The following is a 48,778-nucleotide window of genomic DNA, read 5'->3' as shown; positions in this document are numbered from 1 at the left end:
AAAATAGGGCTCCAAACGCGCCATCTGCGCGTCGCTCAGCCAAAAGAGATCAGACATGTCACCGCTCCGTTTTCGGTACCGTGAACCACGCAGCGCACCTGAAATCAATGGGTCCAGAGCCTAAGCAGAAATCTTAAGGGAAATGTGGAACAACATCGCCAGCGCATGTCCGCGGACATGCGATCCGACGGGTGTTCAGGGCACTTTATCTCTGCCACCCCGGAAAAGCCCAAATCGACGGGCAAGCGTCACCAAATCGCCTGTCCGGGGGGCGGACATGCGATGGCGCTGCGGCCTGCGGCCGCGTACCGCGCCGGGGTTTAGCCCCGATCTGTATGCAAGTCTTACGCACCTCTGGTGCGACGAGCGGACATGCGAGTGGCGCTGCGGCGGGGGCGCCACGTACTGCGCCTGGGCTGTAGCACGGGGGGTCGCATCGCGGCGCCGCGCTGGCGTCACGTCCGGGGCGGGTCTTCGGCGGTGTCCTCGGACTCGGCGGTCTCGACGTACCAGTCCTGCGCGGCGGCGACGGCGACGGGCGAGGCTGTCGGGGTCACGCCCAGGTAGGCGCCGGTCTCGTCCACCGGCACGGACGGACGCCGCGTCATCCGCCACGCCGCGTAGAGCACGGTCGCCGCGAAGGTGGCCGACAGGAAGAACCAGAACCCCTCGGGCCCGATGCGGTCCATCATCTCGCCGATCACGAACGGCCCCGAGATCGCGCCGATACCGTAGACGAAGACCAGCCCGCCCGAGGCCGCGGCCATGTCCTCGACCTCGAGAAAGTCGTTGGTATAGGCGATGAAGAGCGAGTAGAGCGGCAGCGCCATGCCGCCCATCAGGAACCCCAGCACCAGCAGCGTCCGGAAGTCGACGCCGAGATAGGCCCCCACCCCTGTGCTGAGCGACCCGATCAGCGCCACGCCAAGGATCAGCCAGCGGCGATCCATCCGGTCCGACAGCCAGCCGATGGGCAGTTGACAGACCATCGCGCCGGTGAAGATCGCCGCGACGAAGCCGCTGATCTGCGCCACGTTCAGCCCGGCCTGCGCGCCATAGACCGACGCCATGCCGTATTGCGCGGCAAAGATCCCGCCCAGAAGCAGCATCCCGACAAAGGCCAGAGGCGAGCTGTGATAGAGTCGGCGCAGGGTCATCGGCTTGGCCGTCTCGAAGGCGGGGGTCGGCGTGGCCGACAGAAGGATCGGCGCAAAGCTGAGCGACACGAGGATCGAGGGGATCACGAACAGGAAGAACCCCGACGCGTCGCCGAGATTCATCAGCCCCTGCGCCGCGATGATCCCGAGGGTCTGGGCGATCATGTAGGCCGACAGGATCTTGCCGCGTGTGGTGTTGTCGGCGGCGTTGTTGAGCCAGCTTTCGGCCGTGACGTAAACGCCCGACAGGCAGAACCCCAGGATCACCCGGATCACCGTCCAGCTATAGGGATCGGTCAGCACAGGGAACGCGATCAGCCCCGCCGAGATGAAACTGCCAAGCGCCGCGAAGACGCGTACATGGCCGACGCGGCGGATGAGATCGGGCGTCGTCCGGCTGCCCAGAAGGAAGCCGAGGAAATAGGCCGAGGTGATGAAGGCCAGCTGCTGCGTGCTGAAACCCTCGATGCCGCCGCGCACACCCATCAGCGTGGCCTGCATGCCGTTGCCGATCATGATCAGGGTCATGCCCAGAAGCAGCGCCCAGACCCCGCCCAGAACCTTGAACATCGTCGCACCCCCTCTTGCACGGCCGCCGCGGGTGCGGGACCGGCACCCTATACGGCTTGCGCTACACCGCGCGCCGACTGCCCGTCAAACGGCTTTTGGCCGGGCGGGCCCGCAAACCGGCGCGGACCGCGTCTGCCCCCTCTGGTCCTTTGCCCGCAGGGCAGGTAGACGCGGTGCGGATTACAGCGATGCGACAAAGGCGGTAAAGGCACGATGGCACGTCATCTGATCACCTCGGCGATACCTTATATCAACGGGATCAAGCATCTCGGCAACCTCGTGGGCAGCCAGCTTCCGGCGGACCTGTACGCGCGTTACTGCCGGGCACGCGGCGACGAGGTGCTGTTTCTGTGCGCCACCGACGAGCATGGCACCCCGGCCGAGCTGGCCGCCGCCAAGGCGGGCAAGCCGGTGGCCGAGTATTGCGCCGAAATGCACGGCGTGCAGGCCGAGATCGCCCGCGGTTTCCGGCTGAGCTTCGATCATTTCGGGCGCTCGTCCTCGCCGCAGAACCGGCGGTTGACCCAGGATCTCGCGGCAAAGCTGCATGCCGCCGGGTTGATCGAGGTTGTGACCGAGAACCAGATCTATTCCAACGCCGACGGACGTTTTCTGCCCGATCGCTACATCGAGGGCACCTGCCCCAATTGCGGCTACGAGAAGGCGCGCGGCGATCAGTGCGAAAACTGCACCATCCAGCTTGATCCCGTCGACCTGGTGGAGCCGCGCAGCGCAATTTCCGGATCGACCGATCTGGAGGTGCGCGAGACCAAGCATCTGTTCCTGCGCCAATCGACCATGCGCGAGACGCTGGAAGAGTGGATCGATTCCAAGATGGGTTGGCCAGTGCTGACCACCTCGATCGCCAAGAAGTGGCTGAACGACGGCGACGGGCTGCGCGATCGCGGGATCACCCGCGACCTCGACTGGGGCATTCCCGTGCAGTTCGAGGGCGCTCCGTGGTCGGGCATGGACGGCAAGGTATTCTATGTCTGGTTCGACGCGCCGATCGAGTACATCGCCTGCGGCGCCGAATGGGCCGAGGCGAACGGGCTGGACGATGCGGCATGGCAGCGCTGGTGGCGCACCGACATGGGCGCCGACGACGTGCGCTACACCCAGTTCATGGGCAAGGACAACGTGCCGTTCCATACGCTGTCATTCCCGGCCACGCTGATGGGGTCGGGCGAGCCGTGGAAGCTGGTGGATTACATCAAGTCGTTCAACTACCTCAACTACGATGGCGGCCAGTTCAGCACCAGCCAGGGGCGCGGGGTGTTCATGGACCAGGCGCTGGAGATCCTGCCGCCGGATTACTGGCGCTGGTGGCTTCTCAGCCACGCGCCCGAGAATGCCGATGCCGAGTTCACGTGGGAGAATTTCCAGGCCAGCGTCAACAAGGATCTCGCCGACGTTCTGGGCAATTTCGTCAGCCGGGTGACCAAGTTCTGCCGCTCGAAATTCGGCGAGGAGGTGCCCGGCGGGCCGGCCTTTGGCGCCCCCGAACAGGCGTTGATCGACCGGCTGTCGTCACGCATCGACGCCTATGAGGGGCATATGGACGCGATGGAGATCCGCAAGGCCGCCGCCGCGCTGCGCGCCCTATGGGTCGAGGGCAACGAGTACCTGCAGGAGGCCGCGCCCTGGTCGACGATCAAGACCGACCCCGAGCAGGCGGCGATGCAGATCCGGCTGGGTCTGAACCTGATCCGGCTTTACGCGGTTCTGTCGCAGCCCTTCATCCCGGATGCGTCCGCCGCGACACTGCGGGCAATGAAGACCGACGACGACACCTGGCCTTACGACCTGCCCGCCGCGCTGGACACGCTGAAGCCCGGTCACGCCTTCGAGGTGCCGGAGGTGCTGTTCTCCAAGATCACCGATGCCGCGCGCGAGGACTGGCAGGACCGCTTTTCTGGCGTGCGGGCCTGACGGGCGCGCGCGAAGTGCCACGCGGCCGCATCGCTATCGCATGTCCGACCGTCGCAGCAGGGTCGCGCCGCTACCCGGCACCTGTCCCCGACAGGTCGCCGCCCGCTAGGGTTTCGCGGTGTCGGTCTGCGCGTCGCTGTCCACCGCATAGGTCGGGTGAAACAGGCCCGCCGGGGACAGGGTAAAGATCTCTGCGCCGTCGGCGGTCACCCCGATGGAATGCTCGAACTGCGCCGACAGCGACTTGTCGCGGGTGACGGCGGTCCAGTCATCGGCCAGCACCTTGGTTTCGGGGCGGCCCAGATTGACCATCGGCTCTATCGTGAAGAACATGCCCTCTTCAAGCACCGCGCCGCTGCCCGCGCGCCCGTAATGCAGCACATTGGGGGGCGCGTGAAAGACCCGGCCCAACCCGTGGCCGCAAAAATCGCGCACCACGGACATGCGTTGCGATTCGACATAGGACTGGATCGCGTGGCCGATATCGCCAAAGCTGTTGCCGGGGCGCACGGCCTCGATCCCGGTCATCAGCGCATCATGCGTCACCTGGATCAGCCGTTCGGCCTTGCGCCCGAGGCGGCCCGCGACATACATCCGGCTGGTATCGCCGAACCAGCCATCGACGATCACCGTGACATCCACGTTCAGGATATCGCCGTCTTTGAGCACCTTGTCGCCGGGGATACCGTGGCAGACCACGTGATTGACGCTGATGCAGCTTGCGTGGCGGTAGCCCTTGTAGCCGATGGTCGCCGACTTGGCCCCGGCCTCGGTCACCTTGTCCTCGATCAGCTTGTCGATGGCCCCCGTCGTCTGCCCGACGAAGACGTGATCGGCGATCTCGTCAAGAATAGTCGCGGCAAGCCTGCCCGCCGCGTGCATCCCGGCGTAATCCGCGCCCCCATGGATGCGGATCCCCTCGCGCGTGGTGCGCCCCCGGTGTCTTTCGTTCACAACTGGCCTCGTCTCATGCTCCGTTTGTGCGGTAACTAGGCGTTCTTGCACCAAAGTACCAGAGGCACGCGACCGGTGACGGTCCGATATCCGACCGGTCGTCGCAGCCATCGGGGCGGTCCCATGGCACCGGGCGACGCCACATGCGGTCCGTCACGCGGCGGCGCGGCACGGGCGCGCGTTATGGCACCCTTCCGGTGCCGGGCGCATCGCGTGGCTCAATTCGCAAGCAAGGCAGGCACGATCGTCACGATTCCGGGGAAGAACCACAGGATCGACAGCCCGACCACCTGGATCGCGACGAAGGGCAGTACCCCCGCATATATATGCGCCGTCGTCACAGAGGGCGGCGCCACCCCGCGCAGGTAGAACAGCGCGAAGCCGAACGGCGGCGTCAGGAACGAGGTCTGAAGGTTCACCGCGATCATGATCGTCACCCATTTGGGGTCGAATCCGCCGCCATAGATCACCGGCCCGACGATCGGCACGACGATATAGATGATTTCAAGAAAATCGAGCACGAAACCAAGGATGAACAGGACCAGCATCACCACGAGGAAGACCTTGACCTCGTTGTCAAAGCTTTGCAGAAAATCCTGGATGTACTCCTCGCCGCCGAAGCTGATGACCACGAGGTTCAGCAACTGCGAACCGATGAGGATGGTGAACACCATGCTGGTGACCTTGGCCGTCTCGCGCACCACCGGCGTCAGCACGCCGCCGGTATAAAGCACCCAACATGCGAAAAGCAGGCCGAACAGCGCAAACAGATAGGCGGCATAGGCCACGAGAAACGCCAGCCACGTCTCGACCCCGGCACCATCGACGATGCGCAGGTCGAAATTGACGCCGATCAGGATGCAGACCACGACTGCCAGTGCCGCCATCAGGATGACCTTTGGCGAACGGTCCTGGTCGCGCAGCTTGCGATACGCGGCCAGCATGATGGCCCCGCCCGCCCCCAGGGCCGCGGCGGGTGTCGGATTGGTGATTCCCCCGAGGATCGAACCCAGCACCGCCACGATCAGCACGAGCGGCGGGAAGACCACGCGCAGCAGGTCGTTGCGGGCCAGCCGCATCGCGGCGTGCGCGCAACCATAAAGCGTCAGCGCCAGCGGCACCGCCAGCAGCAGGACCGTCACCCCCGGCGAGGCCGAAGGACGGATCAGCACGACATCGACCAGCAGCCCCAGCACAACCCCTAGGGCGCCGATCAATAGCGGAACGGGATTGGCCGACGGGGCCACGCCGCGCGCCACGGCCAGTGTCAGGCCCAGCATCAGCATCAGGACGGCCACGCCGGTTCCGATGGGGGCGGCGTTCGCGGCCTTCTCCGCGCGCAGTTCCTCGATCCTTTCGGGGCTGAGGCGCACGCTTTCCTCGACCCCGCCCGCGGCGTCGATCTCTGACTGCTCGGCCACGGCCCTGTCCCATGCCGATTGCCCGTGCAACTCGATCATGGATGCCCGGCAATCCTCGCTGACATTGGTGCGCAGGGACGCGGTTTGCCCGCGGTCGGTGAACGTGTCCACCGACAGGTCCTGCGATCCGACGGCGCCAAGCGATGACAGGATCATGACACCGGCGATCAATGCCACGGGCACCCCGAGAAACCAGGTGAAGCGTTCGCCGCGCGTGACAGTCTCGCCGCCGGCGTCCGCCCCAAGCCGGACCGCCGGCGCCCGTGCCGGGTACACCAGCGCATAACCGAAGGCGTAAAGCGCATAAAGCAGCGCCAGCAGTATCCCCGGCAGCAGGGCCGCCTGAAAGAGGGTGCCCACCGACACGACCGCCGGTTCGCCCAGATAGGTCAATGCGTCCGAGCAACCCGCGGCGTTCGCGCGGTTTTCCTGCGCCACGGAATAAAGATCGCCGGCCAGCGTGCCCAAAAGCACGATCACGATCGAGGGCGGAATGATCTGCCCCAGCGTGCCCGAGGCCGCGATCACGCCGGTGGCAAGCTGCGGCGAATAGCCGGCGCGCAGCATGGTGGGCAGGCTAAGCAGGCCCATGGTCACCACCGTGGCACCGACGATGCCGGTCGAGGCCGCCAGAAACGCGCCCACGACCACGACCGACACCGCAAGGCCGCCGGGCAGCGGGCCAAAGACCCGCGCCATCGTGGTCAGCAGATCATTGGCGATCTTCGAGCGTTCCAGCGTGATCCCCATCATCACGAACATCAGCACCGCCAGCAGCGTCTCGATCGACGCGCCGGCCAGCACACGCTCGTTGATGCGGTTGGCGATGAACGACAGGTTGCGGTCCAGCGCCATTTCCCAGCCCCGTTCGAACACCGGCTGGGCGATGCGCGGCAGATCCGGGTAGCGGAAGATCGAGACCGTATCGGCGTTCACCCCGCTGGCGACAAGCGCGTCGAAGGCGTCGCTGCGGGTGTCGATCGCCTGATGCACCAGCAGCCCCGCGCTGTCGAGCGCCGCGATGATCGCGAAGGACACGACCCCGGCCCCCCCGATCGCGAAGGCCACCGGAAAGCCCGACAGGATGCCGCCGAAGAGGCACAGGAAGACGATGATCAGGCCGATCTCGACGCCATCAAGTCCGAAAAGCATGTTGTGCTGGCCCTTTATTGCGTGGCGTCGCCGGGTGTCCCGGCGGTGCCGGACAGGTCCCGATCAAGATGTTTGCCGGCGCTGTCCGGCCCCTCGCGCCATTCCAGCCATGCGCGCCAGAACACGGCGCAGGCCTGCAGCAAGATCATCCCGGCGAACACCACCATGAGGACCTTGAACAGGAAATACGCGTTGAAGCCGTTGGGGCTGAAACTGATGGTCTCGACATTCCAGCGCAGCGCGCGCGATTGCAGCATCAGCCGTTCAAGGGAATTCGACGCGGACGGGTTCGGCGTTATCAGGTGCCGCCACATGAAGAACCAGCCGTAAAACCAGATCAGCACCGCCATCGGCATCATGAACAGCAGACTGCCCAGCATGTCGATCGCCTTTTTCGTCCTGTGCCGCACCCGCGCGTAGATCAGATCGACACGCACATGGCCGCCTTGGGTGAACGTATAGGTGCAGCACAGCGCGACCACGATGGCATTGTAAAGCTTCAGTTCCTCGGCCCACCAGCTTATGTCGAAGTCCAGCGGGATGCCGAAGCCCAGCACGATCTCGGGCCGGGCAAAGACGCGCTGGATGAACACGATGACGATCTGCTGGATCACCATGATCAGCCCGGCCCACGCGGCGACGCGCCCCACGGTGTTGGCGACGGCTTCCAGCGTCCGCACACAGCCCCAGAGAAATCCGGTGGCCCGTATGCCGATGACCGTGATGACCAGAAAGGCGGAGAACAGCACAAAGAAGAGTTCCGACGAGCCGCCGTAATAGACCACGCGCGAAATCGCTTCCGGATTCGACCAGTCAAGCCAAAGCTGCGGATGCCACAGCGCGTAGGCCAGATTGTAGAAGGCCATGCCGATATTCTGGGCCAGCCACACGGCGCCGCCGGCCAAGGCCGCCAGCACGTCGATCACCCCGACGCCGCCCTCATCTGCCATGATGCCCTCCTGCAACCGGACGCGACGCGGCGGCCGCACCGCGCGCGAACGGGCCCCGCCCCACCGGGACGGGGCCCTGTCATCAGGGTCGGATCAGATGCCGACCACGCGGTTGCGCTGTGCGGTGAAGGCGCCTTCGGACCGGCTGCCCCAGGCCGCGGAACTGCGCAACGAGTCCATGTAGCTGTCATGGCATTTCTTGTAGATGTCGTCGCCCATCGGTTCCTGCACCACGTCCTTCGAGGCGGCCCCGAAAGCGTCCCAGACGCTGTCGGGGAATTCCATCACCTTCACCCCGCCCGATTGCAGCCGCTGCAGCGCGGCCGAGTTGTTGGTCATGAAATGCGACATCGTGCGGATATTCGTGGCCTGCGCCGCATTGCTGACGATCGACTTCTGCGCCGGCGTGAGGCTGTCGTAGATGTCGAGATTGAAGGTCAGGTTTATGTTCGGACCGGGTTCGTGGAAGCCGGCGGTGTAGTAGATCTTGGTGATCTCCTGAAAGCCGGCCTTTTCGTCGGCCCAGGGACCGATCCATTCGGTCCCGTCGAGGGCGCCGGACGACAGCGCCTGATAAACCTCGGAGCCGGGCAGGTTCTGAACGCTCGCGCCCAGCTTGCCCAGGACCTGTCCGCCCTGGCCCGGCATCCGGAACCGCAGGCCCTGGAAATCCTCGGGGCTGTTGATCTCGGTGTTGAACCAGCCACCCGATTGCGGCCCGGTATTGCCCGCCGGGAAGCATTTGAGCCCGAAGATGCTGTAAAGCTCGTCGGCCAGCTCACGCCCGCCCGCATGATGGAACCAGTTGTTGTATTCCATGAAGGTCATGCCGAACGGCACCTGGCTGAAGAACGACAAGGCCGGGTGCTGGCCGAGAAAGTAGTAATCGACCGCGTGATAGAGGTCGGCTTGCCCCGCCGAGACGGCATCGAACGCCTCGAACGCGCCGACAAGCTCGCCCGCCGCCTTCAACTCTACCGTCAACGCGCCATCGGACATGTCGGTGATCGCATCTGCGCAATACTGGGCGGAATCGTGCACCCCGGTCAGACCGCGCCCCCATGTACTGACCATGGTCAGGGTGCGTCTGCCTTGCGCATAGGCCGGCGCGGCCAGCGACGTGGCCGCCGCCGCAGACCCGCCCAGCGCAGAATTTCTCAGAAAAGAACGACGATCCATACAGTTTCCTCCCGTCTTTTTCGTGGCATGCGGTCCGCGTCGGGACGGCATCCGAAGCCTTGCAGTGCGTTGCACCCTAACCGCTGAATCCGTGGCTGCAAATACCGATAGCCGCAAAGATCGCGGGGGCCGGGGAATAAACCGTCGCGGGTGCGAAGCGGCCAGTCCGGACGGGTGCGCGCCCCGTCCCACACAGCCCGTCGGGGCACACGTCTCGCCCCCGAAGACCGCCCCTGTCAGAACCGACCTGTCCATCAGACGGCATTTCGCGCAATAATTGAAAAGAAAAGCGCTAGTGTCACGACATTTTATCCACCAATTCGCCTTGACGCCATATGCCGCCGGATTTAAGTGTTCGGCAAGCAAGGAAGGGGATGCATTGTGACGGATCGAGTATACATCGCAGGTACCTTGCGCATGGGTCTGTAACGGACGCCACATTGGCACCCCATGCGCCCCCGCCTTGGATCGGGGGCTTTTTTATGCGACACGAAATGACGTCAGAACGGAGCACGAGACACATGAAACGTCAGATGACCGGAGCGAAAATGGTGGTTCAGGCCCTCAAGGATCAGGGTGTGGACGTCGTGTTCGGATATCCCGGCGGCGCCGTGCTGCCGATCTACGACGAGATTTTCCAGCAGGAAGGCATCCGGCATGTCCTTGTCCGGCACGAACAGGGGGCCGTGCATGCCGCCGAAGGATACGCCCGCGCCACCGGGCGCCCCGGTGTCGTTCTGGTCACGTCGGGTCCCGGCGCCACGAACGCGGTGACGGGGATCACAGACGCGCTGATGGACAGCATCCCGCTTGTCGTGCTGACCGGTCAAGTGCCCACGTTCATGATCGGCACGGATGCCTTTCAGGAGGCCGATACCGTGGGCATCACGCGCCCCTGTACCAAGCATAACTGGCTGGTCTCGGACACGAAGAATCTTGCGGACACGGTGCATCAGGCGTTTCATGTCGCCACCTCGGGGCGTCCCGGGCCGGTTCTGGTGGACATCCCCAAGGACGTTCAATTTGCCAGCGCCGACTACGTCTCGCCCTCGCAGGCGCGCACGCATCATTACCAGCCGCAGGTCAAGGGCGATATAGAAGGGATCACCGATCTTGTCGCCGCGATCGAGAAGGCCAAGCGCCCAATCTTCTACACCGGTGGCGGCGTGATCAATTCGGGACCCGAGGCCAGCCGCCTTTTGCGCGATCTGGTCGAGGCGACGGGCATTCCCATCACCTCGACGCTGATGGGGCTGGGCGCCTACCCGGCCTCGGGCAAGAGCTGGCTGGGCATGCTGGGGATGCACGGCCTTTACGAGGCCAACATGGCGATGCACGATTGCGACCTGATGATCAATATCGGGGCGCGGTTCGACGACCGCATCACCGGGCGGCTGGACGCGTTCAGCCCCGGCAGCACCAAGGCGCATATCGATATCGACCCATCGTCGATCAACAAGGTCATCAAGACCGATATCCCCGTTGTCGGCGACATCGCGAACGTGCTCAAGGACGTGCTCGAGGTCTGGAAGGCGCGCGGCGGCAAGACCAACCGCGAGGGGATCGCCAAGTGGTGGTCGAAGATCGAGGAATGGCGCCGCGTCGATTGTTTGAAGTTCAAGCAGCAGGGTCCCGTGATCCGGCCGCAATACGCGCTGGAGCGCCTGGAGGCGCTGACCAAGGGGCATGACCGCTACATCTGCACCGAGGTCGGCCAGCACCAGATGTGGGCCGCGCAGTATCTCGGCTTCGAGGACCCCAATCGCTGGATGACCTCGGGCGGACTTGGCACGATGGGTTACGGCTTTCCAGCCTCGATCGGCGTGCAGATGGCGCATCCCGACGCGCTGGTGATCAATGTCGCGGGCGAGGCGTCGTGGCTGATGAACATGCAGGAGATGGGCACCGCAGTGCAATACCGCCTGCCGGTCAAGCAGTTCATCCTCAACAATGAGCGTCTCGGCATGGTGCGGCAATGGCAGGAGCTTCTGCATGGCGAGCGGTATTCCAGCAGCTGGTCCGAGGCACTGCCCGATTTCGTCAAGCTGGCCGAGGCATTCGGCGCCAAAGGCATCTTGTGCGAGGACCCCGCCGATCTGGATGACGCGATCATGGAGATGCTGAATCATGACGGGCCGGTGATTTTCGACTGCCTCGTGGAAAAGCACGAGAACTGCTTCCCCATGATCCCGAGCGGAGAGCCGCACAACAAGATGCTGCTTGGTGAAAACGCCTCGACCAAGGACGCGATCAAGGAAGGCGGCGCGGTGCTGGTGTGAGGCAGGTGGGGGCTATCCGCCCCCATACCCGCACGATACATGGGGGGCTGTCTGCCCCCCAAACCCCCCGAGAGTATTTCCGGAAAGATGAAACGAGGCCGCCGAGGCCCCTGAGAGGAAAAACGTCCCATGTCCGCCCTGAAGATCAAGAAAGGGTCGTCCAAGCATTCGGCCTACAACCTGCGACCCCAGTTCTCGGACGTCCAGGAGACCCACACGCTGGCCGTGATCGTCGATAACGAGCCGGGGGTGCTGGCGCGGGTGATCGGGCTGTTTTCCGGGCGCGGCTACAATATCGACAGCCTGACCGTGGCCGAGGTGGACCATACCGGCCATACCAGCCGGATCACCATCGTCACCACCGGCACACCGCAGGTGATCGTGCAGATCAAGGCGCAGCTGGGACGCATCGTGCCGGTCCACGAGGTGCATGACCTGACCGTCGAGGGGCCGAACGTGCAGCGTGAACTGGCGCTTCTCAAGGTCGAGGGCACGGGCGACAAGCGGGTCGAGGCGTTGCGTCTGGCAGATATCTTTCGCGCCAACGTGGTTGACAGCACGCTTGACAGCTTCGTGTTCCAGATCACCGGCACCCCCGAAAAGGTCGATGCGTTCGCCGACCTGATGCGTCCGCTGGGCCTGGGCGAGATGGCGCGGACCGGGGTCGCGGCGCTGTCACGCGGGGCCTGAGCGGCGCAAAAAACCGCGCCGTCATGTCGCCTTGAGGAAAATCGGGTCGCTGGCGGCGGCGCGGCCCCGCGCCGCGTGGTGCAGTCTTGTGTTCATGACGAGAACGGGAGACTGCCGATATGAGCCAGCCGGTGACAGATCTCGGCCCCGTGCGTGCCAGTGTCGAACACGCCCGCGGCCTGCCCAACGCGCATTATCTTGATGCAGGCGTCCACGAGGAGGAGAAGCACGCGCTTTTGTTCTCGCAATGGTCCGGGCTGGCCGTGGCCGCCGACGTGCCCGAGCCCGGTGATGCGAAACCGCTGGAATTCCTCGGGCTGCCGCTGCTGCTGATCCGCGACAAGGACGGCGCAGTTCGGGTCTTTCAGAATATCTGCCGCCATCGCGGGATGATCCTAGTAGCCGAGCCACGCAAGATCGAGGGGGCGATCCGTTGTCCCTATCATTCGTGGTGCTATGCGACCACGGGTGCCCTGGTCTCGACCCCGCATGTGGGGGGGCCGGGGCACAACACGCATGAGACCATAAAGCGCGTGGATCTGGGCCTTGTCGAGATCCGCAGCCATGTCTGGCGCGATATCGTCTGGATCAACGTGTCCGGCGACGCCCCCGCCTTCGAAGAGGCGATGGCCGGGCTGATCGCGCGCTGGCGGGATTTCGATCTGCCAATGTATCACGGCGGCCACGACAGCCGCTTCGAGATCGAGGTCCGCAGCAACTGGAAACTCGCGGTCGAGAATTATTGCGAGAGCTACCACCTGCCCTGGGTGCATCCCGGCCTCAACAGCTATTCGCGGCTGGAAGACCATTATCACATCGAGGCGCCCGGCGCGTTTTCCGGTCAGGGCACGCTGGTCTATCGCCAGATCACCAACGAGAACGGCGAGACCTTTCCCGATTTTGCCGATGTCGGCGAGACGTGGAACGAGCAGGCCGAATACATCGCGGTCTATCCGAATGTCCTGATGGGGGTGCACCGCGATCATGCCTTCGTGATCCTGCTAGACCCCAAGGGGCCGGACCGCACGGTCGAGCATGTGCATCTGTATTACGCGGTGCCGCGCAGCGATGACGGGCTGCGCATGCGCAACACGCAGCTTTGGAAGACGGTGTTCGAAGAGGACATCTTCGTGGTTGAGGGGATGCAGCGCGGCCGGCACGCCACCGGCTTTGATGGCGGGCGGTTCTCGCCGGTGATGGACGGCCCGACACATTGCTTTCACGCCTGGGTCGCGGGCCGGGTCGAGGCGCATCGCGCCATGGCGAGGGCGGCGGAATGACCGATCTCGACACGCTCATGATCCGCGCGCACGATACAGGCGACCAGCGCGCGCTGATCGACCTTTACGCCGAGGCCGCCGATCGGGTGAACGATACGGATGCCTCGTGCTTTTACCTCACCCATGCCTATGTATTCGCGCTGGAGGCGGGCGCGCATGAGGCGGGTCCGCTGCACGCGCGGCTCAAAGCGCATGGGCGCGAGGCCTGACCGCGCCCACGCTCTACCCGTCCTGCGCCGGGCCGCGATCCCGATCCCGGCGCCCCGTCGTATTGTTATAGTGCCCTGCGCGCCCTACACTGTTTACGGTGCCTCTGGCCATGACGGCAGGGCAGGCAATTCAAATCGGACGGGATAGACCCCGACAGGAGGGATCATGACCATACGACTGACTTCGTTTCTTTTTGCGCCCCTTATGATCGCAGCGCCCGCGCTGGCAGACGACGTGCCGTATACTGTCGAGGGCGACGCGTTCACCGGCTACTGGGCCGAGGCCGACGATCCCAAGGGCCTTGTCCTGATCGTGCATGACTGGGACGGGCTGACCGACTATGAGCGGCAGCGCGCAGACATGCTGGCCGACATGGGATATGATGCGTTCGCGCTCGACGTCTTCGGCGACGACACGCCGACCGAGACGGTCGATCACCGGCGCGCCGCGACAGGCGCGCTGTACCAGGATCGCGCACGCATGCGCGCGCTGCTTGACGCCGGGGCGGATCTTGCCCTGTCCAGATCGTCGGCGGACCGGATGGTCGTCATGGGCTATTGCTTTGGCGGGGCTGCGGCGCTTGAGATGGCGCGCAATGGCGGGCCCGAAGCCGTGGCGGGATACGCGACCTTCCATGGCGGCCTGTCCACCCCCGAGGGCCAGGGCTGGTCCGGCGACGAGCCGCCGCTTCTGATCGCGCATGGCGGTGCCGACAGCTCGATCACGCTGGAGGATGTCGCGACCCTCGGCACGGAACTGGAAGAGGCCGGGACGACCTACACGATCGAGATCTATTCCGGCGCGCCACACGCCTTTACCGTCTTCGGCAGCGATCGCTATGACGCGCGCGCAGACACCGAAAGCTGGAGCGCCTTTACCGCCTTCCTCGACGATAGGGTCACCGACTGACACCCCAAGGCCCGGACGCGGCAGCCATGCGGCCGCATCCGGGCCATCGCCCGCCCCCAATGCGGCCGCGACGCCAAGCGGCGCGAAAACAATCCGGCGCCTTCGATCCGTCTGTTGCGAAAACCTGTCTCTGCCGCGTATGATGCGCCCTGACATGCGTGACGCATGACCCGGTGTGGGGCGCGGCGCACCATTGGCAGATACATTAGTCCGGATGATGGCAGAGCAGGTGTCCCCCAACCACGACAGCCAACCGGTGCCACGCTGGCTGGACGAGCTGCGTCCCGGCGGCGAGGGTGCGGGCTTTCTCGACAAGAGGCTGCGACACAGCCTCATGTTGATCCGGCGACCGTCCACACGGCTGCTGGTGACCTTCGACAATCTCGCCAACGTCAACGATGCGGACGTCCTGCGTGAACCTTGGGGCTTTCGCTTTGCGCAGGATAACGGGGTGTCGCATCTTGGTGTGATGGCGCATGTCGGCGACTGGTATCGCGATGCGGACCTGATCGCCCGATTGACACGCCTGCGCGATGACGGCGTGTTCGACGGGTATGACCGCGTGGTGTTCGCCGGCGTGTCGATGGGCGGCTTCGGCGCGCTCACCTTCGCCTCGCTGGTGCCGGGTGCGCATGTGATCGCGTTCAATCCGCAGACCACGCTGGACCCCGACCTGGTCCCGTGGGAGACGCGCTACGAAACCGGGCGTCGTCAGGACTGGACGCTGCCGCTGTCGGATGCCGCCACGCTGACCGAAGGCCTGGGTCGGGTGACCATCTTCTCGGACCCGTATCACGCGCTTGACCAGATGCATCTGGACCGGCTGACGGGCGACAACATTCGCGTGTTCAAATGCTGGTATTCCAGCCACAAGACCGCCGTCTTCCTGCGCAAGATCGACGCGCTAAAGCCGGTGATGGAGCGTTGCATCTTCGACGATCTGACGCATGAAACCTTCTACCGGCTGTACCGCGGGCGGCGGAACCTGCCCTGGTTCCGCGGGGCCGTGTCGGACTATTTCCAGCGCACGAACCGCCCCGAGATCGCCGACCGTTTCACCCATGCCTTCCGCAAGCGCAAACGCGACCGGGACACAGCCCGAAACGCGACCGCCACACCTGCCGCCCCGACCACGACACAAGCGTCCGATGCCGCGCCTGCGCCGCGGACCGCGCGTATCGTCACGCCGCAGGGCGATCCCGGCGCGGACCCCCAGACCGGCTCTGGCAAGCGCCTGATCGTGACAACGATGAAGAACGAAGGTCCCTTCATGCTGGAATGGATCGCCTTCAACCGCGTCATCGGCTTCACCGACTTTCTCATCTACACCAACGATTGCGAGGACGGCACCGACAGGATCGCCGCCCGGCTGGACCGGATGGGTCTTGCCCAACACCGCGAGAACGTCTTCAGACCCGGGAAAAGGCCACAGGGCGCCGCGCTGAAGGCCGCACGGAAAGAGCCGGTCTACCAGCAGGCCGACTGGCTGATATGCGCCGATTGCGACGAATTCCTGAACATCCGCGTGGGCGCGGGGCGGCTGGACGATCTTTTCGCCGCGACCGGGCAGGCCGACGCGATCTCGGTCTGCTGGAAACTGTTCGGCAATGGCGGGCATCGGGACTATTCCGAGGATCTGATCGTCGAGCGTTTCACCCGGTGCTGCGGCGAGCACGAGTTTCCCAATTACCGCGCGCGGGGCATGAAGACACTGGTGCGCAACACCGACCGGTTCGACAAGCTGCGCATCCATCGCCCCGCCTTTCACCTCGACCGTGGCGACGTGGCCTGGGTGGACGGGGGCGGCCGCCCGATGCCGGACGTCTACCTGACCCAGGGTTGGAACGCGCATACCGGATTTAGCCACGACCTTGCGCGTCTGCATCACTATGCGGTGCGGTCTGTCGACAGCTTTCTGGTCAAGCGCGATCGCGGACGGACCAATCACGTGGGCGACGATCAGGGGATCGCGTACTGGTCGGGCATGAATTTCAATTCCACACGCGACACGTCGCTGCACGCCCGTCTGCCCGCCCTGCGCCAAGAGCTGGACAGGCTGTTGCAGGACCCCGAGCTTGCCCGCCTGCACGCGGCCGCCTGCGACTGGCACCGGGACCGGATCACGGCGCTGCTGGCGCGCGACGGCTGGTCCGCGTTCCGCGACGAGATCGCGCGCCTCAACGCGCCGCCAGAGCCCCTGACACGTCCTGCATGACACGGCCCGAAACCCCGCATGTCGTCGTGCATGGCGGCGTGCACAAGACCGCCACGAGCCATCTGCAATCCATCCTGCAGCGCAATGCCGGGCGGTTGAAGAAAAGCGGTGTTCACTACGTCCACCATCGCGATGCGCGCAAGCACTACACCTATCCCTGCCAACTGAACGGGTACGAAAAGCTGGGGCTGGATTTTCGCCGCAAGGTGTCCGACGCGGATCTGGCAAGGCGCGCGAACGCGTTCTTCGAGACCATCAAGGCCCGCCCCGGCGCGCGCATCATCCTGTCGGATGAGAACATGCCGGGGCATTGCGGCCAATGCGTGCGCACCGGCGATCTGTACCAGCGCCGCGACACGCTGATCCCGATCTTTGCGCGAAACATCCCCTACCCTGTGCACGAGGTGCATCTGGGCTTGCGCAACTATGCCGATTTCTTCGCATCGGCCTATGTCGAATTCCTGCGATCGGCCACAGGCGCGAACGTGCTGGCCGAAGACGCGATGAAACGGGCGATCCTGGGCCGATTGCCAAGCTGGCTGGGCCTGATCGAACAGGTCCGCGACAGCTTTCCCGATGCCCGGTTGATCGTCTGGCGGCATGAGGATTTCTCGGCACTGTCGTCGCGCATCATCGCCAACCTGTGCGGGCCGGGCATCGACTCAAGCGCGCTGGTCAGCCCCGGACGCACGCGCGGACGGCCCTCGGCGTCGCACCGCGCGGTGCGTGAATTGCTGTCCGAGATCGCCCGCATCGGTGGCGAGGCCGCGCTGGCGCGGCGCGTCGAGATCCAGGAACGGTACCCGCGCGGCCCCGACTGGCCCGGCTACGATCCCTGGACCACGCAGGAGCGTGCGCATCTGACCCGTCTCTATGAACGCGACATTGCCGCGATACGGCGCAGGCCGGATGTCGAGGTTCTGGCCCCCGATGCCGGTTGACGTGTCAGGCCGTGTCTTTCAGCCGTTCGAACAGCACGATATCGCCAATGGACACCTTCTGATGATAAAAGAAATCGTGCCTGTGCAGATCGTCGAAGACCTTGCGCACGCCGGCCCCGCCATAGACCCGCGTGTGCAGTTCCAGCGCGATGTTGCGCACCCCTGTCAGGGTACATGCCTCGAACAGGCCGCATTCGCCGCCCTCGATATCGCAAATGATGACCGTCGGTCGAAGCTCCGTGACCAGATCCGACAGCCGCAGGGCATCGACCCCGATCCGCGTGGACACGCCATCGCGCGGCGGCGTCAGCGACGAGGACCAGAACGGCTCTGTCAGGTGAAAGGGCATCCGGCCCTGCTCGGGCCACGGTGCCGCATCCGAAAGGGCCACGACATTGCGGATCGACGCATTCGTCACGCCATTCATCGCGTGCACCCGGCCGATATAGGCGCAAAGCTGCGGGTTGGCCTCGACACAGGTGATATGCTCGACATCGTGGGTGCGCGCGATAAAGCTGGAAATGAAGCCGATGCCGGCGCCCAGTTCCAGCACGCGATCGCCGGGCTTGACGAATTTCGCAAGCGCGGTCACCTCGGGCGTTTCGTACATATCACGTCGCAGACGCTTGGCCACCTTGGCGGTGATGATGCGGTCATCGGCGGGAAACCTGATATCCCGGCAGGTGATGGTATTGTCCAAGGGGCCCCTCTCGGGCACGGTGGCCCGACTGTCGCGCGTTCGGACGCAGGATGCGGATCAAACCGCGGCGGTGCAAGGCGCGGCGCGGAAAAATCCGGGTTGGAGTTGTTGGTAACTTCACGATGCCCGGATATGAACGGATCGGGCGGCGGCACCGCCGCGACCGTCACGGACAGACCAAGGACAGATCGGGCAGGCGCATGACACCAGAGTACGAGATCGGCATGCTGTGGGTCGAAGGCCCGCTCAGCTACGTCGAACAGCTTTGCATCCAGTCCTTCCTCGATGCGGGACATGACGTGACGCTGTACCACTACGGCGCGGTGTCGAACGTGCCCGCGGGCGTGACGGTGAGGCACGGGTCCGCGATCCTCGACCGCGACCGGTTCATCAGCCACGCACGCACCGGCAGCATGGCGCTGTTCTCGGACGTGTTCCGCTATCACATGCTGCGGCGGCAGGCCGGGATGATCTGGGCGGACACGGATGCCTATTGCCTGCGTCCCTTCACCAGCGACACGGGCCATTTCTTCGGCTGGAAATCGGCGCATCACATCAATGGCGGGGTACTGGGCCTGCCCCATGACAGCCCGGCGCTGGCGGGTCTGCTGGAGATGACCGAGGACGAGTACGGCATTCCCTTCTGGTATGGCGAGGGGGCACAGGCCCGGTTGCGGGCACGGGCCGAGGCCGGCGATCCGGTGCATGTCGGCGACCTGCCCTGGGGGGCCTGGGGGCCGCACGCGGTGACCGCGTGGTTGCACCGCACCGGCGAGGACGCGCATGCCTTCGACCGCGAGGTGCTCTATCCCGTGCCGTTCCAGAACCGGCGGCAGATGGTCAAGGCGGGCAAACGCGCGCAGGCCGAGGCCTGTCTGACCGACCGAACCCTGTCGATCCACCTTTACGGGCGCCGCATCCGCGATTTTCTGGCGCAGCGGCCCGGCGGTCTGCCCGACGAGGACGGGCTGATCGGCCACCTTCTGAAGAAACACCGGATCGATCCGCAGGCCGCGCCGATCCCGGCACGGGGCTGACCGGAACAAGGACGACACACCATGACGGCCAAGCTGGAAAACCTGACCGACCTTGCGGATCGCTACGGCTCTGACAAGGGATCGGTCAAGCATCGCTATACCGAACTGTATCACATGCTGTTCCACCCCTACCGGATGCGGGCGATCACGTTTCTGGAAATGGGGCTGTTGATCGGCGGACCGGAACACGGCGCCGACGCCGACCGCGCGACATCCGACCTGCCCTCGATCCGGATGTGGCTGGAGTATTTTCCCAAAGCCCGCATTCACGGTCTCGACGTGTCGGATTTCTCGTGGTTCGAACATGAACGGTTCACCTTCCATCGCTGCGACATGGAAGACCCGGCCCAGATCGCCCGCGCCATCGGCGCCATTGATCCGGCCCCCGACATCGTGATCGACGACGCCAGCCATGCCAGCCATCATCAGCAGACCGCGTTCCTCGAGATCTTTCCGCGGCTGGCGCCGGGCGGCCTGTACGTGATCGAGGATCTGCGCTGGCAGCCCGCGACCTATGAGCGGCCGAAGATCACCAAGACCGCCGCGCTGTTTCGCAGTTGGCTGGACGACCGGCGATTCAGCCATTCCGATCCGGCCGTGGAAGCGGCGTTCAACGCCCTGAGCGACCAGATTTCGGGCTGCATCGTGGAGCCGGCCCGCTATCAGAAGAAGCGGCGCGATCAGCTTGTGGTCATCCACAAGAGGTGACGCCGACCGCGCGGCCTGCGACGGTGCCCTGCATCGCATGGATGGTGCGCCCAAGCGCAAGAGATCGCGTCGCCCGCCCGCCGCCGGGTCGTTGACTTCGGGTCATATCCTTTAGTACCCGAGACACTTGTTCATCAAACGAGACAGCCATGCATCTTGACCGATTGACGACCGTCCTGGAGGCCGTGGCGATCGCGGGGCGCGCGGTCACCGCCTCGGAGATACAGCACACCACAGGGCTGCCGCGCCCCACCTGTTACCGTCTGCTGCAATCGCTGGCCGAACACCGCCTGCTGGATGAACCGCAACCGGGCCGCTACCTGATCGGTGTGCGGCTTGTGCGGCTGGCCCTTCTGGGGCAGACCGATGTCGATGCCCGGCAGGCGGCGGCACCGGCCCTGCGCGACGCGGCCGACCAGTTCGGCGAGGCGGTGTTCCTGTCGCGCTATCGCGACAAGGGCGTCGAGATCATCCATGTCGAGACGCCGCCGGACGCGGCGCGGTCCTTCGTGCATCCTGGCCTCGGGTTTCGCCCGATGCATGCCTGTTCGTGTTCCAAGGCCATCGCGGCCTTTGCCGAAGACGGCTTTCGCGACGCCATCCTGAACGGCCCGATGCGGCGCTACACCCCGCAAACCAAGCGCGACGCGGGCGCGCTGCGCGCGGAATTCGCGGCGATCCGGCTGGCCGGTTACGCCGAATGCGTCGAAGAGATCGAGGTCGGCATATCCTCGGTGGCGGCGCCGGTCCGGATCGGCACGATCGGCGCCACGTACAGTATCGGCGCGACCGGCCCGGTACGCCGCTTCACCGCCGAGCGCCGCGCCAGCATCGGCCGGGACCTGTGCCGCTTCGCCGAGAAACTTAGCCTCGCCCTCCAGATGCAGGCACCGTCGGTCCACGGCCCCACCACAACGGGGCACAGGTCGCCGGATGTCCGGCATAAGGGGGTTTGAAAGCGCCCGCCGCGGGCCTATACCTTTCCTGACCGCAGTTGCACGAAAGGCCCGCGCCATGCCCAACCCGACCGCCGCCATGCTTGTCATCGGGGACGAGATCCTGTCGGGCCGGACGCGCGACGCGAATATGGCCCACCTTGCCACAGAGCTGACGCGTGCCGGCGTCGATCTGTGCGAGGTGCGGGTAATCAGCGACGACGCGGACGCCATCGTCGCCGCGGTTCAGGCCCTGAGCGGCGCATATGACGTCGTGTTCACCTCTGGCGGGATCGGCCCGACGCATGACGATATCACCGCCGAGAACGTGGCGCGCGCCTTTGGGCGCCCGATATCTGTACGCGACGACGCCCGCGCGATCCTTGCCGCGCATTACGCCGCCCGCGACCAGGAGCTGAACGACGCCCGTCTGCGCATGGCGCGCATCCCCGATGGCGCTGCATTGATCGACAACCCGATCAGCGCCGCGCCGGGCTTCACCATTGAAAACGTGCATGTGATGGCGGGGGTGCCGTCGATCTTTCAGGCGATGGTCGCGTCGGTCCTGCCCACGATCACCGGCGGCGCGCCGATCCTGTCGCAATCGCTTGACGTGGCACGCGGCGAAGGGGATATCGCCGGACCGCTGACCGATCTGGCGGCGCGCTATCCGGACCTGTCCTTCGGCTCTTACCCGTATCTGCGCGGCGGCGCGCACGGGGTCAACGTGGTGGTGCGCGGCCATGACGGCGCGCGTGTCGATGCCGCGATGTCCGAACTGTCGGGACTGTTCGCCGCATGATGCCGGACCTGCCGACGCTTCACGCCGCGGTCGAGGCGACTTGGCCCCCCGCCCGCGTCGAGACCGTCGGACCTGTCACGATCCGCGAGGGGCGCGGCGGCGGCAAGCGCGTCTCCGCCGCGACCGCTGCGCGGGCCCTCACCCCCGACGAACTGACCCGCGCCGAAGACGCGATGCACGACCTCGGACAGGCGGCGCTGTTCCAGATCCGCACGGACGATGCCGGGCTCGACGCGGCATTGGCCGCGCAGGGCTACCGCATCGTCGATCCGACCCGCATCCACGTGGCGCCGGTCACGGCGCTGACCGTGCAGACCCCGCCGCGCATCGCTACCTTCACCATCTGGGAGCCGCTGGAAATCATGCGCGAGATCTGGGCCGAAGGTGGCATCGGCCCCGACCGCGTCGCGGTGATGGCGCGTGCGAAAGGGCCGAAAACCGGCCTGTTCGGTCGCCATGACAGCCACCCCGCCGCCGCGGGGTTTGCCGCGATCCACGACCGGATCGCCATGGTGCACGCGCTTGAGGTGCGGCCGCGCCACCGACGTGCGGGCATGGGCCGCTGGATGATGTGCGCCGCGGCGCACTGGGCCGCCCGCCACGGCGCGCAGCACATGGCGGTGCTTTGCACGGCGACCAACGCGGCGGCAACCGCGCTGTATTCGGGCATGGGCTTTGCGACGGTCGACGGGTACCACTACCGTGTGAAGGATTGAACAGGAAGGATGGCATCATGACCGGACCCGACCGGACCACCGCACTCGATCTGCCGATGGTCGATCCGCTGCCCGAGGAGACGCGGGCCTATTTCGACATCTGTGAACAGAAGCTCGGCATGATCCCGAATGTGCTGAAGGCCTATGCGCATCATATCGACAAGCTCAACGCCTTCACGGCGCTGTACAACGACCTGATGCTGGGCGAAAGCGGGCTGAGCAAGCTCGAGCGCGAGATGATCGCGGTCGTCGTCAGCTCATTGAATCGCTGCTGGTATTGCCAGGTGGCGCATGGGGCGGCGGTGCGGCAGTTGTCGGGCGACCCGGCCCTGGGCGAGGCAATGGTGATGAACTGGCGCGCGGCACCGCTCGATGCGCGCGGGGCCGCGATGCTGGCCTTTGCCGAAAAGGTCACCAAGGCCTCGTCCGAGATCGAGGAGGCCGACCGCACAGCCCTGCGCGACGCGGGGTTTTCAGACCGCGACATCTGGGACATCGCCAACGTTGCGGGGTTTTTCAACATGACCAACCGTGTGGCCTCGGCCACCGGCATGCAGCCCAATCCCGAATACCACGCACAGGCCCGGTAAAAGCCGCCCGCGCCACGCAAAAGACCGGCCCGATCCGCCGGCCGAGGGGGCCCGACGGCGTCAGGATCACATGTTCGTGCGGCCCCCGCCGGGCGCGCGAGGCTTGCACGATGGCACATATAGGTCTAAATTAGTGTCAACTTGAAATGGAGGGCGTGTCGTCATGGCGCCCAAGCGTCCCGAAAGTGCGGGCGCGTTCCCGGAACCGGTTGAGAGTCCCGCACTGAACCTGCCGGATCAGACGTCGTTATATGCGGCGCTCGATCTTGGAACAAACAGTTGCCGCATGCTGATTGCCCGACCCGAGGGCAATCAGTTCAAGGTCGTGGACAGTTTTTCGAAGACTGTCCAGTTGGGGGCGGGGCTTGAACGCTCCGGCCGACTGTCGCGTGCCTCGATCTATCGCACGATTCAGGCCTTGCGGGTCTGCCGCCAAAAGCTGCGCCGACACAAGGTAGAGCATATGCGGCTGGTCGCGACCGAGGCCTGTCGGCGCGCCGTCAACGGCATGGATTTCATGAAGCGGGTCGAACGCGAGACGGGTCTCAAGCTTGACATCATCGCCCCCGAGGAGGAGGCGCGTCTTGCCGTGGTCTCCTGCGCGCCGTTGGTCAGCTCGCGGACAGAGCAGCTTTTGGTGGTGGATATCGGCGGCGGCTCGACAGAGCTGGTGTGGATCGACCTGCGCGACGTGCCGCCCGCCGAGAGGCGCCGCGCGATAGCGCGCATGCATCTGGGATTTCAGTGCACCGATGGCGGGCCGACGGCAAAGGTGGTGGACTGGATCAGCGTACCGCTGGGCGTGGCGACGCTGCGCGACCAGTTCCACGACGTAATGGAGGACAGCGCGCGTTTCGCACTGATGAGCTGGTTCTTCGAGGAAAACCTTGCCGAGTTCGCCCCCTACAAGGACGAGCAGACCCGCGAAGGGTTCCAGATCGTCGGCACCAGCGGCACGGTCACCACCGTGGCCGCCAGCCATCTGGGCCTGAAACGCTATGACCGCAACAAGGTGGACGGCCTGACCATGACAAGCGACGAGATCGACAAGGTCATCCGCACGTACCTTACGCTTGGCCCGGCGGGACGCCGCAGCGATCCGCGCATCGGGCAGGATCGGCAGGCACTCATCATGTCGGGCGCGGCGATCCTGCAGGCGTTGTTGCGGTGCTGGCCGACGGACCGGCTGTCGGTCGCGGATCGCGGCTTGCGCGAGGGCATGCTTTACGCGCAGATGGCCGCGACGGGTGTATTGAGGGATGGGGCCGACTGATGGCAAAGGGACCGGACGGCAAGAACACCTCGGGGCGCGGGCAACGCGATCTGACGGTGCAGGTCAAGACTGCACGCGGGCGACGGGCGTCGTCGACGCGCTGGCTGCAACGGCAACTGAACGATCCCTATGTCAAGCGCGCGCAGGCCGAAGGCTATCGCGGGCGCGCGGCCTTCAAGATCATGGAGCTTGACGACAAGTTCCGCTTTCTGGTGCCGGGCGCGCGCGTCGTCGACCTGGGCTGCGCGCCGGGAGGCTGGTGTCAGGTGGCCGTGCCACGGGTGAACGCGCTGGGTGACAAGCGCGGCAAGGCGCAGGGCCGCATCCTTGGCGTCGATCTGCAGGAGGTCGAGCCGATCGCGGGCTGCGATCTCTATCAACTGGATTTCATGGAGGACGGGGCCGACGGTCGCGTCAAGACATGGCTGGATGGCCCCGCGGATGTGGTGATGTCGGACATGGCGGCATCAAGCTCGGGGCACAAGCAGACAGATCACCTGCGCATCGTTGCACTGTGCGAGGCTGCCGCGTGGCTGGCATTCGACGTGCTGGACGAGGGCGGGACCTTTGTCTCGAAAGTGCTCGCCGGCGGCGCCGAGGGCGAGTTGCAGGCCCTTCTGAAACAACGGTTCGCCAAGGTGGCGAATGTCAAACCACCCGCGTCCCGCGCGGACAGTTCCGAGAAATTCGTGGTCGCGACAGGGTTTCGCGGCTGACGGTCAGCGCAGGATCGCCCGGTCGGACCGCGCGCCCGTCAGCCGGTGCCCGGCCGTGTGCGAAACCCGGTCGCATCGGTAACGGCGTACCGCCCGTCGGAACATTTCCGAAGCTTGCCCGCAGTCAGCACCGCGTCGCAGGCGCGCAACATGTCCTCGCGCATTGCGGTCACGCCGATCTGGTCAAGCATTTCCATCAGCATCGGGCGCGAGAATCGCACATGCCCCTCGATATCGACCATGTAAGCCGCCGCCGCCTCGATCAGATCCGGCAATTCGGCAGCCCCCCTCCGCGCGATGAAGGCGCCGAAATCGCCACCGACCCCCTCGGAGGCCGCAAATTGCACAGGCCCCGCATCGGGCGCGCCCATGACACGCTGCTCGGGCATGAGCCGAAGCGGATCGGGCCAGCGCCCCGCGTCGCGCGCGCCCTGCCAGCGTTGCCGCGCCGGACGGCCGCGGCGCCGCGGCCGTGTGGCCCCCCTGTCGGTCTGTGTCTCGGTGCGGGTCAGGGCGAGCGCGGCGCGCAGATACTGAATCGTGCTGCGTCGCCGGTTCGACGACGGGGCGTCGAGGTGACTGTCGGTCTTTTCGAATATCCGCGACAGGTCGTCCATGTCATGGCCCGGCGCGCGATCGGCTCCCGTCACGCCGGTGGCGGCCTCGGACGCGGCAGGATGCGCCCCATCCCGGGCGCTGTCGGTCGGCACGGTCGCCCCTTGGTCTGCCAAGCCCGCCCCGTGTGGTGTGTCGGTCTCGATCGCCGCGAGTTCGCGTTGCAGCGCGCGTTCGGCCTCGGGGCAGAGCGTCGCATGCGCGTCTTGGCGTGAGGCGTCGCTGACCGCAGGTGCGGGGCCGTCGCCCGTATCCTGTCGCAGGATACCGCGATCGACCAGCCTGTCGATGTCCGACCGCCTTACCCGGACGACCCGCGCCGAAGGCCGCGTCGCGGTCATGCGGGCGGGCGCGTCAGGGCGTTCTTCGTTGGCAGGTCTGCCCGGCACCGGCGGCGCGACGGACCGATCCGGCGCCTGTCCGGGCGGCGGAGCGACGCGGTCGGCGGCAAGGGACGGGTCGGCGCATAGAAGGACGCCGCCGTCATCCGATTGGACCGTGACGCGGCAGGTGACGCCACGCTCGGCGATGCGGGTCAGGATGTCGATATCGGGGGCCTCGCGCCCTGCCCCGCCAGTGTCCGCGATCGCCTCCAGGTACCGCAGGTAATCGAGGATCGCCGTCATGGTCTGCAAGGGATCGTCGAATCCCTTCAAGGCGCAGGTGAAGCCCCGATACGAGATCGTGAGAATTTCATCCGACCCGGTCACGTTCCCTCCCCGTCCTGCGACATTGCCCTTCTGATCGTGACATGATCAGAAGGGCCAAAGCGGCACGATTTTTTGCTGTTTCGCGTATTATTTGATGGTCAAAACGTGGCATGAACCAGTTAATGAAACGACAAGGACGTTTGAAAATGGATGTCCACGCGAAAGCACCAATCACGCTGCTCGGGGGCGCGCGCGTGTCGACCGGGCTTCTCGATACCGCGCAGCGGCTTGCACCCGGTATCATCGCCGCAGACAGCGGTGCGGACCGGGCGCTGGCCCATGGGATCACGCCACGTGCGGTGATCGGCGATTTCGACAGCATCTCGGACGACACGCGGACGCGCCTTGATGCGACGACCCTGCACCCGATGCTGGATCAGGACAGCACCGATTTCGACAAATGCCTGCGCAGCATCACCGCGCCACTGATCCTCGGCGTGGGATTCTGCGGCGAACGGCTCGATCACCAGATGGCCGCCTGCAACACGCTGGTGCGGTATCCCGCGCAGCGCTGCGTGCTTCTGGGCGAGGTGGACCTGATGGTGCTGTGCCCGCCCGCGATCCACCTCGACCTGCCCGAGGGCTGCCGTGTGTCGCTGTTCCCCATGGGCGCGGTCGAAGGGGCCTCGGACGGTCTCGCATGGCCCATCGGGGGGCTGAATTTCGCGCCTGATGGTCCGATCGGCACCTCGAACACGGCGCTTGGGCCAGTGCATCTGTCGGTCACGTCGCCCAAGATGCTGCTGATGCTGCCGGTCTCGATGCTCGACATCCTCGTGACCGCCCTGTCCGAGAGCGCCTCGTTCTGGCCGGAGGCCGGAGGCGCGCGATGAGCGCGGGGACAAGAGTCGCCACATGGGTCGATGCGGTGATCTTCGATCTGGGCCGCCAGATGCGCTGGACCTTCCTGCCGCCGCTGATGGTCTATTTCGCCGCCGGATTCTCGGGGCTGACGATGATCGTGGGTACCTTCTTCGTGAAGGAATACCTCGACCTTTCGGCGGCCTTTCTTGCGGGACTGGCGTTCTGGGCGGGGCTGCCCTGGGCGCTGAAGATGCCGCTGGGGCACCTGGTGGACATCATCTGGCGCTGGAAGTGGCTGCTGGTCTATTTCGGCGCGGGGCTGATCGGGCTGTCGGTCTTCATCATGTACCTGCTGCTGACCCAGACCGAGATGATGACCGCGATCATGCCGATGAGCGCGTGGTACATCACATCCTACATCCTCGCGCCCTGCGGTCTGGTGGTGCAGGATGCGGTCGCCGACGCGATGTCAGTCGAGGCCGTGCCGCGCCTCGACGCCCAAGGCCGCGAGATCGGGCTGGAACAGTCGCGCGCCATGCACACCACGATGCAGACACTGGGGCGGTTCGCGCTGATCCTCGGGACAGTGGTTGTCGCGGCGATCAACATCACGTTGTTCTCGGGCATCGAGGCGATGGACGCCGAGGCCAAGCGCGGCGTCTATGCCACGATCTATCTTTGCGCGCTGGCGATCCCGGTGGTGTCGGTGTCGGGCGTGGTACTGGCCGGCATCCAGAAGATCCGCGCCAGGCAGGGGATGATGCGGCGCGGGCTGTCGCCGGCCGAGGCGGACGCGCTGTTCGAACGCCCCGACGAGGACACCAAGGTCAACCCGTGGTACTTCATCGGCGGTGCGGGCTTCGTGGCGATCTCGCTGACCGTGGGGCTGAGCGACATCCCCTACGGGCAAGAGATCATCTTTGCCGGGTCCATGGCGATCGTGCTGCTGCTGATGCGGCAGCTGATCGCGGTGCTGGAGCCCGCACAGGCGCGCGCCCTGGTCGGCACGGCGCTGATCATCTTCATCTTTCGCGCCGTGCCGCGCCCGGGCGACGGCTATACCTGGTTCACCATCGACGTGCTGGGCTTCGATCAGCAGTTCCAGTCGATCCTGTCGTTGATCACCTCGGTGCTGACGCTGGTCGGCATGGTGGTGCTGCGTCCGCTGATGGCGAGCCGGCCGATCGTCTACATCATCGTCCTGCTGACGCTGGCGAGCGGCCTGCTGTCGCTGCCCAATATCGGGTTGTATTACGGAATTCAGGACATCACGGCCCCGCTGACCGCGGGCGTGGTGGACGCGCGGTTCATCGCGATCCTCGACACGGCGATCGAATCGCCACTGGGACAGGTCGCGATGATCCCGATGCTGGCGTGGATCGCGCGCAACGCGCCCAATGACCTGAAGGCCACGTTCTTTGCAGTGATGGCGTCGTTCACCAACCTCGCGCTGTCGGCCAGTTCCCTGCTGACAAAATACCTCAACGAGGTGTTCGTGATCACCCGGCGGGTGGCAGATCCCGAGACCGGCGAGGTCACGACGCCCGCGGATTATTCCGAGCTGGGGATACTGCTGATCGTGGTCAGCCTGCTGACCGTCGGGCTGCCGCTGCTGACGGTGATGATCGTGCAGCGGACGCGGCTGCGCACGCAGGAATAGGCGACGGGCTACGACTCCGGCGCGATACGCGGCGCGAAGCGCCGCAGCGCCATCGCATGTCCGCCCCCCGGACAGGCGATTCGGTGACGTTGGCGCATCGATTAAAGCTTTTGCGGGATGGCCGGCATAAAGCGCGCTGGACATATCCCGGATCGCCTGCCCGCGGACATGCGAGGGCGCCACGTGCCGGACTGTCCGTCTCACCCGTCACCCCGGCCCCGCGCCGAGCTCCAGCGCCGGATAGCGCAGGCCGAGGGTGATGCCCCGCGCAATGAAGCTGATCAGCAGCGCCAGCCACAGCCCGTGATTGCCCAGACCCGGCACAAGGATCGCCGCCGCCACCGCGTAGACCGCAAGGCTGACCGCCATCATGTTGCGCATGTCGCGCGAGCGGGTGGCGCCGATGAACACGCCGTCCAGCATCCACGCCGCCAGCCCCACGACCGGGGCCGCCACCATGTAGGGCAGGTAGGCGCGCGCCTCGGTCTGCACCCCCGGGGCCTTGGCCATGATGTCGATGATGGTGCCCCCAAAGCCGGCAAAGCCGATGGCCAGAAGGCCACAGACCACCAGCCCCCAGATGCTGGTCATCACCGCACCGCGCCGCAGGCCCGCCGCCGCGCGCGCGCCAAAGGCCTGGCCCACCAGTGCCTCGGCGGCAAAGGCAAAGCCGTCGAGCGCATGCGCGGTGATGTGCAGGAACTGCAACAGCACCTGGTTGGCCGCCAGCGTCACGTCACCGAAATCGGCCCCCAGAAACAGGAACGAGACGAAGATCACCTGCAGCATCAGCGAACGCAGCAGGATGTCGGTGTTCACCGCCACCATGACTTGCAGCCGCGCGGGATCGAAGACGCGCGGCCAGTCGCGCCAAGCAGGGACGGCAAAGGCATCGCGACAGAACCAGAAGCCAAGCGCGAGCCCGCCCCATTCCGCGATCACCGTGGCCCGCGCCACACCCGCCACGCCCCAGTCGAGGCCCAGCACGAACCACAGGTCAAGCGCGATGTTGACGCCGTTCATCAGCACCTGGATGGCCAGAACCGCGCGCGTGCGCTCCTGCGCGATCAGCCAGCCGGTCAGGCCGAAGATCGCGATCATCGCCGGCGCGGACCAGACCCGGATGGCCAGGTACTCGCCCGCCAGCCCCTCGACCTCGGCGCTGGCGGGCGCGACCTTGAACGCAGCCCAGAAGATCGGCACCTGCAGCGCGATCACCGCGATCCCGCCGGCCAGCCCGATCATCAGCGCGCGTGTCAGCAGGGCCGCGACCTCGCCCGTCTGCCCCGCGCCATGTGCCTGGCTGGTCAGGCCCGTCGTGCCCATACGAAGAAACCCGAAGATCCAGTAGATGCCCGTCAGGATCACCGCGCCGATGCCCACGGCCCCGATGGGCGCGGCCTGCCCGAGTTGGCCCACGACGCCGGTGTCGACGGCGCCGAGGATCGGCACCGTGGCGTTGGAGATCACGATCGGCAGGGCGATCTTCAGGACGCGGGCATGGGTGACCGCGCGCGCAGGCTCACTCATCGCGACGCGGCATCAGGAAATGCCCTGTCGCCTGCGCGAAGGGGCGGCCGCGATTGTCCTGCCACGCCTCGACATGGACGCTCGCATAGCGCCGCCCCGACCGGTTGACCTGGGCGCGCGCATAGGCGTCGCGCGGCAGCCCCGAGCGCAGGTAATCCACGGTGAAATCTATGGTCTTGGGCAGGCGCGGCAGGCGGCCCGCCTTGAGGGTGTCGATATCAACAGCGCCAGTCTCGACCTCGTCCCACAGCATCCCCCAGCTGAGCCCGATGATCGAGGTGATTTCCAGAAACGCCGCCGTTGCGCCCCCGTGCAACGCCGGCAGGATCGGATTGCCGATGAGTTTCTCGTCGAAGGGCATAACGCCGGTCAGCTCGTCGCCGCGCCGTTCGAACGCGACCCCCAGAAAGCCGATATAGGGTACCCCCGCGACCAGCGCCCGCAGCGCGGCATCGCGACGCTCTTTCACCACCTGCACGGGGTCGGGACGGGGCCGCGCCATCATCCGCCCTCCACGGTGAAGCTGCCGGTCGCGGCGGCCACCGGGCGCGCCGTGTCGTCATCCATCGCGCGGGCGCGCACGAAGGCCACCGAGCGCGTGACGTGGTAGCATTCGGCGCGCGCGCGGATCGTCTGGCCGGGCGTGGCGGGGCGCATGTAGTCGATGCGCAGGTCGATGGTGGCAGTACCACCGATCGAGGCCGGATGGCTCATCGCCGCCGCACCGCAACAGGTATCCATCAGCGCCGACACCGCGCCGCCATGGATCACGCCGGTTTCGGGATCACCGATCAGGCGTGTGTCGTAATCCATCTCGATCTCGGCGGTTCCATCGCCCATCTGCACCATGCGCAGACCAAGCGCCCGCGCATGCGGCAGCGTCTCCATGAACTCTCGCGCGGAATCGGTGTCGCTCATCTTGCCTCTCTTCGGCCCTTCGGGACGTGTCGCACTGATGGCATCTTTTATTCGACCTTGACAGGCATGCTTCAACCCCCTAATTCATCGCTAATGCGAATGAGTAGCAACTGCACAGGCCTTGAACGGCACGAAAGATACGCCCGATGAGCATGGAAACCGGAACCTATGGCACGATCGCCGCTCTCGGCCGCCCGCTACGGCCCAAGAGGATCGCCGTGGCGCTGCTGCTCTTGACGCTGGCGCTGGTGCCCGGCGCGTTCGGCGAGTTGACGCGCAGCCTGATGGTGGATGCCTACCTGCAGGTGTCGGCCTTCGTCGCCGCGACCCTGCTGCTGTTCTACGGCTCCGAACGGGTGTTCAATTACAATATCGGCGAGGCACTGAGCACAGCGCGTCACGCGCAAGTTCCCCTTGCGGCCCTGATGGGGGCCACGCCGGGGTGCGGCGGGGCGGTCGTGGTGGTGGCCGCCTACAGTTCGGGCCATGTCAGTTTCGGGTCCGTCGTGGCGACACTGACCGCGACGATGGGCGACGCGGCCTTCCTGCTGATCGCGACACGTCCCGATGCCGCGGCGGTCGTGCTGCCGCTGTCCTTCGCCGTGGGCGTCATCTCGGGCTGGCTGATCGACGCGCTGCGGCTGGCACCGCCGACCGCGGGCAAGGCCGAGGCCCACGACCTTGTCCCGCGGATCGGTCGGCTGCGCCGCCGCGACCTCGCGTTCCTGGCGGTGGCCGTGCCGGGGCTGGTGATGGGCGTCACGCAACTGACCGGGGCAGAGATCGGCGATATCTTCGGCGACATGCCCGTCATGATCGTCGGGCTTGCCGGTACGGCCATCGGCCTTGCCATATGGGCAACGTCCCCGCTGATAGCGATGACCAACAGCGCCGATGCGCCGGTCACCCGCATGGCCGAGGAAACCTCGTTCATATCGGTCTGGGTGATCGGGGCGTATCTTGCCTATGATTACATGGCGGCCTATGGCGGGCTGGACCTCGAGGCGATGTTCGCCACGGTCGCGCCGCTGTTGCCGCTGATCGGCGTCGTGATCGGCTTCGTGCCGGGCTGTGGCCCGCAGGTACTGGTCACGACGCTTTACATCAACGGGCTGATCCCGTTCTCGGCACTGCTGGGCAACGCGATATCGAACGATGGCGACGCGCTTTTCCCCGCCATCGCGATCAATCCCCGCGCCGCCGTTCTGGCGACGGCCTATTCGGCAGTGCCCGCGTTGCTGATGGCCTACGGGTTCTTCTTCTTCGCACCGGGATTCATGAACTGACGGCGGGGCATTGACGCGGCGCTTCACAGGCGTAGTCTTCCCCCCGACAGGGAGAAGAGCCTGATGTCCGAGCCGCGACTCACCTTCAAGGAAATGTGCGCGAAATACGACGTGACGCCGCGCACCCTGCGCTATTACGAGTATATCGAGCTTCTGCAGCCTGAACGCGAGGGCCGGACACGACTCTACGGCCCCCGCGAATGTGCCCGCATGACGCTGATCCTGCGGGGCCGAAAGTTCGGATTCGCGCTGGAGGATATTCGTCAGTGGCTGCTCATCTACGAACATGAAGGCACCGACGCGCAGATGCGCAGCTGGATCGCGCTGGCCGACCGGCAGCTTGTCGAACTGGCCGAACAACGCCGCCAGCTCGACGAGGCGATCGTGGAACTCCGGCAATTGCGCGACGAGACGGCCGCCAGCCTCGACTGACCCAGCCTCGACAGACACGGGGCGCGGCTTGGCAAGAAACTTTCGCCGGCCGGACCTTGACCTTGCCTTATCTTACGTCAACCGAAAAGTGACGTGACGTAGCGCTTACGTCAACCCGCCCGGGTGTTGTATCACGGCAAGGCATATCGCATGTCGTTGCCAAAGACGTGCGATAAAGGCGAACCGATGAATGACGAGGTCATGACAATCCAGCAGATGTGCGCGGCATTCGACGTCACCCCGCGAACCCTGCGATTCTACGAGGCGAAAGAGCTTTTGTCGCCCGTGCGGCAGGGGCAACGGCGCCTCTTCACCCGGCGCGACCGGGCCCGGCTGAAGCTGATCCTGCGCGGCAAGCGGTTCGGGTTCAGCCTCGAGGAATTGCGCCAGTTGCTCGACCTCTACGACACGGGGGATCGGCAACACACGCAGATTGCCCGCGCCTACGAGGTGGCGCAGGCGCGCCTGGCCGAGATGGAGACGCAGCGCGACGAACTGGAGACCGCGATCTCGGAGCTGCGCGAACAGATGACATGGGGCGAGCGCATGCTCGCCTCACTGAAGGAAAACCGAGACGCCGCCGAGTGACCCGGTCAAAAACCGGTCCGGCAGTTGTTCCAGGGAGAGAGACACATGCCAACCTACACCGCCCCCACCCGCGACATGCAGTTCGTGCTGCACGATGTGCTGAACGTCTCGGACTCGACCATCCCCGGCTATGACGAACTGGACCGCGATTTCACCGCCGCGATTCTGGGAGAAGCCGGCAAGATCGCCTCAGAGGTGCTGGCCCCGCTCAACCCGGTCGGCGATCGCGCCGGATGCACCTTGGAAAACGGCGTGGTGCGCACGCCCGAGGGGTTCAAGGCCGCGTTCGACACGGTGCGGACGGGCGGCTGGACCGCGCTGGACTGCGACCCCGATTATGGCGGCCAGGGCCTGCCTTACCTCATTTCGACGGCGGTGGGCGAGATGTTCTCGGCCGCGAACATGGCCTTCAACATGTACCAGGGCCTGACGCACGGCGCCTACAATGCCATCCATGCCCACGGATCCGACGAGCAAAAGCAGACCTACCTGCCCAAGCTGGTCAGTTCCGAATGGGGCGGCACGATGAACCTGACAGAGCCGCAATGCGGCACCGATCTGGGCCTCATCCGCACAAAGGCCGTGCCGCAGGACGATGGCAGCTACAAGATCAGCGGTCAGAAAATCTGGATCTCGGCCGGCGAGCACGACATGGTCGACAATATCATCCACCTAGTTCTGGCCAAGCTGCCGGACGCGCCCGAGGGGGTGAAGGGGATCTCGCTCTTCATCGTGCCGAAATTCCTGGTGAACGCGGACGGCTCGCTGGGCGACCGCAACGCGCTGCAATGCGGCGGGCTGGAAGAGAAGATGGGCATTCACGGAAACGCCACCTGCGTGATGCATTACGACGGCGCCACCGGCTACCTCGTGGGTGAGCCGCACAAGGGCATGCGCGCTATGTTCACCATGATGAACGAGGCGCGGCTCGGCGTCGGGCTGCAGGGCTACGCGCAGGGCGAGGTCGCCTATCAGAACGCATTGGGCTTCGCGCTCGACCGGCTGCAGGGACGCGACGTGACCGGCACCCAAGCCCCCGATCAGGCTGCCGACCCGATCATCGTGCACCCCGACGTGCGCCGCAACCTGATGGATCAGAAGGCTTTTGTCGAAGGCGCGCGCGCCTTCACCTTCTGGGGGGCCTCGATGATCGACGCCCATGTCCGCGCCGGCGACGAGGACGCCGAGCAGATGATCTCCTTGCTCACGCCGGTCATCAAGGGGTTCCTGACCGACAAGGGGTTCGAGACGACGGTGCTGGCACAGCAGACGCTCGGCGGGTCCGGCTTCACCCGCGAATGGGGGATGGAGCAGTACGTGCGCGATGCGCGCATTACCATGATCTACGAGGGCACCAACGGTATCCAGTCACTGGATCTGGTGGGGCGCAAGCTGGCGCAGAACGGCGGCAAGGCGATCATGGCGGTATTCGACATGATGAAGGGCTACATCAAGGACAACGCAGGGCAGGACGCCGAGTTCGACGCGCAGTTTCTCGACCCGCTGAAGGCCGCCTCGAAGGACCTGCAAGCGGCGGGAACCTATTTCATGCAAAACGGCATGAAGACACCCAATAACGCGCTCGCAGGCTCGTATGATTTCATGCATCTCTTCGGGCATGTCTGCCTGGGACTGATGTGGGCGCGCATGGCAAAGGCCGCCAAGGCGGGTCTCGATGAGGGAACCGGCGACGCGGATTTTTACGAGGCCAAGCTTGCCACCGGGCGCCACTACATGAGCCGGCACCTGCCGATGACCGCCACGCATCTCGCGCGCATCCAGACCGGCGCGGATACAGTCATGGCGCTGGAGCCCGAGCAGTTCGCCAGCGCCGCCGGCTGATTGGTGCGGCGTGCCGGTCATGAAAGGAAAGGTCCGGTCATGACCGGCACGCCGCCATGGAAGACATGCGTGCCGATCGCGCGGAAGGCCGGTGTCGGATGCCTCCGGCGGGAGTATTTCGGGAAAGATGAATGGGAACGGTCCACCCTGCCCGATGCGCGGGCCGACAGGCATCAGGCACCGGAACAGGGCTTCACCTTTCACGGCCGACGGCTCTCCAGCCTGTACCGCGTAAGCGAGAACAACATGTCAAAGTTGATATCCGGTAAACCTCTTTCAGCTTCATCTTTCCAAAAATACTCGACTCCAACGCACACCGCAAAAGACATACGCCCGAAAGGACGCCAATGACCCTGAAACTTTACTGCTTCGGCGAAAGCGGCAATGCCTACAAGGCAGCACTGGCACTGGAGCTTTCGGGCGCCGACTGGGACCCAGTCTTTGTCGACTTCTTCGGCGACGAGACGCGGCAAGAGTCGTTTCGCGATCTCAACGTCATGGGCGAGGTGCCGGTGCTGGTGGATGGTGCGGCCACCTTGACGCAATCGGGTGTCATCCAGATCTATGTCTCGGAGATGACAGGCAAGTTTGGCGGTGCCACGCCGGAAGAGGCGCGCGAGGTGATGCGCTGGATGTTCTGGGACAATCACAAGCTCAGCGGTCAGGCGGGCATGACACGGTTCCTGATGAATTTCCTGCCCGAGAACAAGCGCCCCGCCGAGGTGATCAGCTTCATGCAGGGTCGGCTGAAGGCCGCCTATACCGCGCTCGACACCCACCTGTCAGGTCGCGACTGGATCGTGGGAGAGGCGCCGACGAATGCCGATCTGAGCTGTTGCGGCTACCTCTTCTACCCCGAGCCGTTCGGGTTCGATCGCGCCGACTGGCCCGAAATCGACCGGTGGCTCGGCAATATCGAGCGCCTGCCGGGATGGAAACACCCCTATGACCTGATGCCCGGCAACCCGTCCGACCGGCAATGACCAAGGAGACCGACATGACCGACGCCTATATCTATGACGCGGTACGCAGCCCGCGGGGCAAGGGGCGCACCGATGGCGCCCTGCACGAGCTGACGGCGCCACGCCTTTCGGCGCATGTGCTGAATGCGCTGATTGCGCGCAACGGCTTTGACGGCCACGCCGTCGAGGACGTGATCTGGGGCAATGCCACGCAGGTCAAGGAACAGGGCGGCTGCCTCGCCCGCACCGCCGTGCTGGCCTCCGACCTCGACGAGCGGGTGCCAGGCCTCTCGATCAACCGCTTCTGCGCGAGCGGCATGGAAGCGGTGAACCTTGCCGCCAACCAGGTGCGCGCGGGGGCCGGGGACGGCTATATCGCCGGCGGGGTCGAGATGATGGGCCGTGTCGCCATGGGCAGCGACGGGGCGGCGATCGCCGTCGATCCCTCGATCGCCATGGACAGCTATTTCGTGCCGCAGGGCATCTCGGCCGATATCATTGCCACCGAATACGGCTTTTCGCGCGACGATGCCGATGCCTTCGCCGTGGAATCGCAGCGCCGCGCCGCCGCGGCGTGGAAAGATCATCGCTTCGACAGCTCGATCATCGGCATCCGGGATCAGAACGGTCTTCCGATCCTCGACCGCGACGAGCACATGCGCCCCGAGACCGACATGCAGTCGCTTGGCAGCCTGAAGCCCAGCTTCAAGGACATGGGCGAAAACATGCCCGGCTTCGATGCCGTGGCCAAGCTGAAATACCCGCATCTCGAGGCGATCAATCACATCCACCATGCCGGCAACTCCAGCGGTATCGTGGACGGTGCCGCGGGCGTGCTCGTCGGATCGAAAGCGTTCGGCGAGAAATGGGGCCTGACGCCGCGCGCGCGCATCCGTCAGACCACCAAGATAGGCACCGATCCGACGATCATGCTGACCGGCCCGGTCCCGGCCACCGAAAAGGCGCTGCGCGACAGCGGCATGGCGATCGACGATATCGACCTTTTCGAGGTAAACGAGGCGTTTTCCTCGGTCGTGCTGCGCTTCATGCAGGCCTTCGACGTCGATCACGCCAAGCTCAACGTCAATGGCGGGGCCATTGCCATGGGCCACCCGCTGGGCGCCACGGGCGCGATCATCATCGGCACGCTGCTGGACGAGCTGGAGCGCACGGGCAAGGGCACCGGGCTTGCCACGCTCTGCGTGGCCTCCGGCATGGGTGCCGCCACGATCATCGAACGCGTGTAACGAAAGGCTACGACAATGACCGATTTCACCATGGAAAAGGGCGCCGACGGCGTCGCGATCATCACCTGGGACGTCGCCGACAAATCGATGAACGTGATGACCCGGCAGGGATTTGTCGATCTCGAGGCGCTGATCGATGACGCGCTGGCAGACGATGCCGTCAAGGGCGTGATCCTGACCTCGGGCAAAGAGGGCAGCTTTGCCGGCGGCATGGACCTCAACGCCATCGCACGGATGCGCGACGAGGCCGGCGACGAGCCTGCCCGCGGCCTCTTCGACGGCGTGATGGGCATGCACGCCATCCTGCGCAAGATCGAGCGCGCGGGCATGGACGACAAGAACAAGGGCGGCAAGCCGATCGCCGCCGCGCTGCCCGGCACGGCGCTCGGCATCGGGCTGGAGATTCCGCTCGCCTGTCACCGGATCTTTGCCGCCGACAACCCGAAGGCCAAGATCGGCCTGCCCGAGATCATGGTCGGCATCTTCCCGGGTGCGGGGGGCACCACGCGGCTGGTGCGCAAGATGGGCGCGATGGCGGCCTCGCCTCTGCTGCTCGAAGGCAAGCTCAACGACCCCAAAAAGGCCAAATCGGCCGGCGTCTTGGACGAGGTCGTGCCCGCCGATCAACTGATCGAAAAGGCCCGGGAATGGGTGCTGTCAGGCCCGAAGATCGTCAAGCCGTGGGATGAGAAGGACTACAAGATGCCCGGTGGCGCGCCCTATCATCCGGCGGGCTTCATGACCTTCGTCGGGGCCTCCGCGATGCTCCACGGGCGCACGCAAGGCGCATTCCCGGCCGCAAAGGCGCTGCTGTCGGCGGTCTACGAGGGCGCGCTGGTGCCGTTCGACACCGCCCTGAGGATCGAGGCGCGCTGGTTCACGCATGTGCTGATGGACCCCAGTTCATCCGCGATGATCCGCTCGCTCTTCATCAACAAGGAGGCGCTGGAGAAGGGCGCCAATCGCCCCGAGGCCCCCGATCAGCGCGTGAAGACGCTTGGCGTCATGGGCGCGGGCATGATGGGCGCGGGGATCGCGCTGGTCTCGGCGCAGGCCGGGATCGACGTGATCCTGATCGACCAGAAACAGGACGCCGCCGACAAGGGCAAGTCCTACACCGCCGATTTCATGGACAAGGGGATCAAGCGTGGCAAGGCCACCGAAGACAGCAAGCAGGCGACGCTCGACCGGATCACCGCCACCACGGATTATACCGCGCTGAAGGGCTGCGACCTGATCGTCGAGGCGGTGTTCGAAGATCCCGAGATCAAGGCCGAGGCCACGAAAAAGGCCCTCGCCGAGGTGGACGGCGATTGCGTCTTTGCCACCAACACCTCGACCCTGCCGATCACGGATCTGGCCCGCGCCAGCGACACGCCCGAAAACTTCATCGGCATCCACTTCTTCTCGCCCGTCGAGAAGATGAACCTCGTCGAGATCATCAAGGGCGAAAAGACGGGGGCACGCGCCGTGGCCAAGGCGCTCGATTTCGTGCGGCAGATCCGCAAGACGCCGATCGTGGTCAACGATGCGCGGTTCTTCTACGCCAATCGCTGCATCATTCCCTATATCAACGAGGGCATCCGCATGGTGGCCGAGGGCGTGGCCCCGCCGCTGATCGACAATGCGGCGCGGCAACTGGGCTTCCCGGTCGGGCCGCTGCAGCTCGTCGACGAGACGTCGATCGATCTCGGCGCGAAGATCGCGCGCGCGACCAAAGCGGCCATGGGCGACGCCTACCCCGACGAGGCCGTCGACGAGGTGATCTTCTGGATGGAAGGCGAGGGGCGTCTCGGGCGCAAGGCCAATGCCGGCTTTTTTGAGTATGACGACAAGGGCAAGCGCCTTGGCTACTGGCCCGGTCTCGCCGAGAAATTCCCGCGCGCGGACACGCAGCCCGACCTGACGCTCGTCCAGCACAGGCTGATGTTCGCGCAGGTACTCGAAGCGGTCCGCGCGCTGGAAGAGGGCGTGCTCGAGGACATCCGCGAAGGCGACGTCGGCGCGATCCTCGGCTGGGGCTTCGCGCCATGGTCCGGCGGGCCGTTCTCGTGGCTGGATATCCTCGGCACGCCTTATGCCGCCGAGCGCTGCGATCAGCTTGCCGAAGAATTCGGCCGCCGCTTCGCGACGCCGGACCTGCTGCGCGAGATGGCCGGGAAAAACCAGACCTTCTACGGCCGCTTCGACCAACAGCCCGCAGCGGCCTGACACACGATCCACCCCGCGGAGCGTGACGCGCGCCGCGGGGCTTCATCTTTCCGAAAATACTCGAAATTCCGACGCCGCCGGGCGCGGACTCAGCCGCAGATCACAGTGGCTGAAAGCGGTCCTGTACGGCATCGTACTGCTCCAGCCCGCCCGACCCGATATCGTGCCACAGCCCGTGCAGCGTCAGCGTGCCATCCGTGACGCGGTCGGCCACGAAGGGAAAGCTCATCAGGTTGTCGAGCGAGACGACCACGGTCTGGCGCTCCAACGCATGAAGCTGTGCGTCCGTGTCGGCGATGTCGCGCACCCGTTCGTAGCCGGGGCGCAGGATCTCCAGCCAGCGGCCGACAAAGCTCGTCTCCTGCTCGAGGTCGGGGGCCGTTCCCGCACACATCCGCTGACAGCCCCGCGCCCCTCCGCAGGCGGAATGGCCGATGACAATCACATGTGCCACGCTGAGCGCGGTCACCGCGAATTCCAGCGCCGCCGAGGTGCCGTGCTGTCCGCCGGCGGTCTCGAAGGGCGGCACGAGGTTGGCGATGTTGCGATGGATGAAGAACTCGCCCTGATCCGCCCCAAAGATCGAGGTGACATGCACGCGGCTGTCGCAGCACGAGATCACCATCGCGCGGGGATGCTGGCCCTGCTCGGCCAGATGACGGTACCAGGCCTTGTTCTCGGCATAGGTGGTGGCTTTCCAGCCGTGATAACGATGCACCAGGTAGGTGGGCAGCGGGCGGGCATGTTCCATTCCGGCTCCGGGGTTGCGGCAGTCGCGGCTTGATAGTCGGGAATCGTCTCGAATTCGAGGGAAAATTCGCCCTGACTTAAACCCTTTGGGAACCATCGTCGCGCCATGATGCCTGCGTGTGGGGACGCTAGGATCAACAAAGTCGGGTGAGACAGTGGAACAGGTGACGTTACTCAAACAGGATGAACACGTGCGGCTCGATCCGCACAGGCTGGATGTGCTTTTCGACCAGTTGGGCGAAACCGGGGCCGAGGATATCGTCTGCCGCGCGCTCGAGGAACTGGCCGCGCGGCTGGGTCATGCGGATCGCTGCTACCGCGATCGGCGTCTCGACGAGATGCGCAAGAGCAGCCGCAGCCTTGTCGCGATCGCCGACCAGATCGGCATGTCGCTTCTGGCGCGGGTGGCGGGCGACGTGACCGCAAGCATTGATGCCGGCGACAGCAACGCACTCGCCGCGACCTTCGCGCGGCTCTTGCGGATCGGGGAACGCTCATTGTGCGAAATATGTGATGTCGGGGATGCCTCTTATTGACCCGCCGGCCGTGCCGGCGTGATTTGACGGGTTGCAGGCGGCGCGCAGGTGGCTAGGCTCACGGACAGCTAACGTTTTGCAAAGGTTGTCCCATGACCCCGACATTCGCCGCCCCCGGCACGCCCGCGATCCCGTTGCATCTGGTGGCAGAAAACGGCTGTGACGACTGGATCGCGGCGCAAGAGCCGCAGGTGGCGGCATGGCTGCGTGCGACGGGGTTCTCCGGCGCGCTTGGCCGTACGGTCGTCGTACCCGACGCACAGGGCGGGATCGCCATGGCCGTCGGCGGATACGGGACGGGCGCGGCCCGCGCGCGGGGCCGCTTCCACCTCGCGGGCATCGCCGCCGCCCTGCCCGACGGCACGTACCGGGTCCAGGGGTTGCCACCGGCCGAGGCCGAGACAGAGGCGCTTGGCTGGCTGCTGTCGCATTACGCGTTCGACCGCTACCATGCGCAATCCCCCGTCAAGGCACGGCTCGTCGCCCCCGAGGGGATGGACACCACCCGGCTGGAGGCGATCGCGGCGGGCGAGGTGCTGACGCGCGACCTCATCAACACACCCGCCAACGATCTCGGCCCCGAGGCGCTGGAAAAGGCCTGCACCGATCTTGCCCAACGGCACGGCGCGCGGATCATCTGCCGGCGCGGCGAGGACCTGACCGACGCGAATTTCCCGCTGATCCACGCGGTCGGGCGCGCCGCCGCCGAGGCGCCGCGCCTGATCGAGATGACATGGGGAGAGACCGGCCCCACCCTGACGCTGGTCGGCAAGGGGGTGTGTTTCGACACGGGCGGGCTGAATCTCAAGCCCGGCGCTTCCATGGGGCTGATGAAAAAGGACATGGGCGGGGCGGCGACGGTGCTGGGTCTTGCGCACATGATCATGGCGCTCGACCTGCCGCTGCACCTACGGGTGCTGATCCCGGCGGTCGAGAATTCCGTCAGCGCGGACGCTTTCCGGCCCGGTGACATACTCACGGCGCGCAACGGGATGACGGTCGAGATCAACAACACCGATGCCGAGGGCCGGCTGGTTCTGGCCGACGCGCTGGCCTACGGTGCCGAGGACGCGCCCGACCTGATGGTCTCTATGGCGACGCTGACCGGGGCTGCGCGCGTGGCGGTCGGAACCGATATCGCGGCGTTCTTCACCGACGAGCCCCGCGTCGCCTCGGGGCTGGAGGCCGGCGCGGCGGCGGTCGGCGATCCGGTCTGGCGCCTGCCGTTCCACACCCCTTACGAGGCGCTGATCGAGCCGGGGATCGCCGATCTCGACAATGCGCCCTCGGGCGGGTTCGCGGGCGCGATCACTGCGGCGCTGTTCCTGCGCCGCTTTGCCGGCGAAGGGCATTACGTGCATTTCGACATCTATGGATGGTCCACCACCGCCGCGCCCGCACGCCCCAAGGGCGGGGTCGGGATGGGCGCGCGCGCCCTGCTGGAGGCGCTGCCGCAGGTGCTGCGCCTGTGAGCGCGACATATCTCATCGCACGGCCGCTGGTCGATCTGTGCCGCAGCCCGAACGGGCCGCGCGACCGGCAGTTGCGGATGGGTGAAGGCGTGCATCTGCTGCGTGAAACCGATGGCTGGGCCGAGGTCACGGCGGTCCGGGATGGCTATGCCGGTTTCGTGCCGCGCGCCGCGCTCGAAACGGGCACGGTGACCCACCGGGTCTGCGCGCGTGCCACCCATGTCTACCCCGCTCCGGACGTCAAGACCCGAGAACGGTTCAGCCTGGGATATGGCGCGCGGTTGCGTGTCCTGTCCGAAGAGGGCCGGTTTGCCGCCACGCCGCATGGCTTCGTACCGCACGCGCATCTGGCCCCGCTCGACAGTCCGGACCTCGATCCGGTGACGGTGGCCGAGTTGCACCTGGGAACGCCCTACCTGTGGGGCGGCGACTCTCCGTTCGGCATCGACTGTTCGGGGCTGGTGCAGGCGGGGTGCCTGGCCTGCGGGTTTGCCTGTCCGGGCGACAGCGGGCCACAGCTCGCCGCCCTGGGCCGGGCCGTGCCCGAAGACGGCACACTGCAGCGCGGCGACCTGATGTTCTGGCGCGGGCATGTGGCCTGGGTGGCGACACCGCAGACACTTGTCCATGCCAACGCGCATCACATGCAGGTGGCGTACGAACCCGTGGCAGAGGCCATCGCGCGGATCGAGGCGCAGGGCGACGGGCCCGTCCTTGCGTGCAAGCGTTTGCCCGAGAGGCCGGCCTAATCCACCGCGCGGATCAGCTTGCGCTCCAGTACGCGCATCACTGTGCGCAGGTCGTGACCGCGTTTCAGGATCCGGCCATCCATGCCGATCACCGAATACTGACCCTGTTTGGCCTGCATGCGGGGGCGCTTTTCGATCCGGTACAGCGGGTGTTCGGCGGTGCGGCGAAAGATAGAAAAGACGGCGACCTCGCGCAGGCAGGAAATGCCGTAATCGCGCCATTCGCCCGCCGCCACCATGCGCCCGTAAAGCGACAGGATCACGCCAAGCTCGTCACGTTGAAACGCCACCTGATCATACGGCGCAGGGTCGGGGCCGGGCGCGGGGCCAAGGGAATGAAAGCTCATGGGGGTCAGAGTTGCGCCAAATCAGGGCGGAATCAAGCGATTTCACGCATCCGCGTCACCCGAAGCGGCCCTGACAGAACCAGCCGCCCGAGATCTGCGCGCCAAACGCCTGAAACAGCCACAGCCGTTCGCCGCGTGTCGTGACGACCTGCCAGTAATCGCGCAGCCCGCTGCGCCATTCCGGATCGTCGAGCCACCATTCCGGCGCGATGCGTTCCGGCCCGATCGAGGCTGTGACCTCGTGCGTTCGTCCGCGCCAGTGAAAGGCGGCGCAGGGGCGCGCCTCGCGCAGGACGCGCAGCGGCTCGGGGCGCCACATCAGCAACGGACGCGCCAGATCGGGCAGCGGCCAGGGCCCCGGCGCCGGGTCGGACCAGGCGGCGGCGAGGGTCAACGCGGATTTCTCGGGGATCGTGCTTTCAGCCGGATGGCGCAGGGTGATCGCGTCCAGCCCGATACGCCCACCCAGCCGGGTCACGAGATCGGTGAGGGCCGCCGCGCGGGTCTCGGCACCGGTGGCCGGGCTGCCGTCATGGACCGGACTGCGCACCTGCCGTGCCTCCATACGTTCGATCACCAGTGCCTCGATCCGCAGCACGTCGATGCCAAAGCCCGCGTCTATCCCGTCAAGCCGGTCTTCCAGCAACGGCTGGATCGTCTCCGGCGCATGGCTTGGGCGGGCGAGCCGCAGATCAAGCACCTGAAGGCTGTCATCGGTGCGAAACGCCTCGATCCGCAGATGCCGCGCACCCTGCCCTTTCCGCTGCAGCATGTCACACAGCCGCGACACAAGCCGCGCCAACCCGGCGCAGATATCCGCGCGCAGACCGATGGGATCAGGCAGGCTCAGCCGTGTGGCGAAACGGGGCGGCGGGGCGGCGGGCGAGACGGGCTCGGGCATCAGCCCGAGCGCCTGATCGAGGCGGCCCATGACCTCTGGCCCGAACCGCCGCCCGATTGCGGCGCGCGGCTGTCCCACCAGATCGCCGATCCGGCGCAGCCCCAGCCGCCCCAGATCCGCCAGCACCTTGTCGGGCAGGCGCAATGCGGCCACCGGCAAGGGGGCCAGCACGCCGTGCATCTGCCCCGGTGGTGCGATCCGGGCAGTCTGCGGCGCGCCCGGATCACGTGTGGCCCGCTGCCAGTGCCGGCGCTTGGCGGCGCGGGCGCGGGTGGCGCGGGCCTCTTGCTCGATCGCGTCGCCCGACCGCCCCGGCGCAAGCCCGCGATCCGCGAACCGCGCCAACGCCCAGGCAGCACCCACCGTATCGGCCAGCCCGCATCGCACCGACAGGCCCAGGTCGGCGGCCTCCTGGGTCAGGCTGTCGATCAGCGCGGCCTCGCCACCGAAGAGATGCGCGCAGCCGGTGATATCCAGCCGCAGCCCGTCCGCGCCCTCCTCGCCCACAAGCGGCGAAAAGCGGTCCGCCCACCGGGCCAGTGCGCGCAGGAACCCGGCCTCGGCCGCGCGGTGCTGCACCTGCGTGGCCAGATCCGGACACAGCGCATGCGCTTCGCGCAGCGGTTGTCCAACGGCCAGCCCCGCCGCCTCGGCCTCGGGTGACAGCGAACTCAGCACCTGACGTTGCCCGTCATCGGCCACCACCGCGAAAGGCCGCGACCCCGCATCCCCGCGACGACGCAAGAGACGCTCCGCCCCGAGACGGGGAAACCAGACAGACAGGATACGGCGGGCAGGCATGGCGACACTTGTTCTGCTTTTGTTCCAAATTAGGCCACATGCCATGCGGAGTCGAGTCGCCCCGCGCCTTGATCCCACGCCCGGTTTCCCGCACAGTCGCTGCAAATCAAACGAAAGGACAGATCATGCGCACACGTGCCGCCGTCGCAATCGGGGCCGGCAAGCCCCTGGAGGTCATGGATGTGGAGCTCGAAGGCCCGCGACCGGGCGAGGTTCTGGTCGAGATCAAGGCAACGGGCCTGTGCCACACCGACGAGTTCACCCGCTCGGGCGAGGATCCCGAGGGGATCTTTCCCGCGATCCTCGGGCATGAGGGGGCCGGCGTCGTCGTCGAACTGGGTGAAGGCGTCACCAGCCTTGAAGTGGGCGATCACGTCATCCCGCTTTACACGCCCGAATGCCGCGAATGCGAGTATTGCCTGCACCCCAAGACCAACCTCTGTCAGGCGGTGCGCGCGACCCAAGGCCAGGGCCTGCTGCCCGACGGCACGACGCGGTTCTCGATGCTCGACGGGACGCCGATCCATCACTACATGGGATGCTCGACCTTCGCCAATCACACCGTGATGCCCGAGATCGCGCTGGCCAAGGTGCGCAAGGACGCCCCCTTCGACAAGATCTGCTATATCGGTTGCGGCGTGACCACCGGCATCGGCGCGGTCGTCAATACCGCCAAGGTCGAGCTGGGCTCGACCGCGATCGTGTTCGGTCTGGGCGGCATCGGGCTGAACGTCATTCAGGGCCTGCGCATGGCCGGGGCCGACCAGATCGTGGGGGTTGACCTCAACCCTGCCAAGGCCGAGATGGCCACCTATTTCGGCATGACCGATTTCGTCAATCCGCGCGAGATCGAGGGCGATATCGTCCCGCACCTCGTGGAACTGACCGGGGGTGGCGCGGATTACACCTTTGATGCGACGGGCAATGTCGGCGTGATGCGTGCCGCCCTGGAATCGGCGCACAAGGGCTGGGGCGAGAGCATCATCATCGGCGTGGCGCCCGCCGGGGCCGAGATCTCGACCCGGCCGTTCCAGCTTGTGACCGGGCGATCCTGGCGCGGCACGGCCTTTGGCGGCGCGCGCGGGCGCACGGATGTGCCGAAGATCGTCGACTGGTACATGCAGGGCAAGATCGAGATCGACCCGATGATCACCCACAAGCTGACCCTCGACCAGATCAACGACGGGTTCGATCTGATGCACAAGGGCGAAAGCATCCGCGCCGTCGTGGAATACTGACGGGGCGGGCCCCCGCCTGCACCGGCGGCGTTCAGGTGATCGCAGGGCCGCCGGGGGCGTCGCAATTGTCGCGACGCCCCCGGCGGCCCCTCATCAGCCCATTTCAGCCATGAGCGCGTGATGCCGGGCGGTATAGGCGGCGCGGGTTTCTGTCGGCGGGCGCAGCGTGATGGCGAGATCGCGCAGCATCTCGCGGTCGGGCCGGCCAAAGAACCGATCCGCCTCGGCCACGGAGAACCCTGCGATTTCGGTGGCTTCCATCCAGGCGCTAAGCCTGTCGGCGCGCTTGATCTGCTTCTTGACGGTGGCGGGGATTTCGGCGGGCAGACCAAATCGTATATGCACCGCCGCCCCGATCCGCCGCTCCAGCGCGTCATAGTCCGGGCCGACCGCGTGTTTGACCGGCGAGATCATGTCGCCGATCACGTATTCCGGCGCGTCGTGCAGCAATGCGGCCAGCCGCCATTTCGCGGGCGCGCGCGGGGCGATCCGGGCATACAGCCGTTCCACCAGCAGCGAATGCTCGGCCACGGAATAGGCGAAATCCCCCAGCGTCTGCCCGTTCCAGCGCGCCACGAAGCTGAGACCGTGGGCGATATCCTCGATCTCGATATCGACGGGCGTGGGGTCGAGCAGGTCGAGCCTGCGACCCGAAAGCATCTTTTGCCAGGCGCGGGGTTGGGGCATGGGGGCGTCCAAGTCTGTTGCGATGCGCTGGTTAGCCGGACTGTGCAGGATTTGCAAAGCCCTCTGCAATCCGCGTCAGCAACGGCGAGTCGTGCCGCGCGGCAAGGAAATTGTAGCCCTTGTACGGATCGGTCTTGAGGCCGCGCAGTGTGGTAATGTCGGGCATCGGCACCAGCGCGTCATGGATCGCGAAGACCCGCATGTCGGGCTGGTCCAGCAGGTGCGCGCTGACCGTGCAGGCGGGATCGTTGCCGTGATCCTCGTAGATCAGCACCGCACCGTCTGTGAGCGCGCGTGCCGCGCCGTCGATGGCCGCGATCTCGGCGCCTTCGACGTCCAGCTTGATCAGCGCGGGCGTCCCTGCCGGCACCAGATCGTCGATGGCACGCGTCTCGACCTGTTCGACGCGATCGCGCGCCCCGGCGGGTGCGTCCGCCTGCAGCCGGGCCGAGGCGTGGCTGTTATGCGTGTTGACGAAGGTCAGCACCTCGCCCGACCTCGTGTGGATCGCGGCCCGGTGCAGCGTCACGTTGTCCAGATCCCCGGCATTTTCGGACAGATCCCGGAAGGTATCCTGCGACGCCTCGGCCGCGATCACACGGTCGAAAAGCGATGCGGCGCGGGTCGTCCAGTAGCCCTTGTTCGCGCCCAGGTCGCAAAACAGCGGCGTGGCCCCGGCGGCGGCCCGCAGGACGCGGGCGACCTCCGGCTCGTAGGGCGCATGATACAGCGCGAAACGCGTCCAGTAGCCGTCATCAAGGGAAATGCGGTAGGGGGGTGCCCCCCCCTCGTGCAGCCAGACGGCCGTGTCCGGGCCGAAAAGCCGCCCCAGCCCGCGCGCGAACCGGCCATAAAGCGGCCGCGTGACCGCCAGCCGGAACAGCCCCATCAGAAGGGCGTATTGCACCCGCGCGGCGGGACCGGAAAAGCTGAGCGTCGGGGCGGTCATGAAACCACTGCTAGCGCCGTTGCGGCACATGCGCAAACCCCGCGTGTCGGATGACCCGCGGCAGCGACCATTCGCACATTGCCGCCCGACTGGCGCGGTGCTACGCCACGCCAAATTTCATCACCGAAAGGGCCACGAGAGATGGCAAACGATTACATCATCAAGGACATCGGTCTGGCGGCGTATGGGCGCAAGGAGATCGACATCGCCGAGACGGAGATGCCGGG

The 48,778-nt window shown here is 65.9% G+C and carries 46 protein-coding genes; 31 read left to right on the top strand and 15 right to left on the bottom strand.

Features of this window, described 5'->3' with window-relative positions; all coding sequences use genetic code 11:
• Positions 1 to 455: 455 nt before the first annotated feature.
• Positions 456 to 1,727, bottom strand: coding sequence for an MFS transporter (locus tag ACROSR_RS14530; protein WP_432686282.1), 1,272 nt, complete (start codon positions 1,725 to 1,727; stop codon positions 456 to 458).
• Positions 1,728 to 1,940: 213 nt separating this feature from the next.
• Here ACROSR_RS14530 and metG point away from each other — a divergent pair, with 213 nt between their 5' ends.
• On the top strand, positions 1,941 to 3,659 hold the full coding sequence (gene metG / locus ACROSR_RS14525) for a methionine--tRNA ligase (RefSeq protein WP_432686280.1): 1,719 nt from the start codon (positions 1,941 to 1,943) through the stop codon (positions 3,657 to 3,659).
• A gap of 105 nt (positions 3,660 to 3,764) precedes the next feature.
• Here metG and map read toward each other — a convergent pair whose 3' ends face one another.
• The 4 genes from map to ACROSR_RS14505 form a co-directional block, all read right to left on the bottom strand.
• Positions 3,765 to 4,613, bottom strand: a complete 849-nt coding sequence (gene map, locus ACROSR_RS14520) for a type I methionyl aminopeptidase (protein WP_432686278.1) — start codon at positions 4,611 to 4,613, stop codon at positions 3,765 to 3,767.
• Between the two features lie 218 nt (positions 4,614 to 4,831).
• Positions 4,832 to 7,186: a TRAP transporter large permease gene (locus tag ACROSR_RS14515; RefSeq protein WP_432686276.1), complete on the bottom strand. Its 2,355-nt coding sequence runs from the start codon at positions 7,184 to 7,186 to the stop codon at positions 4,832 to 4,834.
• Between the two features lie 14 nt (positions 7,187 to 7,200).
• A complete protein-coding gene (locus ACROSR_RS14510; RefSeq protein ID WP_432686274.1) occupies positions 7,201 to 8,136 on the bottom strand; it encodes a TRAP transporter small permease subunit in 936 nt (311 codons plus the stop codon).
• 93 nt (positions 8,137 to 8,229) lie between these two features.
• Positions 8,230 to 9,315, bottom strand: coding sequence for a TRAP transporter substrate-binding protein (locus tag ACROSR_RS14505; RefSeq protein ID WP_432686272.1), 1,086 nt, complete (start codon positions 9,313 to 9,315; stop codon positions 8,230 to 8,232).
• A 521-nt stretch (positions 9,316 to 9,836) separates the two neighbouring features.
• Here ACROSR_RS14505 and ACROSR_RS14500 point away from each other — a divergent pair.
• The 7 genes from ACROSR_RS14500 to ACROSR_RS14470 all read left to right on the top strand — a co-directional run bounded on the left by ACROSR_RS14500 (position 9,837) and on the right by ACROSR_RS14470 (position 17,839).
• Positions 9,837 to 11,594, top strand: a complete 1,758-nt coding sequence (locus ACROSR_RS14500) for an acetolactate synthase 3 large subunit (RefSeq protein WP_432686270.1) — start codon at positions 9,837 to 9,839, stop codon at positions 11,592 to 11,594.
• A gap of 129 nt (positions 11,595 to 11,723) precedes the next feature.
• A complete protein-coding gene (gene ilvN, locus ACROSR_RS14495) occupies positions 11,724 to 12,284 on the top strand; it encodes an acetolactate synthase small subunit (protein WP_432686268.1) in 561 nt (186 codons plus the stop codon).
• 119 nt (positions 12,285 to 12,403) lie between these two features.
• A complete protein-coding gene (locus ACROSR_RS14490) occupies positions 12,404 to 13,564 on the top strand; it encodes an aromatic ring-hydroxylating oxygenase subunit alpha (protein WP_432686266.1) in 1,161 nt (386 codons plus the stop codon).
• The gene (locus ACROSR_RS14485) at positions 13,561 to 13,773 is read left to right on the top strand and encodes a hypothetical protein (RefSeq protein WP_432686264.1); all 213 of its coding nucleotides are present in this window, start codon (positions 13,561 to 13,563) and stop codon (positions 13,771 to 13,773) included. Before ACROSR_RS14490 ends, ACROSR_RS14485 begins: the two co-directional genes overlap by 4 nt.
• Before the next feature lie 166 nt (positions 13,774 to 13,939).
• The gene (locus ACROSR_RS14480; protein WP_432686262.1) at positions 13,940 to 14,683 is read left to right on the top strand and encodes a dienelactone hydrolase family protein; all 744 of its coding nucleotides are present in this window, start codon (positions 13,940 to 13,942) and stop codon (positions 14,681 to 14,683) included.
• Between the two features lie 193 nt (positions 14,684 to 14,876).
• Positions 14,877 to 16,898, top strand: a complete 2,022-nt coding sequence (locus ACROSR_RS14475) for a glycosyltransferase family 2 protein (protein WP_432686260.1) — start codon at positions 14,877 to 14,879, stop codon at positions 16,896 to 16,898.
• Complete coding sequence (locus ACROSR_RS14470; protein ID WP_432686258.1) at positions 16,895 to 17,839, top strand: hypothetical protein; 945 nt, start codon at positions 16,895 to 16,897, stop codon at positions 17,837 to 17,839. The genes ACROSR_RS14475 and ACROSR_RS14470 overlap by 4 nt, the downstream gene beginning before the upstream one ends.
• Before the next feature lie 4 nt (positions 17,840 to 17,843).
• Here ACROSR_RS14470 and ACROSR_RS14465 read toward each other — a convergent pair whose 3' ends face one another.
• Positions 17,844 to 18,539: an FkbM family methyltransferase gene (locus ACROSR_RS14465; protein ID WP_432686256.1), complete on the bottom strand. Its 696-nt coding sequence runs from the start codon at positions 18,537 to 18,539 to the stop codon at positions 17,844 to 17,846.
• A 122-nt stretch (positions 18,540 to 18,661) separates the two neighbouring features.
• Here ACROSR_RS14465 and ACROSR_RS14460 point away from each other — a divergent pair, with 122 nt between their 5' ends.
• The 8 genes from ACROSR_RS14460 to ACROSR_RS14425 all read left to right on the top strand — a co-directional run bounded on the left by ACROSR_RS14460 (position 18,662) and on the right by ACROSR_RS14425 (position 25,316).
• Entirely contained in the window at positions 18,662 to 19,576 is a 915-nt protein-coding gene (locus ACROSR_RS14460; protein WP_432686254.1) for a hypothetical protein, read from the top strand.
• Positions 19,577 to 19,597: 21 nt separating this feature from the next.
• Positions 19,598 to 20,284, top strand: coding sequence for a class I SAM-dependent methyltransferase (locus tag ACROSR_RS14455; protein ID WP_432686252.1), 687 nt, complete (start codon positions 19,598 to 19,600; stop codon positions 20,282 to 20,284).
• Positions 20,285 to 20,448: 164 nt separating this feature from the next.
• On the top strand, positions 20,449 to 21,240 hold the full coding sequence (locus ACROSR_RS14450; protein ID WP_432686250.1) for an IclR family transcriptional regulator: 792 nt from the start codon (positions 20,449 to 20,451) through the stop codon (positions 21,238 to 21,240).
• Between the two features lie 58 nt (positions 21,241 to 21,298).
• On the top strand, positions 21,299 to 22,021 hold the full coding sequence (locus tag ACROSR_RS14445) for a competence/damage-inducible protein A (RefSeq protein WP_432686248.1): 723 nt from the start codon (positions 21,299 to 21,301) through the stop codon (positions 22,019 to 22,021).
• Complete coding sequence (locus tag ACROSR_RS14440) at positions 22,021 to 22,737, top strand: GNAT family N-acetyltransferase (RefSeq protein ID WP_432686246.1); 717 nt, start codon at positions 22,021 to 22,023, stop codon at positions 22,735 to 22,737. Before ACROSR_RS14445 ends, ACROSR_RS14440 begins: the two co-directional genes overlap by 1 nt.
• 17 nt (positions 22,738 to 22,754) lie before the next feature.
• The gene (locus ACROSR_RS14435; protein ID WP_432686244.1) at positions 22,755 to 23,327 is read left to right on the top strand and encodes a peroxidase-related enzyme; all 573 of its coding nucleotides are present in this window, start codon (positions 22,755 to 22,757) and stop codon (positions 23,325 to 23,327) included.
• Positions 23,328 to 23,490: 163 nt separating this feature from the next.
• Positions 23,491 to 24,600 carry a Ppx/GppA phosphatase family protein gene (locus ACROSR_RS14430; protein ID WP_432686242.1) on the top strand — a complete coding sequence of 370 codons (1,110 nt, stop codon included), beginning with the start codon at positions 23,491 to 23,493 and terminating at the stop codon, positions 24,598 to 24,600.
• Complete coding sequence (locus ACROSR_RS14425) at positions 24,600 to 25,316, top strand: RlmE family RNA methyltransferase (RefSeq protein WP_432686240.1); 717 nt, start codon at positions 24,600 to 24,602, stop codon at positions 25,314 to 25,316. Before ACROSR_RS14430 ends, ACROSR_RS14425 begins: the two co-directional genes overlap by 1 nt.
• Positions 25,317 to 25,354: 38 nt before the next feature.
• On the opposite strand, the gene ACROSR_RS14420 is transcribed toward ACROSR_RS14425, so the two are convergent.
• Entirely contained in the window at positions 25,355 to 26,641 is a 1,287-nt protein-coding gene (locus ACROSR_RS14420) for a hypothetical protein (RefSeq protein WP_432686238.1), read from the bottom strand.
• Positions 26,642 to 26,787: 146 nt separating this feature from the next.
• Here ACROSR_RS14420 and ACROSR_RS14415 point away from each other — a divergent pair, with 146 nt between their 5' ends.
• On the top strand, positions 26,788 to 27,474 hold the full coding sequence (locus ACROSR_RS14415; protein ID WP_432686236.1) for a thiamine diphosphokinase: 687 nt from the start codon (positions 26,788 to 26,790) through the stop codon (positions 27,472 to 27,474).
• Positions 27,471 to 29,105, top strand: a complete 1,635-nt coding sequence (locus ACROSR_RS14410) for an MFS transporter (protein ID WP_432686234.1) — start codon at positions 27,471 to 27,473, stop codon at positions 29,103 to 29,105. The genes ACROSR_RS14415 and ACROSR_RS14410 overlap by 4 nt, the downstream gene beginning before the upstream one ends.
• Before the next feature lie 207 nt (positions 29,106 to 29,312).
• Here the strand turns inward: ACROSR_RS14410 and ACROSR_RS14405 are convergent, their stop codons facing one another.
• The 3 genes from ACROSR_RS14405 to ACROSR_RS14395 are packed head-to-tail and all read right to left on the bottom strand — an operon-like array spanning position 29,313 to position 31,553.
• Entirely contained in the window at positions 29,313 to 30,635 is a 1,323-nt protein-coding gene (locus tag ACROSR_RS14405) for an MATE family efflux transporter (RefSeq protein WP_432686233.1), read from the bottom strand.
• Entirely contained in the window at positions 30,628 to 31,137 is a 510-nt protein-coding gene (locus ACROSR_RS14400) for a PaaI family thioesterase (RefSeq protein WP_432686231.1), read from the bottom strand. The genes ACROSR_RS14405 and ACROSR_RS14400 overlap by 8 nt, the downstream gene beginning before the upstream one ends.
• On the bottom strand, positions 31,137 to 31,553 hold the full coding sequence (locus ACROSR_RS14395) for a PaaI family thioesterase (RefSeq protein WP_432686229.1): 417 nt from the start codon (positions 31,551 to 31,553) through the stop codon (positions 31,137 to 31,139). Before ACROSR_RS14395 ends, ACROSR_RS14400 begins: the two co-directional genes overlap by 1 nt.
• Positions 31,554 to 31,699: 146 nt before the next feature.
• Between ACROSR_RS14395 and ACROSR_RS14390 the strand changes: the two genes are divergently transcribed.
• The 8 genes from ACROSR_RS14390 (at position 31,700) to ACROSR_RS14355 (ending at position 40,121) form a co-directional block, all read left to right on the top strand.
• The gene (locus ACROSR_RS14390) at positions 31,700 to 32,839 is read left to right on the top strand and encodes a putative manganese transporter (RefSeq protein ID WP_432686227.1); all 1,140 of its coding nucleotides are present in this window, start codon (positions 31,700 to 31,702) and stop codon (positions 32,837 to 32,839) included.
• Between the two features lie 63 nt (positions 32,840 to 32,902).
• Entirely contained in the window at positions 32,903 to 33,271 is a 369-nt protein-coding gene (locus tag ACROSR_RS14385) for a MerR family transcriptional regulator (protein ID WP_432686225.1), read from the top strand.
• 186 nt (positions 33,272 to 33,457) lie between these two features.
• Complete coding sequence (locus ACROSR_RS14380; RefSeq protein WP_432686223.1) at positions 33,458 to 33,859, top strand: MerR family transcriptional regulator; 402 nt, start codon at positions 33,458 to 33,460, stop codon at positions 33,857 to 33,859.
• A 45-nt stretch (positions 33,860 to 33,904) separates the two neighbouring features.
• Entirely contained in the window at positions 33,905 to 35,701 is a 1,797-nt protein-coding gene (locus ACROSR_RS14375) for an acyl-CoA dehydrogenase C-terminal domain-containing protein (protein ID WP_432686221.1), read from the top strand.
• A gap of 39 nt (positions 35,702 to 35,740) precedes the next feature.
• A complete protein-coding gene (locus tag ACROSR_RS14370) occupies positions 35,741 to 36,052 on the top strand; it encodes a hypothetical protein (protein WP_432686219.1) in 312 nt (103 codons plus the stop codon).
• Entirely contained in the window at positions 36,049 to 36,684 is a 636-nt protein-coding gene (locus ACROSR_RS14365) for a glutathione S-transferase family protein (RefSeq protein WP_432686217.1), read from the top strand. Before ACROSR_RS14370 ends, ACROSR_RS14365 begins: the two co-directional genes overlap by 4 nt.
• Positions 36,685 to 36,698: 14 nt before the next feature.
• Positions 36,699 to 37,910 carry an acetyl-CoA C-acetyltransferase gene (locus ACROSR_RS14360; RefSeq protein WP_432686285.1) on the top strand — a complete coding sequence of 404 codons (1,212 nt, stop codon included), beginning with the start codon at positions 36,699 to 36,701 and terminating at the stop codon, positions 37,908 to 37,910.
• Positions 37,911 to 37,925: 15 nt separating this feature from the next.
• Positions 37,926 to 40,121, top strand: coding sequence for a 3-hydroxyacyl-CoA dehydrogenase NAD-binding domain-containing protein (locus ACROSR_RS14355; protein ID WP_432686215.1), 2,196 nt, complete (start codon positions 37,926 to 37,928; stop codon positions 40,119 to 40,121).
• A 100-nt stretch (positions 40,122 to 40,221) separates the two neighbouring features.
• On the opposite strand, the gene ACROSR_RS14350 is transcribed toward ACROSR_RS14355, so the two are convergent.
• Complete coding sequence (locus tag ACROSR_RS14350; RefSeq protein WP_432686213.1) at positions 40,222 to 40,872, bottom strand: carbonic anhydrase; 651 nt, start codon at positions 40,870 to 40,872, stop codon at positions 40,222 to 40,224.
• A gap of 190 nt (positions 40,873 to 41,062) precedes the next feature.
• On the opposite strand from ACROSR_RS14350, the gene ACROSR_RS14345 reads away from it, so the two are divergent.
• The 3 genes from ACROSR_RS14345 to ACROSR_RS14335 all read left to right on the top strand — a co-directional run bounded on the left by ACROSR_RS14345 (position 41,063) and on the right by ACROSR_RS14335 (position 43,628).
• The gene (locus ACROSR_RS14345; protein ID WP_432686211.1) at positions 41,063 to 41,407 is read left to right on the top strand and encodes a hypothetical protein; all 345 of its coding nucleotides are present in this window, start codon (positions 41,063 to 41,065) and stop codon (positions 41,405 to 41,407) included.
• A gap of 92 nt (positions 41,408 to 41,499) precedes the next feature.
• The gene (locus ACROSR_RS14340; RefSeq protein ID WP_432686209.1) at positions 41,500 to 42,879 is read left to right on the top strand and encodes a leucyl aminopeptidase family protein; all 1,380 of its coding nucleotides are present in this window, start codon (positions 41,500 to 41,502) and stop codon (positions 42,877 to 42,879) included.
• A complete protein-coding gene (locus tag ACROSR_RS14335) occupies positions 42,876 to 43,628 on the top strand; it encodes a C40 family peptidase (RefSeq protein ID WP_432686207.1) in 753 nt (250 codons plus the stop codon). The genes ACROSR_RS14340 and ACROSR_RS14335 overlap by 4 nt, the downstream gene beginning before the upstream one ends.
• On the opposite strand, the gene ACROSR_RS14330 is transcribed toward ACROSR_RS14335, so the two are convergent.
• Positions 43,625 to 43,975, bottom strand: a complete 351-nt coding sequence (locus tag ACROSR_RS14330) for a DUF2794 domain-containing protein (protein WP_432686205.1) — start codon at positions 43,973 to 43,975, stop codon at positions 43,625 to 43,627. The genes ACROSR_RS14335 and ACROSR_RS14330 overlap by 4 nt on opposite strands.
• 55 nt (positions 43,976 to 44,030) lie before the next feature.
• Positions 44,031 to 45,677: a Y-family DNA polymerase gene (locus ACROSR_RS14325; RefSeq protein WP_432686203.1), complete on the bottom strand. Its 1,647-nt coding sequence runs from the start codon at positions 45,675 to 45,677 to the stop codon at positions 44,031 to 44,033.
• 125 nt (positions 45,678 to 45,802) lie between these two features.
• On the opposite strand from ACROSR_RS14325, the gene ACROSR_RS14320 reads away from it, so the two are divergent.
• Positions 45,803 to 46,915, top strand: coding sequence for an S-(hydroxymethyl)glutathione dehydrogenase/class III alcohol dehydrogenase (locus ACROSR_RS14320; protein ID WP_432686201.1), 1,113 nt, complete (start codon positions 45,803 to 45,805; stop codon positions 46,913 to 46,915).
• 93 nt (positions 46,916 to 47,008) lie between these two features.
• On the opposite strand, the gene ACROSR_RS14315 is transcribed toward ACROSR_RS14320, so the two are convergent.
• On the bottom strand, positions 47,009 to 47,602 hold the full coding sequence (locus ACROSR_RS14315) for a YfbR-like 5'-deoxynucleotidase (RefSeq protein ID WP_432686199.1): 594 nt from the start codon (positions 47,600 to 47,602) through the stop codon (positions 47,009 to 47,011).
• A gap of 31 nt (positions 47,603 to 47,633) precedes the next feature.
• Entirely contained in the window at positions 47,634 to 48,551 is a 918-nt protein-coding gene (locus ACROSR_RS14310; protein WP_432686197.1) for an FkbM family methyltransferase, read from the bottom strand.
• 141 nt (positions 48,552 to 48,692) lie between these two features.
• Here ACROSR_RS14310 and ACROSR_RS14305 point away from each other — a divergent pair.
• A partial coding sequence (locus ACROSR_RS14305; protein ID WP_432686284.1) for an adenosylhomocysteinase occupies positions 48,693 to 48,778 on the top strand: 86 nt, incomplete at its 3' end.

The sequence above is a fragment of the Roseovarius tibetensis genome, assembly GCF_050896375.1.
GTDB classification, from domain to species: domain Bacteria; phylum Pseudomonadota; class Alphaproteobacteria; order Rhodobacterales; family Rhodobacteraceae; genus Roseovarius; species Roseovarius tibetensis.
This window is presented reverse-complemented; position numbering and strand designations above follow the sequence as displayed.

What these genes read in the sequence shown, in the direction of transcription:
- ACROSR_RS14395 (WP_432686229.1), bottom strand. Translation starts at nt 31,553, where the DNA reads ATGAGCGACACCGATTCCGCGCGAGAGTTCATGGAGACGCTGCCGCAT.
- ACROSR_RS14310 (WP_432686197.1), bottom strand. Translation starts at nt 48,551, where the DNA reads ATGACCGCCCCGACGCTCAGCTTTTCCGGTCCCGCCGCGCGGGTGCAA.
- metG (WP_432686280.1), top strand. Translation starts at nt 1,941, where the DNA reads ATGGCACGTCATCTGATCACCTCGGCGATACCTTATATCAACGGGATC.
- ACROSR_RS14510 (WP_432686274.1), bottom strand. Translation starts at nt 8,136, where the DNA reads ATGGCAGATGAGGGCGGCGTCGGGGTGATCGACGTGCTGGCGGCCTTG.
- ACROSR_RS14400 (WP_432686231.1), bottom strand. Translation starts at nt 31,137, where the DNA reads ATGGCGCGGCCCCGTCCCGACCCCGTGCAGGTGGTGAAAGAGCGTCGC.
- ACROSR_RS14325 (WP_432686203.1), bottom strand. Translation starts at nt 45,677, where the DNA reads ATGCCTGCCCGCCGTATCCTGTCTGTCTGGTTTCCCCGTCTCGGGGCG.
- ACROSR_RS14380 (WP_432686223.1), top strand. Translation starts at nt 33,458, where the DNA reads ATGAATGACGAGGTCATGACAATCCAGCAGATGTGCGCGGCATTCGAC.
- ACROSR_RS14430 (WP_432686242.1), top strand. Translation starts at nt 23,491, where the DNA reads ATGGCGCCCAAGCGTCCCGAAAGTGCGGGCGCGTTCCCGGAACCGGTT.
- ACROSR_RS14490 (WP_432686266.1), top strand. Translation starts at nt 12,404, where the DNA reads ATGAGCCAGCCGGTGACAGATCTCGGCCCCGTGCGTGCCAGTGTCGAA.
- ACROSR_RS14360 (WP_432686285.1), top strand. Translation starts at nt 36,699, where the DNA reads ATGACCGACGCCTATATCTATGACGCGGTACGCAGCCCGCGGGGCAAG.
- ACROSR_RS14405 (WP_432686233.1), bottom strand. Translation starts at nt 30,635, where the DNA reads ATGAGTGAGCCTGCGCGCGCGGTCACCCATGCCCGCGTCCTGAAGATC.
- ACROSR_RS14530 (WP_432686282.1), bottom strand. Translation starts at nt 1,727, where the DNA reads ATGTTCAAGGTTCTGGGCGGGGTCTGGGCGCTGCTTCTGGGCATGACC.
- ACROSR_RS14385 (WP_432686225.1), top strand. Translation starts at nt 32,903, where the DNA reads ATGTCCGAGCCGCGACTCACCTTCAAGGAAATGTGCGCGAAATACGAC.
- ACROSR_RS14415 (WP_432686236.1), top strand. Translation starts at nt 26,788, where the DNA reads ATGGATGTCCACGCGAAAGCACCAATCACGCTGCTCGGGGGCGCGCGC.
- ACROSR_RS14440 (WP_432686246.1), top strand. Translation starts at nt 22,021, where the DNA reads ATGCCGGACCTGCCGACGCTTCACGCCGCGGTCGAGGCGACTTGGCCC.
- ACROSR_RS14455 (WP_432686252.1), top strand. Translation starts at nt 19,598, where the DNA reads ATGACGGCCAAGCTGGAAAACCTGACCGACCTTGCGGATCGCTACGGC.
- ACROSR_RS14410 (WP_432686234.1), top strand. Translation starts at nt 27,471, where the DNA reads ATGAGCGCGGGGACAAGAGTCGCCACATGGGTCGATGCGGTGATCTTC.
- ACROSR_RS14480 (WP_432686262.1), top strand. Translation starts at nt 13,940, where the DNA reads ATGACCATACGACTGACTTCGTTTCTTTTTGCGCCCCTTATGATCGCA.
- ACROSR_RS14435 (WP_432686244.1), top strand. Translation starts at nt 22,755, where the DNA reads ATGACCGGACCCGACCGGACCACCGCACTCGATCTGCCGATGGTCGAT.
- ACROSR_RS14375 (WP_432686221.1), top strand. Translation starts at nt 33,905, where the DNA reads ATGCCAACCTACACCGCCCCCACCCGCGACATGCAGTTCGTGCTGCAC.
- ACROSR_RS14500 (WP_432686270.1), top strand. Translation starts at nt 9,837, where the DNA reads ATGAAACGTCAGATGACCGGAGCGAAAATGGTGGTTCAGGCCCTCAAG.
- ACROSR_RS14505 (WP_432686272.1), bottom strand. Translation starts at nt 9,315, where the DNA reads ATGGATCGTCGTTCTTTTCTGAGAAATTCTGCGCTGGGCGGGTCTGCG.
- ACROSR_RS14470 (WP_432686258.1), top strand. Translation starts at nt 16,895, where the DNA reads ATGACACGGCCCGAAACCCCGCATGTCGTCGTGCATGGCGGCGTGCAC.
- ACROSR_RS14355 (WP_432686215.1), top strand. Translation starts at nt 37,926, where the DNA reads ATGACCGATTTCACCATGGAAAAGGGCGCCGACGGCGTCGCGATCATC.
- ACROSR_RS14350 (WP_432686213.1), bottom strand. Translation starts at nt 40,872, where the DNA reads ATGGAACATGCCCGCCCGCTGCCCACCTACCTGGTGCATCGTTATCAC.
- ACROSR_RS14340 (WP_432686209.1), top strand. Translation starts at nt 41,500, where the DNA reads ATGACCCCGACATTCGCCGCCCCCGGCACGCCCGCGATCCCGTTGCAT.
- ACROSR_RS14515 (WP_432686276.1), bottom strand. Translation starts at nt 7,186, where the DNA reads ATGCTTTTCGGACTTGATGGCGTCGAGATCGGCCTGATCATCGTCTTC.
- ACROSR_RS14445 (WP_432686248.1), top strand. Translation starts at nt 21,299, where the DNA reads ATGCCCAACCCGACCGCCGCCATGCTTGTCATCGGGGACGAGATCCTG.
- ACROSR_RS14425 (WP_432686240.1), top strand. Translation starts at nt 24,600, where the DNA reads ATGGCAAAGGGACCGGACGGCAAGAACACCTCGGGGCGCGGGCAACGC.
- ACROSR_RS14460 (WP_432686254.1), top strand. Translation starts at nt 18,662, where the DNA reads ATGCCCGGATATGAACGGATCGGGCGGCGGCACCGCCGCGACCGTCAC.
- ACROSR_RS14370 (WP_432686219.1), top strand. Translation starts at nt 35,741, where the DNA reads ATGACCGGCACGCCGCCATGGAAGACATGCGTGCCGATCGCGCGGAAG.
- ACROSR_RS14485 (WP_432686264.1), top strand. Translation starts at nt 13,561, where the DNA reads ATGACCGATCTCGACACGCTCATGATCCGCGCGCACGATACAGGCGAC.
- ilvN (WP_432686268.1), top strand. Translation starts at nt 11,724, where the DNA reads ATGTCCGCCCTGAAGATCAAGAAAGGGTCGTCCAAGCATTCGGCCTAC.
- ACROSR_RS14330 (WP_432686205.1), bottom strand. Translation starts at nt 43,975, where the DNA reads ATGAGCTTTCATTCCCTTGGCCCCGCGCCCGGCCCCGACCCTGCGCCG.
- ACROSR_RS14365 (WP_432686217.1), top strand. Translation starts at nt 36,049, where the DNA reads ATGACCCTGAAACTTTACTGCTTCGGCGAAAGCGGCAATGCCTACAAG.
- ACROSR_RS14390 (WP_432686227.1), top strand. Translation starts at nt 31,700, where the DNA reads ATGAGCATGGAAACCGGAACCTATGGCACGATCGCCGCTCTCGGCCGC.
- ACROSR_RS14320 (WP_432686201.1), top strand. Translation starts at nt 45,803, where the DNA reads ATGCGCACACGTGCCGCCGTCGCAATCGGGGCCGGCAAGCCCCTGGAG.
- ACROSR_RS14315 (WP_432686199.1), bottom strand. Translation starts at nt 47,602, where the DNA reads ATGCCCCAACCCCGCGCCTGGCAAAAGATGCTTTCGGGTCGCAGGCTC.